The 56,466-nt window shown below is 59.9% G+C and carries 52 protein-coding genes, 1 tRNA gene and 2 pseudogenes (1 of these 55 only partly in view); 18 read left to right on the top strand and 37 right to left on the bottom strand.

The window, feature by feature from the left end; all coding sequences use genetic code 11:
• The 3 genes from RIFP1SYM_RS00695 to RIFP1SYM_RS00685 form a co-directional block, all read right to left on the bottom strand.
• Positions 1-300 carry the 5' portion of a response regulator gene (locus RIFP1SYM_RS00695; RefSeq protein ID WP_005958589.1) on the bottom strand. It extends 63 nt beyond the left edge of the window, so only the first 300 of its 363 coding nucleotides appear in the window; the start codon lies at positions 298-300; its stop codon lies beyond the left edge, outside the window.
• Positions 301-607: 307 nt separating this feature from the next.
• The gene (locus RIFP1SYM_RS00690) at positions 608-1,693 is read right to left on the bottom strand and encodes a response regulator (protein WP_005958588.1); all 1,086 of its coding nucleotides are present in this window, start codon (positions 1,691-1,693) and stop codon (positions 608-610) included.
• Positions 1,683-6,614 (bottom strand): transporter substrate-binding domain-containing protein, encoded by a 4,932-nt coding sequence (locus RIFP1SYM_RS00685; RefSeq protein WP_240991978.1) that lies wholly within the window; start codon positions 6,612-6,614, stop codon positions 1,683-1,685. The genes RIFP1SYM_RS00690 and RIFP1SYM_RS00685 overlap by 11 nt, the downstream gene beginning before the upstream one ends.
• A 529-nt stretch (positions 6,615-7,143) precedes the next feature.
• On the opposite strand from RIFP1SYM_RS00685, the gene RIFP1SYM_RS00680 reads away from it, so the two are divergent.
• A complete protein-coding gene (locus RIFP1SYM_RS00680) occupies positions 7,144-8,067 on the top strand; it encodes a L,D-transpeptidase family protein (protein ID WP_006473571.1) in 924 nt (307 codons plus the stop codon).
• 112 nt (positions 8,068-8,179) lie between these two features.
• On the opposite strand, the gene RIFP1SYM_RS00675 is transcribed toward RIFP1SYM_RS00680, so the two are convergent.
• The 7 genes from RIFP1SYM_RS00675 to RIFP1SYM_RS00645 all read right to left on the bottom strand — a co-directional run bounded on the left by RIFP1SYM_RS00675 (position 8,180) and on the right by RIFP1SYM_RS00645 (position 14,496).
• Positions 8,180-8,464, bottom strand: coding sequence for an Lpp/OprI family alanine-zipper lipoprotein (locus tag RIFP1SYM_RS00675; protein WP_005958585.1), 285 nt, complete (start codon positions 8,462-8,464; stop codon positions 8,180-8,182).
• Positions 8,465-8,596: 132 nt separating this feature from the next.
• Positions 8,597-10,246, bottom strand: a complete 1,650-nt coding sequence (gene ggt / locus RIFP1SYM_RS00670) for a gamma-glutamyltransferase (RefSeq protein ID WP_006473570.1) — start codon at positions 10,244-10,246, stop codon at positions 8,597-8,599.
• Between the two features lie 41 nt (positions 10,247-10,287).
• Entirely contained in the window at positions 10,288-10,539 is a 252-nt protein-coding gene (locus RIFP1SYM_RS00665; protein WP_006473569.1) for a YfhL family 4Fe-4S dicluster ferredoxin, read from the bottom strand.
• Positions 10,540-10,640: 101 nt separating this feature from the next.
• On the bottom strand, positions 10,641-11,126 hold the full coding sequence (gene coaD / locus RIFP1SYM_RS00660) for a pantetheine-phosphate adenylyltransferase (RefSeq protein ID WP_005958582.1): 486 nt from the start codon (positions 11,124-11,126) through the stop codon (positions 10,641-10,643).
• 63 nt (positions 11,127-11,189) lie between these two features.
• On the bottom strand, positions 11,190-11,774 hold the full coding sequence (gene rsmD, locus RIFP1SYM_RS00655) for a 16S rRNA (guanine(966)-N(2))-methyltransferase RsmD (protein WP_006473568.1): 585 nt from the start codon (positions 11,772-11,774) through the stop codon (positions 11,190-11,192).
• A 22-nt stretch (positions 11,775-11,796) separates the two neighbouring features.
• Positions 11,797-13,101: a M16 family metallopeptidase gene (locus tag RIFP1SYM_RS00650; protein ID WP_240991977.1), complete on the bottom strand. Its 1,305-nt coding sequence runs from the start codon at positions 13,099-13,101 to the stop codon at positions 11,797-11,799.
• Positions 13,102-13,125: 24 nt separating this feature from the next.
• Positions 13,126-14,496, bottom strand: coding sequence for a M16 family metallopeptidase (locus RIFP1SYM_RS00645; protein WP_039959444.1), 1,371 nt, complete (start codon positions 14,494-14,496; stop codon positions 13,126-13,128).
• A 369-nt stretch (positions 14,497-14,865) separates the two neighbouring features.
• On the opposite strand from RIFP1SYM_RS00645, the gene ftsY reads away from it, so the two are divergent.
• The 4 genes from ftsY (at position 14,866) to rpoH (ending at position 18,485) form a co-directional block, all read left to right on the top strand.
• Complete coding sequence (ftsY, locus tag RIFP1SYM_RS00640; protein ID WP_005958578.1) at positions 14,866-15,849, top strand: signal recognition particle-docking protein FtsY; 984 nt, start codon at positions 14,866-14,868, stop codon at positions 15,847-15,849.
• A 27-nt stretch (positions 15,850-15,876) separates the two neighbouring features.
• Complete coding sequence (ftsE, locus tag RIFP1SYM_RS00635) at positions 15,877-16,551, top strand: cell division ATP-binding protein FtsE (RefSeq protein ID WP_039959456.1); 675 nt, start codon at positions 15,877-15,879, stop codon at positions 16,549-16,551.
• The gene (gene ftsX / locus RIFP1SYM_RS00630; RefSeq protein ID WP_005958576.1) at positions 16,551-17,513 is read left to right on the top strand and encodes a permease-like cell division protein FtsX; all 963 of its coding nucleotides are present in this window, start codon (positions 16,551-16,553) and stop codon (positions 17,511-17,513) included. The genes ftsE and ftsX overlap by 1 nt, the downstream gene beginning before the upstream one ends.
• 123 nt (positions 17,514-17,636) lie before the next feature.
• Positions 17,637-18,485, top strand: a complete 849-nt coding sequence (rpoH, locus tag RIFP1SYM_RS00625) for an RNA polymerase sigma factor RpoH (protein ID WP_005958575.1) — start codon at positions 17,637-17,639, stop codon at positions 18,483-18,485.
• A gap of 65 nt (positions 18,486-18,550) precedes the next feature.
• Here the strand turns inward: rpoH and RIFP1SYM_RS00620 are convergent, their stop codons facing one another.
• The 6 genes from RIFP1SYM_RS00620 to bioB all read right to left on the bottom strand — a co-directional run bounded on the left by RIFP1SYM_RS00620 (position 18,551) and on the right by bioB (position 23,940).
• The gene (locus tag RIFP1SYM_RS00620) at positions 18,551-19,081 is read right to left on the bottom strand and encodes a lipid-binding SYLF domain-containing protein (protein WP_005958574.1); all 531 of its coding nucleotides are present in this window, start codon (positions 19,079-19,081) and stop codon (positions 18,551-18,553) included.
• A 324-nt stretch (positions 19,082-19,405) separates the two neighbouring features.
• Positions 19,406-20,071: a dethiobiotin synthase gene (bioD, locus tag RIFP1SYM_RS00615; RefSeq protein WP_006473564.1), complete on the bottom strand. Its 666-nt coding sequence runs from the start codon at positions 20,069-20,071 to the stop codon at positions 19,406-19,408.
• Entirely contained in the window at positions 20,071-20,919 is an 849-nt protein-coding gene (gene bioC, locus RIFP1SYM_RS00610; RefSeq protein ID WP_006473563.1) for a malonyl-ACP O-methyltransferase BioC, read from the bottom strand. The genes bioD and bioC overlap by 1 nt, the downstream gene beginning before the upstream one ends.
• Before the next feature lie 20 nt (positions 20,920-20,939).
• Positions 20,940-21,710 carry a pimeloyl-ACP methyl ester esterase BioH gene (bioH, locus tag RIFP1SYM_RS00605; RefSeq protein WP_006473562.1) on the bottom strand — a complete coding sequence of 257 codons (771 nt, stop codon included), beginning with the start codon at positions 21,708-21,710 and terminating at the stop codon, positions 20,940-20,942.
• On the bottom strand, positions 21,710-22,876 hold the full coding sequence (gene bioF / locus RIFP1SYM_RS00600; RefSeq protein WP_039959443.1) for an 8-amino-7-oxononanoate synthase: 1,167 nt from the start codon (positions 22,874-22,876) through the stop codon (positions 21,710-21,712). Before bioF ends, bioH begins: the two co-directional genes overlap by 1 nt.
• The gene (gene bioB / locus RIFP1SYM_RS00595) at positions 22,873-23,940 is read right to left on the bottom strand and encodes a biotin synthase BioB (RefSeq protein ID WP_081417675.1); all 1,068 of its coding nucleotides are present in this window, start codon (positions 23,938-23,940) and stop codon (positions 22,873-22,875) included. The genes bioF and bioB overlap by 4 nt, the downstream gene beginning before the upstream one ends.
• 71 nt (positions 23,941-24,011) lie before the next feature.
• Here bioB and RIFP1SYM_RS00590 point away from each other — a divergent pair, with 71 nt between their 5' ends.
• From RIFP1SYM_RS00590 to RIFP1SYM_RS00580, 3 genes are all read left to right on the top strand, one after another.
• Entirely contained in the window at positions 24,012-24,728 is a 717-nt protein-coding gene (locus RIFP1SYM_RS00590) for a ComF family protein (protein ID WP_005958568.1), read from the top strand.
• A gap of 48 nt (positions 24,729-24,776) precedes the next feature.
• Entirely contained in the window at positions 24,777-25,643 is an 867-nt protein-coding gene (gene ampE / locus RIFP1SYM_RS00585) for a regulatory signaling modulator protein AmpE (protein ID WP_006473557.1), read from the top strand.
• 110 nt (positions 25,644-25,753) lie between these two features.
• Positions 25,754-26,245, top strand: a complete 492-nt coding sequence (locus tag RIFP1SYM_RS00580; protein WP_240991976.1) for a histidine phosphatase family protein — start codon at positions 25,754-25,756, stop codon at positions 26,243-26,245.
• Here the strand turns inward: RIFP1SYM_RS00580 and RIFP1SYM_RS00575 are convergent.
• Complete coding sequence (locus RIFP1SYM_RS00575; protein ID WP_039959441.1) at positions 26,224-26,799, bottom strand: TrmH family RNA methyltransferase; 576 nt, start codon at positions 26,797-26,799, stop codon at positions 26,224-26,226. The genes RIFP1SYM_RS00580 and RIFP1SYM_RS00575 overlap by 22 nt on opposite strands.
• A 76-nt stretch (positions 26,800-26,875) precedes the next feature.
• Between RIFP1SYM_RS00575 and RIFP1SYM_RS00570 the strand changes: the two genes are divergently transcribed.
• The 3 genes from RIFP1SYM_RS00570 to RIFP1SYM_RS00560 all read left to right on the top strand — a co-directional run bounded on the left by RIFP1SYM_RS00570 (position 26,876) and on the right by RIFP1SYM_RS00560 (position 28,099).
• Positions 26,876-27,298, top strand: coding sequence for a DUF420 domain-containing protein (locus RIFP1SYM_RS00570; RefSeq protein ID WP_139042019.1), 423 nt, complete (start codon positions 26,876-26,878; stop codon positions 27,296-27,298).
• A gap of 67 nt (positions 27,299-27,365) precedes the next feature.
• A complete protein-coding gene (locus tag RIFP1SYM_RS00565) occupies positions 27,366-27,617 on the top strand; it encodes an FmdB family zinc ribbon protein (RefSeq protein WP_005958563.1) in 252 nt (83 codons plus the stop codon).
• A gap of 14 nt (positions 27,618-27,631) precedes the next feature.
• Positions 27,632-28,099 (top strand): cytochrome b/b6 domain-containing protein, encoded by a 468-nt coding sequence (locus RIFP1SYM_RS00560; protein WP_240991975.1) that lies wholly within the window; start codon positions 27,632-27,634, stop codon positions 28,097-28,099.
• Here the strand turns inward: RIFP1SYM_RS00560 and RIFP1SYM_RS18515 are convergent.
• From RIFP1SYM_RS18515 to RIFP1SYM_RS00515, 10 genes are all read right to left on the bottom strand, one after another.
• Entirely contained in the window at positions 28,075-28,203 is a 129-nt protein-coding gene (locus tag RIFP1SYM_RS18515) for a hypothetical protein (RefSeq protein ID WP_276123606.1), read from the bottom strand. The genes RIFP1SYM_RS00560 and RIFP1SYM_RS18515 overlap by 25 nt on opposite strands.
• 90 nt (positions 28,204-28,293) lie before the next feature.
• A complete protein-coding gene (locus RIFP1SYM_RS00555; protein ID WP_006473552.1) occupies positions 28,294-28,998 on the bottom strand; it encodes an SIMPL domain-containing protein in 705 nt (234 codons plus the stop codon).
• Between the two features lie 222 nt (positions 28,999-29,220).
• Positions 29,221-29,691 carry a signal peptidase II gene (gene lspA / locus RIFP1SYM_RS00550; RefSeq protein ID WP_010083740.1) on the bottom strand — a complete coding sequence of 157 codons (471 nt, stop codon included), beginning with the start codon at positions 29,689-29,691 and terminating at the stop codon, positions 29,221-29,223.
• Positions 29,692-29,706: 15 nt separating this feature from the next.
• On the bottom strand, positions 29,707-32,529 hold the full coding sequence (gene ileS, locus RIFP1SYM_RS00545; protein WP_005958558.1) for an isoleucine--tRNA ligase: 2,823 nt from the start codon (positions 32,527-32,529) through the stop codon (positions 29,707-29,709).
• A gap of 112 nt (positions 32,530-32,641) precedes the next feature.
• Entirely contained in the window at positions 32,642-33,589 is a 948-nt protein-coding gene (ribF, locus tag RIFP1SYM_RS00540) for a bifunctional riboflavin kinase/FAD synthetase (RefSeq protein ID WP_005958557.1), read from the bottom strand.
• Positions 33,590-33,719: 130 nt separating this feature from the next.
• On the bottom strand, positions 33,720-34,259 hold the full coding sequence (locus RIFP1SYM_RS00535; protein ID WP_005958556.1) for a cytochrome P460 family protein: 540 nt from the start codon (positions 34,257-34,259) through the stop codon (positions 33,720-33,722).
• A 2-nt stretch (positions 34,260-34,261) separates the two neighbouring features.
• Entirely contained in the window at positions 34,262-35,266 is a 1,005-nt protein-coding gene (locus RIFP1SYM_RS00530) for an outer membrane protein assembly factor BamB family protein (protein WP_006473547.1), read from the bottom strand.
• Positions 35,267-35,453: 187 nt separating this feature from the next.
• Positions 35,454-36,437, bottom strand: coding sequence for an ATP-binding protein (locus RIFP1SYM_RS00525; RefSeq protein ID WP_005958554.1), 984 nt, complete (start codon positions 36,435-36,437; stop codon positions 35,454-35,456).
• A 1-nt stretch (position 36,438) separates the two neighbouring features.
• Positions 36,439-36,777, bottom strand: a complete 339-nt coding sequence (locus tag RIFP1SYM_RS00520; RefSeq protein WP_039959435.1) for a hypothetical protein — start codon at positions 36,775-36,777, stop codon at positions 36,439-36,441.
• Positions 36,777-37,496 (bottom strand): response regulator, encoded by a 720-nt coding sequence (locus tag RIFP1SYM_RS00515; protein ID WP_005958552.1) that lies wholly within the window; start codon positions 37,494-37,496, stop codon positions 36,777-36,779. Before RIFP1SYM_RS00515 ends, RIFP1SYM_RS00520 begins: the two co-directional genes overlap by 1 nt.
• Before the next feature lie 171 nt (positions 37,497-37,667).
• On the opposite strand from RIFP1SYM_RS00515, the gene RIFP1SYM_RS00510 reads away from it, so the two are divergent.
• From RIFP1SYM_RS00510 to RIFP1SYM_RS00495, 4 genes are all read left to right on the top strand, one after another.
• Complete coding sequence (locus RIFP1SYM_RS00510) at positions 37,668-38,306, top strand: hypothetical protein (protein ID WP_139042018.1); 639 nt, start codon at positions 37,668-37,670, stop codon at positions 38,304-38,306.
• A gap of 43 nt (positions 38,307-38,349) precedes the next feature.
• The gene (locus RIFP1SYM_RS00505) at positions 38,350-39,528 is read left to right on the top strand and encodes an OmpP1/FadL family transporter (protein WP_005958550.1); all 1,179 of its coding nucleotides are present in this window, start codon (positions 38,350-38,352) and stop codon (positions 39,526-39,528) included.
• A 29-nt stretch (positions 39,529-39,557) separates the two neighbouring features.
• Positions 39,558-39,764, top strand: coding sequence for a YgaP family membrane protein (locus RIFP1SYM_RS00500; protein WP_006473542.1), 207 nt, complete (start codon positions 39,558-39,560; stop codon positions 39,762-39,764).
• A gap of 149 nt (positions 39,765-39,913) precedes the next feature.
• The gene (locus RIFP1SYM_RS00495) at positions 39,914-40,378 is read left to right on the top strand and encodes a hypothetical protein (protein WP_005958548.1); all 465 of its coding nucleotides are present in this window, start codon (positions 39,914-39,916) and stop codon (positions 40,376-40,378) included.
• A gap of 81 nt (positions 40,379-40,459) precedes the next feature.
• On the opposite strand, the gene murJ is transcribed toward RIFP1SYM_RS00495, so the two are convergent.
• Positions 40,460-41,995 carry a murein biosynthesis integral membrane protein MurJ gene (gene murJ, locus RIFP1SYM_RS00490; protein ID WP_081417673.1) on the bottom strand — a complete coding sequence of 512 codons (1,536 nt, stop codon included), beginning with the start codon at positions 41,993-41,995 and terminating at the stop codon, positions 40,460-40,462.
• A gap of 237 nt (positions 41,996-42,232) precedes the next feature.
• Between murJ and rpsT the strand changes: the two genes are divergently transcribed.
• The gene (rpsT, locus tag RIFP1SYM_RS00485) at positions 42,233-42,493 is read left to right on the top strand and encodes a 30S ribosomal protein S20 (RefSeq protein ID WP_005958546.1); all 261 of its coding nucleotides are present in this window, start codon (positions 42,233-42,235) and stop codon (positions 42,491-42,493) included.
• Between the two features lie 72 nt (positions 42,494-42,565).
• Here the strand turns inward: rpsT and proB are convergent, their stop codons facing one another.
• From proB to nirB, 9 genes and pseudogenes are all read right to left on the bottom strand, one after another.
• Positions 42,566-43,693 (bottom strand): glutamate 5-kinase, encoded by a 1,128-nt coding sequence (gene proB, locus RIFP1SYM_RS00480; RefSeq protein ID WP_005958545.1) that lies wholly within the window; start codon positions 43,691-43,693, stop codon positions 42,566-42,568.
• 27 nt (positions 43,694-43,720) lie between these two features.
• Positions 43,721-44,795, bottom strand: a pseudogene (cgtA, locus tag RIFP1SYM_RS00475) (Obg family GTPase CgtA).
• An 86-nt stretch (positions 44,796-44,881) separates the two neighbouring features.
• Entirely contained in the window at positions 44,882-45,139 is a 258-nt protein-coding gene (rpmA, locus tag RIFP1SYM_RS00470) for a 50S ribosomal protein L27 (protein WP_005958544.1), read from the bottom strand.
• Positions 45,140-45,152: 13 nt separating this feature from the next.
• Positions 45,153-45,467, bottom strand: a complete 315-nt coding sequence (rplU, locus tag RIFP1SYM_RS00465; RefSeq protein ID WP_005958543.1) for a 50S ribosomal protein L21 — start codon at positions 45,465-45,467, stop codon at positions 45,153-45,155.
• 124 nt (positions 45,468-45,591) lie between these two features.
• Positions 45,592-45,667: transfer RNA gene (locus RIFP1SYM_RS00460), tRNA-Thr, on the bottom strand.
• Positions 45,668-45,739: 72 nt separating this feature from the next.
• Complete coding sequence (locus tag RIFP1SYM_RS00455; RefSeq protein ID WP_039959431.1) at positions 45,740-47,641, bottom strand: DmsC/YnfH family molybdoenzyme membrane anchor subunit; 1,902 nt, start codon at positions 47,639-47,641, stop codon at positions 45,740-45,742.
• A 100-nt stretch (positions 47,642-47,741) separates the two neighbouring features.
• Positions 47,742-49,945, bottom strand: a pseudogene (locus RIFP1SYM_RS00450) (molybdopterin oxidoreductase family protein).
• Between the two features lie 85 nt (positions 49,946-50,030).
• Positions 50,031-50,360: a nitrite reductase small subunit NirD gene (gene nirD / locus RIFP1SYM_RS00445; protein ID WP_006473538.1), complete on the bottom strand. Its 330-nt coding sequence runs from the start codon at positions 50,358-50,360 to the stop codon at positions 50,031-50,033.
• A gap of 11 nt (positions 50,361-50,371) precedes the next feature.
• The gene (nirB, locus tag RIFP1SYM_RS00440) at positions 50,372-52,810 is read right to left on the bottom strand and encodes a nitrite reductase large subunit NirB (protein WP_005958539.1); all 2,439 of its coding nucleotides are present in this window, start codon (positions 52,808-52,810) and stop codon (positions 50,372-50,374) included.
• A 460-nt stretch (positions 52,811-53,270) separates the two neighbouring features.
• Here nirB and RIFP1SYM_RS00435 point away from each other — a divergent pair, with 460 nt between their 5' ends.
• Positions 53,271-54,737: a NarK family nitrate/nitrite MFS transporter gene (locus RIFP1SYM_RS00435; protein WP_005958538.1), complete on the top strand. Its 1,467-nt coding sequence runs from the start codon at positions 53,271-53,273 to the stop codon at positions 54,735-54,737.
• A gap of 57 nt (positions 54,738-54,794) precedes the next feature.
• On the top strand, positions 54,795-56,466 hold a 1,672-nt coding region (locus RIFP1SYM_RS00430; RefSeq protein WP_039959426.1), incomplete at its 3' end, for a bifunctional protein-serine/threonine kinase/phosphatase.

Genomic DNA, 56,466 nt, shown 5'->3' with positions numbered 1-56,466 from the left:
GCCGGTCGCACCGGCGGACTTGCCCAGCTGCTTCTTGTCGCCACTCGACTCCGTGGTCAACATCAGGATTGGGGTAAACTTGTATGCAGGAAGCGCTCGCAACTCTTTTATCAATGCAATGCCGTCCATATTGGGCATATTGACGTCTGTAATCACTAGATTGACCGACTGTCCTTTGGCTTTGCTCAATGCATCAACGCCATCAACCGCCTCAATCACCTGATAACCCCCACCCTTAAGGGTAAAAGAGACCATCTGACGCATGGAGGCGGAATCATCGACTGCAAGAATGCTTGCCATGCCTTTTCTCCTGAGTGTGTATTTGTGGGTTTTCCCTGGAGCGGAATGCCGACAACCCGGAGCGAGTTCACTACGGCAACCAACCAGCTACACGCTGACTATCGGCCCGGGAAAACGATTCTTTAGGCTTAAAAATGACGCGGCCATCAGCAACCGGGGCCGGCGGAAACGAAGGGAATAGAGTCAGCGGCCGAAGGCCGCCGAAGTACTCAAGCAAAAGATAGGGTAAATCATTGTCTTATGGCCGGTGCAGAAGAGGCTTCAGTGCATTGCGGTCCGTGCCGGAGAGACAGGAGGGGAACACCGCTCATTCGGTGAATCGGTTTGCGACCGCCTGAAAGGAGTCCTCCAAATCGAGAAAGGCTCTGACCACCTCGGGATCAAAATGGCGGCCTCTCTCCTCCCGGATCATCTCAACCGCAGTCTCATGGGAGAAGGCTTCTTTGTAAACGCGGGAAGTGATCAAAGCATCATAGACATCCGCCAGCGCCATCAGACGTCCACTCAGGGGGATCGCCTCACCTATCAGGCCATTCGGGTAGCCGGTTCCATCCCATTTCTCATGGTGGGTCAGGCAGATCTCACGGGCAAGTTGCAGAAAAGCGGTACTGCCCAACTCCTGCTCTGCTCTCAACAAGGCATCGAAACCATACTGGGCATGACGTTTCATCTCCTCCCATTCAGCTGGATCGAGTTTACCCGGCTTCAACAAGATCTTGTCAGCCACCCCCACCTTGCCGATATCGTGCAGCGGCGCCGATTTGAAAAGCAGGTCGATATACTCATTATTCAGGGTTTTCTGGAAGCGCGGATAGGCTTTGAGATGGTTGGCCAGCAACTGTATGTAGTGCTGGGTACGCCGAATATGGTTTCCGGTTTCGTTGTCCCGCGTCTCGGCCAGTGACGCCAGACAGAAGATCGCTACATCCTGGGTACGGGAGATCTCATGGGTACGTTCCCTCACCCGCTCTTCAAGCAGCTGGTTCTGATTTTTCAGGATCCGCCGGGTCTGACTCAGTGCCAAGTGGGTCTTGACCCGTGACAGCACAAGCGGCGGGCTCATGGGCTTGGTAATGTAATCCACCGCCCCCAGCTGAAAACCACGGATCTCATCATCGACTTCACTCTTCACGGTGAGGAAGATCACCGGAATATCGACAGTACACGGATCAGCTTTGAGCTGTTTACAGACTTCATAGCCATCCATCTCTGGCATCAGAATGTCAAGCAGGATCAAGTCTGGCGGAATCTCGCTGCTGACGCGGGAGAGCGCCTGCTGTCCGCTCTTGGCGACAGTCACCCGGTACTGTTCCCTGAGCAGATCGACCAATACATTGATGTAGAAACTCTCGTCATCTACCACCAGAATGCTGTATCCGGTATCACTCGTCATCCAGGACCTCGTCTATCGAAATATCCAGCGCTTCTATTATCTGCCCGAAAATATCGGCAGCTTCGTCAAAATCATAGTTCATGACAGCATCCCGCAGGCTTTTCGTCTGTTGCCCGAGGTCCACCCGTTTGAGACGCACATCGTTCACCAGTCGCTCGACGCTCTCCCGCGCATCAGCATCACCCGATGTGAACTGCTCCTTAAGCGTAACGAGTAACGACCTTAACTCCGCATCAGTAAGCGCCGGCTCACTCACCTGGGGCAGACCAAACACCTCTCTGTGGCTGGCACGCTCCTGCTGCATCAACTGGCCCAAGCCGGCAAACACTACCTCTGCCTGTCGGCAAAAATCCTCAATCAGTGACGGCAGCTCATCCTCCCGGGCTTGCCGCATAGCGCTCTCCAGTTTGCCCGCACTCTGTTCCAACTGGCGTGCACCAATATTTCCCGCCACCCCATGCAGCGTATGTACTAGGCGCATCGCATCCCCCATCTCCAGCTGTTGCAGCAACACTTTGAGATGCTCACAGCTGTCAGCGTGGTGGCTGATGAATTCCTTTAGCAGTTTGAGATAGAGCACCCGGTTACCGCCCACCCGCTGCATCCCCCAGTTCAGATCCACTCCAGGCACCGCATCAGGGAAGGCCGCCTGATCCTGTGGGAGATCTGCAACCTCAGCCTCTGACAGCAGTTGCTCGCCGAGCCAGTGACGCAGGGTTGCCAGTAGTTTTGCGGGGTCGATCGGCTTCGACAGATAGTCGCTCATGCCCGCATCAAGACACTTCTCCCGGTCACCGCTCATGGCATGGGCGGTCATAGCGATGACCGGCAGCTGTTGCAGCTCCGGTTGCTGCCGAATCTGCCGGGTTGTTTCATAACCGTCCATCAGAGGCATCTGCACATCCATCAGCACCAGATCAAACGCGCTCTCCTGCAGCCGCCGCAATGCGGCCCTGCCATCCTCCGCCACCAGCACCAGCAGACCAAAACTCTGTAACAGCTCCAGCGCCACCTGTTGATTGATCGGGTTATCCTCCACCAGCAGTACCTTGCCTTTGAGACGCCCTGGAGTCGCACCGAAGCGGGCAGCTGGTACCGTCTCACGTCCCCGCCCCGACTCTTTGAAGACCGACATGATGGTGTCGAACAACAGTGAGGGGTTCGCCGGCTTGAGCAACACCGCATCCAGACCGGCGGCCTGCGACTGCTGCATCAGTTCCTCCCGGCCGAAGGCGGTAACTAGGATCATCTTCGGCTGCTGCACCAACGCCAGCTCCTGCTTGATGTGCTGCACCGCGTCGATACCGTTGACCGGCGGCATGTGCCAATCCATCAGCACCAGCTGAAACGGCTTCGGCTTGGCCAGACCGACCGCCCCGGCCCCCATCAGGAGTTCGTAGGCCTCCGCCGCGTTGGCGCCGACCTCCACCTCAAAGGAGAAGGAACGCAACATATCTGCCAACACCGTTCGCACCATCGGGTTGTCATCCACCAGCAGTACCCGCATCCCCTGCAGGTCCGGGTCGGGTTCGAACTGACGCGGTTGCTGCTCCGGCTGCAGACCGAACGCCAATTCGAAGCGAAAACAGCTCCCCTCTCCCAGCCGGCTCTCCACTGAGAGTTGCCCCTGCATCAGTTCCACCAGCTGCTTGCAGATACTCAGCCCCAGCCCGGTGCCACCGTAGTGGCGGCTGGTGGAGCCATCCGCCTGAACAAAGGCATCAAACAAATGTGGCAGGCGTTGAGGATCGATGCCGATTCCGCTGTCTCTTATTTCGAAACCGACCCGCACTTGCTGCGCTGAGCGATCCAGCAGCCGTACCGAAACCACCACTTCGCCGCTTTCGGTGAATTTGATTGCATTCTGCGCCAGATTCAGCAGCACCTGCCCAAGCCGCAGCGGATCACCGATCAGCCGGTCCGGCACATCCAATTCGCGCTCAAAGACCAGCTCCAGCCGCCTCTCCACCGCTTTGATATTGAGCAGAGTGGCGAGGTTCTCCAGCACCTCATCGAGCTGAAAGTGGGTGGTCTCGATCTCCAGCCGGCCCGCCTCGATCTTGGAGAAGTCGAGGGTATCGTTGATGATGCCCAGCAGGTGGTGGGAGGAACTCTGGATCTTCTGCAGATAGTCGAGCTGCTTCGACGTCAATTCGGTCTGCAGTGCCAGATGGCTCATACCGATGATCGCGTTCATCGGGGTACGGATCTCGTGGCTCATGTTCGCCAGGAAGTTGCTCTTGAAGCGATTCGCCTGCTCTGCAGCCTCTTTCGCCTCCGCCAGTTCCCGTTCCATACGGATTCGATCGGTTAGATTGACCAGTATGCCGAGGTTCATGAGTTTGTCACCGATACGGATCGGAATGGCAGAGAGTAGCCCCTCGATCACTCCACCCCGATCGGTGGCAAAACGGATCGGATAACTGTGGATCTGCCCCTCCGCCTGAAACTGCCGCAACACCTCAACCCGGTCACTCTCATTCAAATAGAAGCCCAACATGTTGCGTCCGATCAGCTCCCCACTTTCACACTCGACATCCAATGCCGCCTGCGGGTTAGCCATCTGGATAGTGCCTTCCAGATCGCTGATGGTGATGGCCAGGGGAATGGTGTTGATGATGTTTCTCAACTGCTCCTCACTGCGCTGCAATCGGCGCTGCTCGCGCCTTAGATACACCACCCAGAGCGCCGCCAGCAGAATGATCAACACCGCACCGATCGCGATCTGCAACGCCAGCGTGTAATCCACCCCCATCTCGTAGCGCACTGCAAACCACTTCTGGCGGATAGCTATCACCTCTTTCTGGGGGATCGCATCCAGCGCCTTCTGCAAGATCGAGACCAGTTCGGGCCAATCCTTGCGCACCCCGACACTCAGATCGAAACTGTAGGGAGTGGGGGCGGCAACCTTGACGTTGCTGATGCCCCGGTTAGTGATCAGGTAACTGCCCACCGTCAGATTGCCTATATAGGCATCCACCTCTCCCAGGGAGAGTCGTCGTAGCGCCTCTTCCGAGGTGGGCACCTGCACCACCTCAATATCGGGATGATCTCTTTTCAGGTAGTCGAGGGTCACATACTCCTGCTCCACCACCACCCGCTTGCCACTGAGATCCTCCAGGCCGGTGATCAGAGCCGCATCGTCACGCACAAACACCACAAAAGGAAAGTTGAGATAAGGGCGAGTGAAGTTGAGAAAGCTGTCACGCGCTTCATCTCGTACCAGCGCCGGCACCAGATCCAACTGCCGCCCACGCGCCTTCTGCATCACCTTGGCCCAGGAGGTAGACTCTTCGATGACAAACTCCACCCCGAGCATCTCGCCCACGACCTTCATGTAGTCGGAGACGATGCCACTATAGCCACCATCCTGCGGCACAAACTCAACCGGCGGCCAGGCCGGGTCGACCCCCAACCGGATGGCGCCATGCGCGGCCAGCCAGGCCCGCTCTTCCTTGGTCAGTTTCAGCACAGGACCTGCCTCGGGCACCTCTCCTCCTGGCGATAACCAGCGATTGAGAATCACCCGCCGTTCATCCTCGGTAATGCTATTCAGCGCCTTATCGAGGATCGACACCAATGGTACCCACGCTGGATCCTGGTGTACCGCGAAACGCTGCAGTGCCGGACCAAATCCAGGGTCACCGCTAAAGTGCAGATTGCTAAGCTGCTGCTCTTCAATTAGCCATTGCGCTACCGAGCGGTTTCCCACATAGGCGTCCACCTCACCCCAAGAGAGTTTTTTCAGCGCCTCCAGCGTATTAGCAACAGGCAATAACTCAATCTGCGGATGGCCTTGCAGTTGCTTCATGGTGGAGAAGCCATTCTCAATGGCGACCTTGCGCCCATAGAGATCCTCAATGGTGTGAATTGCCCGCTCATCCTTGCGTGTGACTATGGCCTTCATCACCGTAAAAAACTCACTGGTAAACCAGAGATCCCTGGCGCGCTCCTCTGTTTGTACAATCGACATGCCGAGTTTGAGTTCACCCGAGCTGACCCTGGCCAGCATCTGCTTGAAGGTGGGGCCAGGATGAACCCGAAACTCAACCTTGAGACGTTCGCCAATCAGTGCGAGGTAGTCATGGGCAATACCGCTGTGCAGCCCCTGCTGATTCATGAAGTCAATTGGCGGCCAGGCCCCATCCACTCCAATCTCGATCACAGGATGCCGATCCAGCCAGGCGCGCTCTTCCGCGTTCAATGTCAGCTGCGGCATCGATATCCTGCCGCTGTCCCGCCCTGCCCCCCAGCGATCGGCGATCACCTGAAACTCCTGCGGGCTGATCTGCTTCAGTCCCGCATCAATCAGATCCAACAACTGCGCATTGCCCTCACGCACAGCACCACGATAGTCGCGAGAATAGAAGGGCCGATCTGAGAGACGGCGAAATGGGTTCGGCTCACCTGTCTTTGCGAAAAAATGGCTTAGATTGGCAGCGGGGGAGATAAACGCCTTCACCCGGCCCTCAAGGGCCGCTTGGTAGAGTGTCTCAAAGCTGTCGAAGACCACCAGTGAGACCCCTTTGAGGTGCTCTCTGGCGTAGCTATGGGTAAATCCTTTGGGCACACCGATGACCAACCCTTCGAGATCCGCCTCCGTTTTCACTCCGAGGATGTTTTTGTGCAGGTAGAAGTAGTATTCGATCCCGATGGTGGGCCGGGTGAACTCATAGAGCTGATCCCGTTGTGCCGAGTAGAACATGCCGGCATGCAGATCGGCCTCGCCACTGCGTACCATCTCCAAAGAGCGCTCCCAGCTGGTCTGTTTAAAGGCCACCGGGATGCCGCTCTTTTGCGACCAGAGCCGCCAGATATCGGGCAGAATGCCGGCGGCCCTGCCGTCAGCATCGGTAAATTTGAAGGGCGGGGTGCCGGCATTGTAGACCACCACCAGCGGTCTGGATGTGGGGGGATCCATCTCTGCGGCGGCCCAGGTATATTGGCAAGCCAGCAACCACAACAACGCGGATGCCACCCTCCCGATCCAGACCTGGCCAGCCGCTATTGCTGTCATGCCCGCTTATACTCGCTGAATCGCACTCTGCACCGTTTTAATCTCTCACAAGCCATTCACTCAAAAATCGTAGTTGAAGATCAGCCGCAGGTCATTCCCTGGTTACCTCAAACAAGCCCGTGTACTCCTCAGCCCCGCTAAAAAAATAATCCGCCAATCACACAAACAACGCGACTATTGTGTAAACCCGGTTACGCCACTTCAGCCCGTTATCCGACACTCTTATTCGCATTCATCTGAGTGTTTTGCGGACTGAATCCCTGCCTTTATCGATATTGATGCTCACCCAAATTTCTTCCAAAATAGGCAGGCGACAATGGCAGAGCTTTTTCGAGTCGCACCGCTTGAGGCGGTGGTTTATCCAAATTGAATTAATCTTCGGTTTCTAAGCTAGAATAGCGGCGATCATCCTATAGACAAGTTCGAGCTGTTGATGCGTTTGCCCTATTTCATACTGTTCTGTCTTGGCCTGAGCTGGCTCCAGACATCCGCCGCGCTGACATTCTCACTGCCACCCGAGGGCGAGGATCTGGTCGGTGAACTCATCGAGCTCAAGACCCGTTACGAGGATACCTTTTCCGATATTGCGCGAGGCCACGACATGGGGTTCCGCGAGGTCAGCCAGGCCAACCCTGGAGTTGATGCCTGGCTGCCGGGCGAGGGTACAGAGATCTTTGTCCCACAACTCTTTATCCTGCCCGATGTTCCCCGCGAAGGGGTCGTCATCAACCTGGCAGAACTGCGCCTCTACTACTACCCCAAGGATCAGGCGCAGGTAATCACCTATCCGCTCGGCATCGGCCGGGAAGGCTGGGGCACACCGGAGGGCGCTACCCATGTGATCAGGAAACGAGCCCACCCATCCTGGTATGTGCCTGAATCGATCCGTCAGGAGCATCAGAAGATGGGCGATCCTCTGCCTGAAGTCATGCCGCCCGGCCCCGATAATCCGCTCGGGGAGTATGCCATCTACCTTGGCATGCGCGGCTACCTGCTGCACGGCACCAACAAGCCCTATGGGGTCGGCATGCGAGTCAGCCACGGCTGCATCCGCCTCTATCCAGAGGATATCGAGGAATTTTTTCGGCAGATTCCAGTGAATACGCCGGTGCGGATCATCAATCGTCCTTACAAGGCGGGCTGGCGGGATGGGCAACTCTACGTCGAGGCGCACCCCCCACTCAATGAACAGATAAAAGTGGAGGGGCGAAACCACACCGGCCTGGTGACGGCGATGATCACCAAGCTAGGAGAGGACCGGAGACAGCCTGACTGGGACATCCTACAGACCATCGCAAGAGATCAAACCGGCATCCCGGAGATCGTGCCACTCAGCGAGCTGCCCGGCGACAACTGATCTGCTGCAACTGCGTTGTTTCTATCGGGCAAGAGAAAACCCCGGAGCCTGATGACATCCGGGGTTCTTTCGCTCCGTTTCACCCCACGGGGGTCAGCGGAAATAGCGGCCTTTATTTTGCCATCGCCTTCTCAGACATGCGGCTGCAGCGCTCGCTGCACTTACGCGCCTCAGCAGCAGCCTCATTTGCCGTAGCCATCGCCTTGTCCGCAGTCCCCTGGGCCGATGCAGCATCCAGCTCAGCTGTCTTGGCAGCCTTATATGCAGCATCTGCAGCATTCTGAGCAGCCTGTGCCTCCTTCCGCACCTCCTCAATCTGAGCGGTGGTTGCACAACCGGCCAGCAGGCCCAGGCTCAGAATCATAGCGGAGGCTTTCAGCATCTTGGTGGTTTTCATCTCTTTCTATCTCTCTTTTTCCGTGGAAAAACTGGGCGTTCGGTCACAAATCTTGATCCAAAAACCCAATAATTTCAATGCCAGATCGTAAATCTTTTTTAACTTGCATTAGATCTGCAGATCTATCGGGACTCACCAAATCACAGTACGCCCCGAACCTCGTGGATCACTCGCGCCAGTGACCTGGCCACTGCGGCGATCCCAATAAAGCGCCTGCATATTGCCATACTCACGCTCCAGGCGGTGAAGTATATGGCCCATACTCTGCAATTCAGTCACAGTTTTGTCGTCAAACGCACCAGCCTCATACTCTACCCGGTCCGGCAGGTACTGATGATGAAATCGCGGCTGGCGAACCCATTGCGCAATCGGCTGACCATCGGCCAGCTCCAGAATCGCCAGCAGCACCATACTGATGATGCGCGAGCCTCCAGGCGTACCCAGCATTGCCACACCAGCATCACTCTCAACAAAGGTCGGAGACATGCTCGACAACATCCGTTTGCCTGGCCCGATGGCGTTCGCTTCACCGCCGACCAGGCCATAGACGTTGGGCACTCCGGGGCGGGCCGAAAAGTCGTCCATCTCATCGTTGAGCAACACCCCAGTGCCGGCCGGCACAAAGGCCGCACCAAACGGATAATTGATGCTGAGGGTCGCCGCGACCCGGTTGCCCTCCCTGTCGATGATCGAAAAATGGGTGGTATCAGCGCCCTCGGTAGCCTTTGAAACCGGCTGCGGGGTACTTGGCGTAGCACGCTCAAGCTGAATATCCCGCGCCAGCCCGGCGGCATACCAGGGGTGAGTCAGCGCCTGTAGCGGCATATCGACAAAGTCCGGGTCGCCCAGATAGTCGGCGCGATCCCGGTAGGCCCGGCGCATCGCCTCGATCATCAGATGGACCCGCTGCACCCGAGGCAGGTTGTCGATCTGAAATCCCTCGAGGATATTGAGCATGGTCACCAGCACCACCCCGCCAGATGAGGGCGGTGCCGCACTGATGATCTTGAGCTCACCATAACGGCCGCGGATCGGCTCGCGCTCGACCACCTGATATTGCTGCAGATCCTGCAGGCTCCAGATGCCACCTGCGTCACGCACCCCTTTGACTAGGCGCTGGGCGAGTTCGCCCGCATAGAAACCATCTCGGCCTTTGTCGGCCAACAGCTGCAGGGTGCTGGCCAGGTCAGGCTGGCGGATCAGCTCACCCTCGGCCGGGATCTCCCAGTCGTGCAGAAACTGCCCAGCCGCCGCTGGTGAGCTGCGCAGGGCATCCAGACGCCACTCAGCCATGCGCCGATAGTGCCGGTCCACCGGAAACCCATCCCGCGCCAGACGGATCGCTGGCGCCAGCGATCGGCTCAATGGCAGGCGGCCATAGTGTTCGGCCAGATGCACCAATGCCGCGGGCTCGCCGGGAATCCCCGCCGCCAACGCCCCGTCGATGGAACGCCCCGGCACTACCTCGCCTGCCTCATCCAGGTAGAGATCCCGGTGGGCCGCCAGCGGCGCCCGCTCGCGCCCATCCAGCATCACCTGCCGGCCATCGCTGGCCCGCTGCAGCAGCCAGAAGCCGCCCCCACCGAGACTAGAACTATAGGGTTCCACCACCGCCAGCGCAGCACTCACCGCAACCGCAGCATCGAAGGCATTGCCGCCAGCTTCGATAACCTCACGCCCCGCCTCGGTGGCAAGCGGGTGAGCGCTGGCAATGCCCGCCGCGTTGGGGGCGGCTCCCTGCACACTGCCACTGACCAGCAGTAAAAAGAAAAGGCCCCACATGGAGGCCTTCCTGCAGAAGATCATGAGCCAACTAATGCCAATCACTCTTCGCCAGTGATCCGCTGATATTTGGCATAGAGCTCTTCCTGGGTCTCTTCGTGCTCCGGATCTTTCGGAATACAATCTACCGGGCAGACCTCGACACATTGGGAGGTATCATAGTGACCGACGCATTCGGTACAGAGATCGGGGTCGATCTCGTAAATCTCGTCACCCTGGGTGATCGCACCATTGGGACATTCGGGCTCACAAACGTCACAGTTGATACATTCATCGGTGATTATCAACGCCATTATCACTTCTCCTCATTCAAAGACATCTGCCCGATTCTAGCAGCCTGCCAAACACTAAATAAAACCCATCAAACAGGGAAACCACCTTGCCCTGCCTGAAATCATTCCACGGTATTGAAACGCCGCTCCAGTGCCGTCTGTACTGCCGGCGGCACAAACTCGGAGGTATCGCCACCCAGGACCGCAATCTCCTTCACCAGGCTCGACGAGATGAAGGCGCACTGTTCCGCCGGGGTGAGAAACATCGTCTCCAGGGTCGGCGCGAGGCGCCGATTCATACTCGCCAGCTGGAATTCATATTCAAAGTCCGACACCGCACGCAACCCCCGCAGGATCACGTCGCCCCCTTGAGCCTGCACGAACTCCACCAGCAGGTTGTTGAACGGCTTCACCTCCACATTGGCACAATCCGCGAACACCGTTTCGGCCAACTCAACCCGCTGTGCCAGATCAAAGGCCGGATGTTTGCCGATATTGACTGCAACCGCAAGGATCACCTTGTCAAATAGTTTCGAGGCCCGCTCAACCAGATCACAGTGGCCATTGGTAATCGGATCGAAAGTTCCAGGATAGACGGCGATCGGCATCGATTTGAGTACTCAATTGGGGGCAATGATAGTAACAGAATTGTTTTACCGGAATGATATATATCATCCGCCATCCTGCCGAGGGCGGGCCAGCCCGAAACAGACCTGGCCGGCACGCTTCTCCCGCAGCAGTTCCCAGCCGTCGGGCGGTGCGAGCCCACGCCCAGCATCATCCTCCAGATAGATCCTCGCCCCCTCAGCCAGCCAGCCATTTTCACTCAACAGCCGGCAACACTCCGGCAGCAACTGCGCGGCAAAGGGGGGATCAAGAAACACAATATCGAAGGGGGTGGCTGCACCACGCAGCCAAGCCAGGGCATCAGCGCGCATCACCGAGACGACCTCGCCGAGCCGCAACAGCTGCCGGCTCTGCTCCAGTTGGGCAACCACCTGGGGTGCGCTGTCAAGCATCACCACCTGACTGGCGCCACGGGAGGCCGCCTCCAGCCCCAGCGCGCCGCTGCCGGCAAACAGATCAAGACAGCGCGCCCCGGGAATCAGCGGCTGCAGCCAGCTAAACAGGGTCTCGCGCACCCGATCCCCGGTCGGCCGCAAGCCAGGCAAATCAGCAAACGGAAGCCTGCGTCCCCGATGCAAACCGCCGATGATACGCACCTGATTGGCGGCAGAACGCCCCCGCGCCCTCATCTGACAGACATCGCAAATAACATTACGAGCCCTGCCGTCCCACCCGTACCGTGACCAGGCGATCGGGATGGATGCGGCGACGAAACGCATCGCGCACTTGCCTGACGGTAACCGCTTCGACCTTGGCAGTGAAGCTGTCGAGATAGTCGAGCGGCAGATCATAGAAGCCGATCACCGCCAAATACTCAACGATCTTGCTGTTGGAGGCGATGCGCAGCGGGAAGCCACCGGTAATGTTCTGCTTCGCCGCCTTCAGCTCCGCCGCCGTGGGGCCCTCTGACACATAGCGTTTGAGGGTGTCGAGCAGCACCTGCTGCGCCTGATCCGCCTGAACGTTCTTGGTCTGTAGGCCGAGCTGGAAGATGCCGCTCTGGCGCATCGGCAGAAAGTAACTGTAGACGCTGTAGGAGAGACCGCGCTTCTCGCGCACCTCCTCGCTGAGAATCGAGACCAGCCCGCTGCCACCCAGCACATGATTGCCCACATAGAGGGCGAAGTAGTCGGGATCGCCCCGCTTCATGCCCGGCTGCCCCAGGTAGATATGACTCTGGGAAGAGGGAAACTCGATCGACTCCAGCTGCGCCTGGCCGATCGGCGCCACCTCGGGCAGCGCCGGCGCGGGCTCGCCTTCGGTCAGACCGGCGGTGACCTGCTCGGCGATCTGTTCTGCCTGCGCTCGGTCCACCGCGCCGACGATGGCGACCACCGCATTGCGCGCCACATAGAGCCGCCGATAGGTCGCCAGCAGATCCGCCCGGGTCAGCGCCTTCACCGAGGCCTGGCTACCCTCCACCGGATGGGCATAGGGGTGATCGCCAAACACCAGCCGGTAAAGCGCCTTCTTGCCGATAGCCCCAGGCGACTGCTCATCCGCCAGCAGGCTCGCCAAGGTCGCCTGGCGCTCCCGTTCCAGATCTTCCGGCTCGAATCGCGGGTTTGCGACCACCGCCGCCAGGGTCTCCAGCCCGGTGGCGAGGGGCTTGGCGTCGGTCAGACTGCGCAAGGCCACCCAGGCCATGTCGCGCAGCGAGCCCACTTCCAGCTCCGCCCCCACGTTCTCCAACCGCTCGGCGATCTGATCGGCGTTCCACTCACCGGCGCCCTCCCCCATCAGGGTATTGGTCAGAGAGGTGACGCCCGGCTTGCCATCATCCCTTGCGCTGCCAGCATCGAACACCAGACGCACATCCACCATCGGCAGCTCCGGTGCCGCCACAAACAACACCCGGGCACCCTTGCTGGTGTGCCAGCTCTGGATCTTCGGCCCGGCCTGCAACTGAGCCACGAACAGCAGCAGCGACAAAACTAGCCAGAATTTTCTCTTCATTCCATTCACGCTTCGACTCCTCATTTAACCACCGTGACGCCCGCCAGCAGCCGCCCGCGGGCGGCGCTGCTTGCCATCCAGCGGCAGCGGATCGAGCACCGCCACGCTGAGGTTGTCGTCGATAAGATATTTCTGCGCCACCTGCTGCACCTGCTCGGCGGTGACCTCCCTGAGACGAGCCACATACTCATCCCCGAGCCGCCAGTCGAGCCCCACCGTCTCCAGCTGACCCAGCAGCATCGCCTGGTAGAAAATCGAATCCTGCTCGTAGACCTTGCCGGCGATCAATTGGTTGCGCACCCGCTCCAGCTCCGCCTCGCTGACCCGCTCGCTCTTGAAACGCTCCACCTCGGCACGCAGCTGCTGCTCCAAGGTCTCCAGCGAACCGTCCGGAGTCGGCGTGGCATCCAGCATCAACATGCCAGAGAGTCGACTGAAGGCGCTGTAGCTGGCATCCACCGAGGCTGCCACCTTGCTGCCGCGCACCAGATTGCGCTCCAACCGGGCGCTCGAGCCGCCATCCAACACATGCGCGAGCATCTCCAGCGCGTAGGCCTCCCAGGCGTCTTCGGCGCTTGCCAGCACCGGTGTCTTGTAGCCCATCAAAATGTAGGGCTGGCGCGCTGGCGCCTTCACCTGCAGCCGTTTGATGCCGCGCTGGGGCGGCTCGCTGCGCGGCTTGAGGGGGCGGATCTGCTCCGGCTTGAGCGGGCCAAAGTGTTGCTCAGCCAGGGCGAAGATCGCCTCTGGCTGCACATCGCCGACCACCACCAGGGTGGCGTTATTGGGGGCATACCACTGACGGTACCAGGCGTGCAGATCATCGATCTGCATCGCCTCCAAATCGCTCATCCAGCCGATCACCGGAATCCGGTAGGGGGAGGCCTGATAGGCGGTGGCGTTGAACTGCTCGTAGGTGAGTGACTGCGGCTTGTCCTCGGTGCGCATGCGCCGCTCCTCCTTGACCACCTCGACCTCCTTGAGGAACTCTGCCTCCGGCAGGGTCAGGTTACGCATCCGGTCCGCCTCCAGCTCGAATGCCACCGGCAGGCGGTCACTGGCCAGGGTCTGGAAATAGGCAGTGTAGTCGCGCCCGGTAAAGGCGTTCTCCTGCCCGCCATTGGCGGCGATGATGCGCGAGAACTCCCCCGGCGGATGTCTCTCGGTACCCTTGAACATCATGTGTTCCAACACATGGGAGACGCCGGTGATGCCGCCATGCTCATAGCTGGAGCCAACCTTGTACCAGACCTGGGTGACGGCGATGGGGGCACGGTGATCCTCCTTGACGATCACCTTCATGCCGTTCTCCAACAACCGTTCGTGAACCTCTGCCTGCAGCGGCGCCACGACCAGGCTGCTGGCAAAAAAACCAATCAACAAGGCTCTCTTCATCTTCTCTCCCGAATGTCTGCCCGGTAGATAAAACCTCGGACGCAGCAGGAAAAAGTCCCCCACCGCGCTACTCAAACCGGAGAAGAAGGGGCAAAACCCCTTCTCAACATTCTGTTAAAAAACCAAATTCCTGTTTTACTTGCCCCCACGGGCTTGTAAAAATAGCTGATCAACGGGCGGGAACCCGGTGCCGCGGCATTGTTTCAGAGGCAATCTGGAATGTCCAAGCGGCAACAGACTGATAGAGTCTGTCACCGGCGCCGAGTTCCATATGGGGCCTCTGGATGAATCTGGGCGAGCAGAATGTGGCCCGCAAGACTCCCGTCCATGATTTGTTCAGAGGCTCCCAAGCAGTAGCGGGAACGGTTTATGTTTGGATTCGGAAAGAAAAAAGCTGAGGCGCAAAGCACCGAAGCAGTCGTGGAACAGCGCGAAAAGGGTCTCTTCTCCCGCCTCAAGGAGCGCCTCTCCCGCACCCGCAGCAACCTGAGCGATGGCCTCGCCAACCTGCTGTTGGGGCGCAAAGAGATCGACGACGAGCTGCTAGAGGAGCTGGAGACCCTACTGCTCACCGCCGACGTCGGCGTCGACGCCACCAGCCGCATCATCGATGACCTCACCGGGCGGGTAAAGCGCAAAGAGCTGAGCGACCCCGAAGCACTCAGCCGCATCCTCAAGCAGCAGCTGCTGGCGATCCTTGAATCCTGCGCGACCCCACCACCGCCTCCCCCCCCGGGCCGGCCGCTGGTGGTGCTGATGGTCGGCATCAACGGCGCCGGTAAGACCACCACCATCGGCAAGCTGACGCGGCGTCTGAAACACGAAGGCCAGGAGGTGATGCTGGCAGCGGGCGACACCTTCCGCGCCGCCGCAGTGGAACAGCTGCAGAGCTGGGGCGAGCGCAATCAAGTACCGGTGGTGGCGCAACACACCGGTGCCGACTCTGCCTCGGTGATCTTCGACGCCCTGCAGGCCGCCACCGCTCGCAACATCGATGTACTGATCGCCGACACCGCTGGGCGACTGCACACCAAAACCAACCTGATGGATGAGCTGGCAAAGATCGCCCGGGTGCTGAAAAAGATCGACCCTGAAGCCCCCCACGAGGTACTGCTGGTGGTGGACGCCGGCACCGGCCAGAACGCGGTCAACCAGGCGCTGCAGTTCAACCAGACTGTGAGCCTCAGTGGGGTGGTGATCACCAAGCTCGACGGCACCGCCAAGGGCGGCGTGATCTTCGCCATCGCCGACAAACTCAAGCTGCCGATCCGCTTCATCGGCGTCGGCGAGTCGGTGGAGGATCTGCGCGAGTTCAACCCGCAAGAGTTTGTCGACGCGCTCTTCGAGCGGTAGGCGGATGAGGAGCCTCTTCGCATGGCGATGATCCACTTCGACAACGTCACTAAACGCTACCCTGGCGGTCACGATGGCCTCAACAACGTCACCCTGCGGGTCGAGGATGGCGAGATGGTCTTCCTCACCGGCCACTCCGGCGCCGGCAAGAGCACCCTGCTAAAACTGATCGGCCTGCTGGAGCGCTCTAGCCGCGGCCAGGTGCACGTCAACGGACGCAACCTGAACCGGCTGCGCTCACGCCACATCCCCTACCACCGGCGCGAGGTCGGCATGATCTTCCAGGATCATCGCCTGCTGCCCGACCGTACCGTATTCGACAATGTGGCGCTGCCGCTAATCGTCACCGGTCTCGGCCACAAGGAGATCGGCCGCCGGGTGCGCGCCGCGCTGGACAAGGTCGGGCTGCTGCGCAAGGAGCGAGCGGCCCCGGTCACCCTCTCCGGCGGCGAGCAACAGCGGGTCGGCATCGCCCGCGCGGTGGTCAGCAAACCGCCGCTGCTGCTGGCCGACGAGCCCACCGGCAACCTCGATCCGGAGCTCTCACGGGAGATCATGGATCTGTTCACCCAGTTCAACCAGGTCGGCGTCACGCTGATGATCGCAACCCATGATCTCGACCTGATCGCGCGCATGGGGCGCCGTATCCTGACCCTCAGCAACGGCCATCTGACCCGCGACAACCGCCGGGAGCTGTACTGATGGCCCGCCCCCGCAATCTGCAGTTCAAGCGTCGCAGCCGCCTGCGCCTAGACACTTGGCTGCTGCGCCATCTGCAGGTGGCGATCAGCTCGCTCGGACGCTTGCTGCACGCCCCTCTCGCCACCCTGATGACCTCGGCGGTAATCGGCATCGCACTGGCGTTGCCGATCGGCCTGCATGTGCTGCTGAACAACCTGGAGGCGCTCAGCGGCAACTGGGAGAGCGGCGCCAGCATCTCCCTGTTCCTCAAGCAGGAGATCAGCGACCAACAGGCGCGCACGCTGCAGCAGCGGCTGGCACGCCACTCGCGGATCGCCGAGATCCGCTTTGTTTCCAAGGCCCAAGCACTGGCGGAGTTTCGCCGCCTGAGCGGCTTCGACGAGGCACTCGACACGCTTGGCGGCAACCCTCTGCCTGCGTTGCTGATCATCCAACCAAACATCGACCAAGCCACCGCAGAGCGCGCCCAGCGGCTGCTGCAGGAGTTGAAAAAGCTGCCTGAGGCCGACATCGTTCAGCTCGATATGCAGTGGGTCAGGCGACTACAGGCGATCACCGAAATCGCCCAGCGTGGGGTGCTGGTGCTGGCCGGCCTGCTCGGTATGGCGGTGCTGCTGATCATCGGCAACACCATCCGGCTAGAGATCCAGAACCGTCACGGCGAGATCGAGATCAGCAAACTGATTGGCGCCACCAACGCCTTCATCCGCCGCCCGTTTCTCTATACCGGACTCTGGTACGGGCTGTTTGGCGGCATCATCGCCTGGCTGCTGGTAGCCAGCTCCATCGGCCTGCTGAGCAGCCCGGTGGCAGAGCTGGCACTGCTCTACGAGACCGCCTTCAGCCTCTCCTCGATCAACTCGCTGATGGTGCTGAATATCTTCAGCGGTAGCGCCCTGTTAGGGCTGCTCGGCTCCTGGGTCGCGGTGGGACGCCACCTCAGCGCCATCGAGCCGACTTAGTCCACGCAGTTCAGATCCTTACGCGGGAACCCTTTTGCCTCCTGTTGGTCATATTCAGCAGAAACTGGCACTCTCCTAACATGAGTGCTAACATAATTTAGCAGTAAACTACTGGGGTATTAGATGACTAAGGAACTCACCATTCCCATCGCTCTGCCGACCGGCAGTTTCGACGCCTATGTCGGCGCAGCCTATCAGCTGCCGATGCTGAGCGCAGAGGAAGAGCGCTCGCTGGCGCTGCAGCTGCGCGACCAGCAGGACCTGCAGGCTGCCCGCATGCTGGTGATGTCCCACATCCGCTTTGTCATCCGTATCGCCCGCGGCTACTCCGGCTACGGCCTGGCATTGCCCGATCTAGTACAGGAGGGCACGGTCGGTCTGATGAAGGCGGTAAAACGCTTCGACCCGGATGTGGGCGTGCGTTTGGTCTCCTTCGCCGTGCACTGGATCAAAGCGGAGATCCACGAGTTCATCCTGCGCAACTGGCGCATCGTCAAGGTCGCCACCACCAAGGCACAGCGCAAGCTCTTCTTCAATCTGCGCAGCAGCAAGAAGCGGCTCGGCTGGTTCTCCCGAGAAGAGGTCGAGGGTGTGGCCGAAGATCTGGGAGTAAAACCAGAGACTGTGCTACAGATGGAAGCGCGTCTCGCAGCCCGGGACCTTGCCTTCGATGGCCCGAACAGCGATGACGAAGATGCACCCGCCACACCGGCGGGATTCCTGCCGGATCACAGCATGGAGCCCTCGGCTCAGCTGGAGTCGGCAGACAGCGCCGCTCATCTACAAGAGCAGTTGGGCACAGCCCTCGAATCACTGGACGAACGCAGCCGGGAGATTCTGCAGGCGCGCTGGCTGAGCGAAAAGAAGGCGACCCTGCATGAGTTGGCCAAACGCTTTGGCGTCTCTGCTGAGCGCATACGCCAGATCGAAAAGGCTGCAATGAAGAAGCTCAAGGGGCAGATCGCTGCCTGACCCAAGCTCTTCCCCCGAAAAGTAAAAGGCGGCCACCGGCCGCCTTTTTCGCATCACAAGAATTGTTACTTGGGCGTGTAGCTGAACTTCTGCCCACCGACACTCGCCTCATACATCAAACCACCTTTAGCGATGGTAAACACCGCCACCCCATTCTTGTAGTCGGCATCAGCGGAGACGCCTGCCTTTACCGCCACGGCCGAGGCCTGGGCTCCCAGCTCATAGTTGCCCTGCTTGAAGTCATCCAGCGTTTTTTTATCTTTGAAGAAGATGACCTCCCGATAGGCCTGGCCACCGAGCTGAAAACCAATGGTCAGCTGGGTCACAGAGGTATTGCCAATCGGCTTGCCCTGCTCGTAGACCACACCCTTACCATAGGCACCCCCCAGGCCGAAACCACCCTTACCCACGGTAGGAAAGACCGCGTAGCCTCGCGCCTGATCAAAAAACGCCTGCAGATCCGGATCGGCCTTTTTGAATTCGGCGATCGCCTCATTCGCTTTTTTGACATCATTCGCATCCCAGGCCTGCAGCAGCTGTGAAAAGATCACCAAAAATAGCGTCAAAACCAGGCTGAATGGCTGCTTGAGTTTCATAGAAAGACCTCCGCATCATTGATTATTGCTATCAGTAGACAGCATAGGTGAGATAACGCTTAAAGATGGACCCCGGTAGTCGGGCAGAGATGAGGAAAGTTTAAGGGGCCTCTGATTGCAGCAGCCAATACCCCGTTCCTCCGCGACACTGGCGACCGTCTCTCTGAAATAGCTGGCACGGGAGTCATAATAACTTGCCAGGGCCTCTCTCTTCCCTAAAATGAGCGGGGACTCTGGCGCTTGCCCCCTTCAGGATAGAGCCCTTTACGGAGGCGGCAGGCGATTAAATCAGTGTTTTCTGGGCAAGGTAATGCTTGGGCCTTGTCAGAGCGTCAGGCACTCCGAAACTGCGGCTGTATCTGGTTGTGCCAGAAACGGCACCTCACCGACACAAGGGGCAGGCATCAGCGCCTTGAGACTCTGCAGATTTTCTTGCTGGATGAGCATGTCCGGGTCTACATGGTTGGCCACCCAGCCCACCAACTCCACCCCGGTGGCGAGAATCGCCTCGGCACTCAGCAACGCATGGTTGATGCAGCCCAGGCGCAGCCCGACCACCAGGATCACCGGCAGCTGCAGCGCTTGGGGCAAATCAGAAACCGACAGACCAGCCGCCAGTGGCACACGCCAGCCCCCCACCCCCTCGACCACCGTGCAATCACCCTGCGCTGCCAGCCATTGATAGGCCTGGAGGATCGTCTCGAGCCTGATCGACACGCCCGCCTGCTGCGCCGCCAGATGGGGTGCGATCGGTGGCTCAAAGGCATAGGGATTGACCCGCTCATAGGGGACCGCGGTACTGGATTCGGCACGAATCCGGCTGGCATCCTCGTTGCGTAAGCCTGCGGCGGTTGGCACAGCACCCGATGCCACCGGCTTCATCCCCAGCGTGCGGTAGCCGCTATCTTTCATCTGCCGCATCAAGCCGAGGGTGATTTCAGTCTTGCCGCACCCGGTATCGGTGCCGGTGACAAAGAAGCCCCGCCGCATCATCGCAGGCCTTGTCGAAACATATCCAAAGAAATACTGGTGACCCCATCTTCTGTGCGTTGTTTCGGAGCCCAGGCTGAACCGTAGACCACCTCATAGGTGGCGGGCAGTCGCCCATCCCGGCGAAACGCCTCATAGGCCTGGTACATCGCCTGCAGGCGCCCCTTACCGGTCAGCCCCTTGTGACGCCCCCGGGTCACATTGTGCGCGCCGAGGGTCTTGAGATCCCGCATCAGCCCCGGCACCGCCTCATAGGTGAGGGTAACTCGCTCCACATCCACCACCGGGTCAGCAAAACCGGCGGACACTAGCGCATCGCCCACCTGGTGCATCTCGGGGAAGGGGCTGACGTGGGGCATGCCATCCACCTGGGCCCAGCTATGGCGCAGCTCATGCAGGGTGTCGGGGCCAAAGGTGGAGAACATCAGCAGGCCATCGGGACACAGTACCCGCAGCAACTCGCGGAAGGTGGCATTGAGATCGTTGCACCACTGCAGCGCGGCGTTGGAATAGATCAGATCGACACTGGCATCCGCCAGCGGCAGCTGTTCCGCATCACCGCAGAGACAATGCGGCTTTCGAAACAGTGGTCCGCGCCGGCGTGCCTGCTGCAACATCGGCAGGGCAAAATCGAGCGCGATCACCTGCGCCTTACGGTAGCGGGCCGCCAGCTTCGCCGTCGCCTCGCCAGTACCGGCACCAACATCGAGGATTACCGCCGGCTGATGGCGGATGTAGTCGAGCCGTTCGAGCATGCGCTGCGCAGTCTCCCGCTGCAGAACCGCCACCTCATCGTAGCGCGCCGCGGCACGGGCAAACGAGCGTCTCGCCTGATTCTTGTCTATCATCGGGGTCTCCGCAAACACCTTCACCGGGCCGCCTTCAACAGCGCTTGCAACAGGCCCAGGGTCGCATCGGGATGGGAGAGAAATGGCGCATGGGCCGCGCCTGGAATCACCCCGACAGCGGCACCAGGCTGCAACTCAGCCAGCCCCTGCGCCGCAGCCTCGGGCACCAGGGTGTCGCGCTCGCCAAACAGCCAACCGTTCGGCACCTCCAGCGCGGCCAGCTCTGCACGCAGATCGACCGACTTGAGCAGCGCCAGACCCGCCTGCAGCGCCTCAGGATGAGGATCGGGCAACTCAGCCAGCCGGCTGCGCAGCAGACGCAGCTGCTCCCGTGACGCTTCACTGCCGCGCACCTGCAGGGCGAGAAAACGCTCCAGGGTCTTGCGGTGGTCACGCTGCAGGTTGGCGATGAACTGATCGAGGGTGCGAGGCTCCATCGCACAGGGCCACGCCTCAGCGGCGGCAAAGCGCGGCGTGGCAGCGATCCCAAGCAACGAAACAACCCGCTCCGGCGCATCCAACGCCGCCCTCAGCGCCAGCTGACCACCCAACGACCAACCACACCAGATGGCCCGCAGCGGGGCCACCGCCAACACCGCATCAACCCAATCGGCCAGCGCACTGCGGCCACCCCAAGGGCTCTGCCCATGACCCGGCAAATCAACCAAGCTGACCCGGTAGCTGACGGCCAGGCGCTCGGCGAATCCAGACCAGACCGCGCGGTTCATCCCCCAGCCGTGCAACAGCAGCAGATCGGGACCACTGCCCAGCTGTTCGACGTGCAGCCGCATCACAAACCCTCCGGACGCAACTGCGCCAGTGCATCCAGCAGCCGGTCGAGCTGCTCATCGGTGTGCGCAGCGGAGAGGGTCACGCGCAGCCGCGCGCTGCCCTCGGGCACGGTGGGCGGGCGGATCGCGCTGAGCAGAATCCCTGCTGTTTCTAGCTGCCGGCTCCAGGCTAGGGCAGTGGCTGCCGCGCCGGCGACGATCGGCTGGATCGGTGTCTGCGACGCCATCAACGGCAGACCCAACTGCTGCGCCCCTTGGCGAAAGCGGGCGATCAGTTCAGCCAACCGCTGGCGTCGCCAAGGCTCACTCTGCACGATCCGCAGCGCGGCGCGGGTCGCCTCGGCCAGCGCCGGCGGGGAGGCGGTAGTGTAGACGTAAGGACGGGCCTGCTGGATCAGGGTCTCGATCAGGCTCTCACTACCGGCGACAAAGGCGCCAAAGCTGCCCAGGCCCTTGCCCAGGGTGCCCATCAGGATCGGCACCTCTGCCGCGTCCAGGCCGAATTGTTCCAGGCTGCCGCCGCCATGTTCACCCAGCACACCGAGACCGTGGGCATCATCCACCATCAGCCAGGCATCGTGCGCCTTTGCCAGTCGGGCCAGCGCCCCCAGAGGCGCCAGATCACCGTCCATGCTGAACACCCCATCGGTGGCGATCAGTCTGCGTCCGCTCTGAGTATCCGCCAGCAGCCGTTCCAGCACGGCCAGATCGGCATGGGGATAGCGCCTGAGCCTAGCCCGGCTCAGTAGGCCGCCATCGATCAGCGAGGCGTGGTTGAGGCGATCCTGGAAGATCGTGTCGCCACGATCGGTGAGGGCGGCGAGCACCCCCAGGTTGGCCATGTAACCGGTGGAGAAGAGCAGTGCCCGCTCACGTCCGGTGAACTCGGCCAGCTCCTCCTCCAGGGCATGGTGGGCAGCGCTGTGGCCACTGATCAGGTGCGCCGCGCCACTGCCGGCACCCCAGCGGTCGATACCGGCGTGCATCGCCGCCTTCAGCTCCGGATGATTGGCCAGTCCCAGATAGTCGTTGGAACAGAACGCCAGCATCGACCGGCCATCCAGCTGCAGTTCAGGCTGCTGTGGGCTCTGCAGCAGACGGCGGCTGCGATAGAGGCCATCGCGACGACGCTGCTGGAGCCGCTTGTCGAGGCTCTTCTCGGTCATCCGTTCATAACCCGGCACCGATTCGCGCTGCGAGTAGCGCTCCTACCACTGCCATCACCTATGCCGACTTGCGGCACGGACCCCTTGGCCGCCTTCACCATGCTCTCTACGCTCGCCTCCATCGTGAGGCCGAGGCGGTTGAACAGCTGCCGGTCGGCATCCGTCTCAGGATTATCGGTGGTCAGCAGGCGCTCACCATAGAAGATCGAATTGGCGCCAGCCAGGAAACAGAGCGCCTGGGCCTCATCGCTCATCTCAGCGCGTCCGGCGGAGAGGCGCACGTAGGATTCGGGCATTAGCAGGCGCGCCACCGCGATGGTGCGGATGAACTCCAGATGATCGATGCCCTCGGCGTCGTAGAGCGGAGTGCCCTCCACCGGCACCAGCATGTTGATCGGCACCGATTCGGGATGGCGTGGCAGGTTCGCCAGCTCCTGCAGCATGCGCGCCCGGTCACGACGCGACTCACCCATGCCGAGGATGCCGCCGGAGCAGACGTTGATGCCGGCATTGCGCACATGGGCTAGGGTATCGAGGCGGTCCTCAAAGGTGCGAGTGGTGATCACCTCGCCGTAGAACTCGGGGGAGGTATCAAGATTGTGGTTGTAGTAGTCGAGTCCCGCCTCGCTCAGCCGCTGGGCCTGGGCCTCGCTCAACATGCCGAGGGTGATGCAGGTCTCCATGCCCATCCCGTGCACCGCCTCGACCATCTCGATCACCCGCTCCAGATTCTTGTCGGTGGGATTGCGCCAGGCCGCCCCCATGCAGAAGCGGCTGGCGCCTTTCGCCTTGGCCGCCGAGGCGGCCTCAATCACCTCCCCCACCGGCAACAGCCGCTCGGGCTCCACATCGGTATTGTATTTGGCGCTCTGGGAGCAGTAGCCACAATCCTCGGAGCAGGCGCCGGTCTTGATGCTGAGCAGGCTGCTGACCTGCACCTGATTCGGGTCGAAGTGGGCCCGGTGCAGGGTCTGAGCGCGGAACAGCAGGTCGTTGAAGGGGAGATCCAGCAGCGCTTCGATCTCCTCGATGCGCCAGTCATGACGTAGAATGGTGTCGTTCATATCAGCCTGCCCAGGGAAAATGGATTCAAACCCCGGCATGTTAAAGATCACAGCCCACCTGTCAACCAAGAATGGACGCCATGGTTTACAATTGGATAGATCTCATACAAGAGGCCTTCTTCCCCTCCCGCTGCCTGCTCTGTGGCGGGAAGGCCCGGCATGGACGGGATCTATGCGACGCCTGTGATTCTGCACTTTTCCGCAACCTCAGCCCCTGCCGCCGCTGCGCCCTGCCTCTCCCCCCTGGCACCCCGGCAGGATCGATCTGTGGCCACTGCATCAGCAAGCCGCCACCCTTCGAGCACTGCTACGCACCGCTGATCTACGACAATGCCCTCTCCCATCTGATAACCGGCCTGAAGTTCCACAATAAACTGCAGCATGCACAACTGTTTGCCTGGCTACTGTGCCGTTATCTGTGCGAACAGCAGGCAGCGATGCCAGATTTGCTGCTACCGNTGCCGCTGCATCCCGATCGCCAGCGCCAACGCGGTTATAACCAGGCGCTGGAGATCGCCCGCCCCATCGCTCGGCGGTTTGGGCTGAAGCTGGCCAGCCATCAGGTAGAGCGACTGCGTGACACCCACGCCCAAGCCGACCTGGACAAAAAGAAGCGCCAACAGAACATGCGCGGCGCATTTCGCGTCAGCGGCGGGATCGAAATGCAGCACATCGCCCTGCTCGATGATGTGGTTACCACCGGCAGCACCGTGTCGGAACTTGCCCGCACTCTGCAACGCGCCGGTGCCGAGCGGGTTGATGTCTGGGCCATCGCCCGCACACCCTAGGCCCTCTAGTGCTTGAAAGTTGGCACACCTTTGGGGACACTGCCGACCATGAGCCTGCTAATAATTATCAGTTGCCTGATCGCCGAGCGTTTTCTGCTACAGCAGCAAGAGTTGCGCGACCCACATTGGTTTGCCCGCTACAGCAGCTGGTATCAGGAGCAGGAGTTATCATCCAAGCTCACCCAGGGCTTTGGCGGTGTCATCGGCCTGCTGCTACCACCTCTACTGCTGGTGGCGCTACTGCAGGCACTGCTCGATGGCATGTTGTTTGACCTGCCCAGCCTGCTGTTTGCCGGCGCACTGCTGCTGTTCTGCTTTGGTCCACAGGATTTGGACCAGCAGGCCAGCCGCTTTGTCGAAGCCCGCGAGCGGGGCAACGAGGACCAGGCGCGGGTAATCGCCCGCCAGCTCATCGGCGACGAACCGCCGACCCAGGAGCCGGCCTACTCCCAGGCAGTAACCGAAGGCATCCTCAGCCAAGCCAACAGCCGACTGTTCGCTGTGATCTTCTGGTTCCTGCTGCTTGGCCCGCTGGGCGCCATACTCTACCGTGTTGCCAGCTTGCTGCCCTCCAGCCGCCTGGCCGATGAGAGCCTCGACTTCTACCACGCCAGCCGCGACCTGCTGGGCCTGCTCGACTGGCTGCCGGTACGCATCACCGCATTCTCCTACGCAATTGCCGGGAGCTTTGAGGATGCGCTATTCGCCTGGCGCAACTATTCCGAGAACAGCAGCGGTGGCCTGCTGGTGGCCACCGGCAGCGGCGCACTGCGCATGAACAACGTGTTAGAGCAGGCCGAGGTCTCAAGCAATGACGGCCTCTATCTGGTAGAAGCGGCAATGAGCCTGGTATGGCGCGCACTGATCAGCTGGATCCTGCTGCTGGCACTACTCACCCTCGCCGGCTGGATCTAAGTCATGCCGGAGAAGACCACCCTAGACCTGCTGCGCCACGGCGAGCCCCGCGGTGGGCCNGCTACCGCGGCCAGATCGACGATCCGCTGAGCGAACGGGGCTGGCAACAGATGTGGCATGCTGCCTCCGGCGATACCCCCTGGCAACGCATCATCGCCTCACCGCTACGCCGCTGCAGCGAGTTTGCCCAGCAACTAAGCGAACGGCTGGCGATCCCCCTGGAATATGACGAGCGCCTGGTGGAGGTCGGCTTTGGCAGTTGGGAGGGCCACACCAGCAGCGAACTGCGCGCCCAATTAGCGGAGAAGATGAGGCACTTCTACCACGACCCGGTCTACCACCGGCCGGACGGCGCCGAACCCCTGGAGGGCTTCAGTAGGCGGGTCAATGCGGCCGTGACAGAGACCCTCGAACAGCACCCAGGCAAGCATCTGCTGATCGTCGCTCACGCCGGCGTAATCCGCGCCGTCATCGCCCGCACCCTACGCGCACCGCTGTTCGCAATGTACCGGATGTCGATCCCCACCGCCTCGATCAGCCGCATCCAGATTACGGCGGAGCGGCCGCCTACGGTGATGTTTCAAGGGCGACGCAAGCTCTGATCTTCAGCGGCATGCTGACGCACATACTCAAACATCACCACCGAGGCGGCCACCGCCACGTTGAGGCTCTCCACCTGACCGAACTGGGGGATCGAGAGGCAGCCGATATCCGGGTACTCCTCAGGCTCGAAGCTGTGGCCAAACTCCTCGTGGCCGAGTACAAAGGCGCACTTTTGCGGCAGCGGGGTGTCGATCAGTGAATCACCACAGCCTGCGTCGAGGGTAATCAACTGATAGCCTCGTCGCTTCAGCTCGGCATGGCTCTCCTCAAACCGCTCAAAAAAGCGTGCCGGCACCTTTTTGAAAGAGCCCTTGGCCGGCGAGGGGTCGAAGGGGCCGATATTCACCAGATGGATCTCATGGGCGCCAAACGCCTCGGCGCTGCGGAAGATCTTCGCCACATTGAAACCCGCCTTCATATGATCGAGCACGATGATGAAGTCGTGCGGACCTGGCTGGGCCAGCAGGTTGCGGTTCTTCTGCTTGATGTAGCGGGCGAGCGCCTGATCGCGTGATTCGCGCCGTTCCCGTTTGCTTTTTCGCTGACGTAACATGGCTCGCCATGATACGTTCTGCCCGGATGTTCGCAAACAACAAAGCCGCCCCGGCCTGTTCCGAGTGACCACAAACATGCCCAGCTACCAGACACTCTTCACCTATTTCAGCCTGAGCTGGGCACTAATCGCCATCGCCCTGCTGCTGATCGCCTGGCGGGCCGTCAGAGCGGGCAAAATCAGACTGCACCGCAACCTGATGATGACGGTCACTGCCGGTGCCTGGCTGTTTGTCGCACTCTATCTGCTGCGCTACCGCTATCCCGAGCTAAAGGTCGAGGTGCCGCCGGAGTATGTCGGCTGGATCGCCTTCCATGGCAGCGTTGCGCTGCTGCCGCTGATCGGCGCTGCTCTGCTGATCGCCGCACGCCTGCTGGCAGGGCCAGATAGCCACTTCAATCGACACCACCGGCGCTATGGCCGGCTGCTAATCCCGCTCTGGCTGTTCACCCACCTAGGCGGCCTGGTTAACATCTACCTCTTCTATCCCACGTCTTAACGATTATCATTGCCAGCTCGATTTCACAGAGAATAACCTTTCAAAATTTCCGAGAGAGGAGCCAAAGATGCCCACATACGACTACTTCTGCGAGACCAACAGCCGCACCGTCGAGGTGAGCCACAAGATGAGTGAACTGCTCAGCACCTGGGGCGAACTCTGCGATAAGGCCAGCATCGAACCCGGCGACACCCCGCTGGATGCGCCGGTGAAGAAGCTGCTGAGCGGCCCAGCAGTGATCAGTGGGGCCAGCCGCAACGAGGCACCGCCCTGCGCCAGCGGTGGCTGCTGCCCCGGCGGCAGCTGCGGGTTGGAGTGATAGGGATGGAGTCGATGCCGGTCAGCCGAATCCGGGTCTGGAGCCGCTGGCTGCGTCTCAGCCACTGGACCATGGCGTTGGCGGTGTTCGGCCTACTCGCCTCTGGCTGGCTGATCGGTCATGCCCCGACGTTGCGCAGCGAGGCGGGTGAGTTCCATTCGATCTTCGCTGCACTATTGATCCCGGCACTGCTGGTACGGATCTATCTGCTCATCCTTGGCCAAGGCAGCGATCACATCTCCGACTGCGAACCTAACCGGCACCGCCTGCAGCAGGCCGGGCAGCTGCTGCTCTTCTATTTCAGCCTGGGGCGCTTGCCGCTGCCCAAGTGGTACGCGCACAACCCACTGTGGGGGCCGATCTATCTGGCACTCTTCTTCTTTTTGGCGCTGGCGGCACTCAGCGGCCTAGCCTGCAGCGGGAGATCGCCTTCTGGGGCGGGATCAGTCTCCAGCACCTACACCAGCTCAGCTATCTGCTGATCGGCTGGTTTGCCCTGCTGCATATCCCTGCGGTATTCAGCCATGACGCCGCCGGCGAGGGTTCCGACATCTCCGGCATGGTCAGCGGCTTCCGCACCTTTCATGTCGAGCGCCCCGAGCAGAAGGCAGCTGGCAGCACCCAGAGCGTCTCGCTGGAGACACTGCGCCGCTCCCTCCGAAAATAGCCATCAACCTCAGGGGGTCAGTTCCACCACGCCGCTGACACTCACCTGCACCTGCTGGGTGCCGGCCTGCAGTGGCGGCGCGCTAACCGCATCAGCCGCCATATCCATCGCCATCATGCGCATCTGCCTCGGCTGGGGGATATTGCCACCACTGTTGATATTGAGTTCCACCAGCCGGTAACCCGGACGCTGCCACGCCTTGGCAACCAGCGCAGCACGTGCACGGAAATCGGTCAGCGCCTGTTCGATCAGCTCATCCTGGGCCACCTTGCGGGCCGCAGATGAGACCTGATAGCTGATCGACTCCACCGCCAACTGCTTCTGCAGAGTGCCGATCAGAGCGCTCAGCTTGGTGCTATCGTTGCTCTCCAGTCGCAGCGACTGGCGCACCCGCCAGCCGGTGAGCACCTGCTTCCGGTAGATCGGATTGGTACGGTAGTCGAGAGTCTGACTCTTTACCCCATCGGCCAGCTTCGCCTGGCCGATCGCCCAGCCCATCTTGCGATTCACCTCGTTGGCCAGGGCAGCAGTGTTGGTGCCTTCGGTCTGCACATAGAGCACCGCCACCAGGGTATCGTTGGAGACCTGCTGCTCAGCACTAACCTCCAGCCGGACCCGGTCGTAGAGGGTGGCATCCTCATCGGCCTGAAGTGCCGGAACCGCAGCCAGCAATAGCAGGCCAGCCAGCCCATTGAGCAGAATCTTGTTGCGCATCGTCACCTTCCTTCAGTTGTGAAAAAAAACTATGCACCAAATCCTATTCCTCGGCTGGAAAAATCTGTAGGAGCGTCCGCTTGCGGCGCGAATCAATCAGTGCAAAGGGTGTTCGCGGCGCAAGCGGACGCTCCTACAGGCTCTGGTGTCCTGAAACAGGAGCATAGAGAGAGGCGCGAGGTTCGTCCAACCGGAGTCGCTCGGGCGTTAGAAGGCAGCGGCTCAGTTTGAGCGTTTCGACGCCAGAAACAGCGAGTCGAAGATCAGCACCACCACCCCGACAGTGATCGCGGAGTCGGCAATATTGAAGGCGGGCCAGTACCACTGCTGGTAGTGGAGATGGATAAAGTCGATCACCTGACCGTAGAAGATTCGGTCGACCACATTACCGATCGCACCGCCGATCACCAGCGACAGGGCCACCGCAACCCAGCGTTCACCTCTGCCCAGGCGCCGCACCCAGAATACCAGATAGCTGGTCACCGCCAGCGCCAGGCCGATAAAAAACCAACGCTGCCAGCCCCCCTGATCGCTGAGAAAACTGAACGCCGCGCCCTTGTTGTACATCAGGGTGAGATCGAAAAACGGCAGCAGATAGACCGGCTGATGCAAGTTGAGAAAGGCCTCAGCCAGCTGTTTGCTCAACTGATCGAAAATGATTACAACCAATGCGAGCCAGAGCCAGCGCTGCATCCTCTCCCTCCCCATTCAGGCAAAGCGGCGAGCTTCGCCTTCGCCCACGACATTCTCCACGCAGCGGCCACAGAGCTCCGGGTGTTCGCTGTTGGCGCCAACATCCTCGCGGTGGTGCCAGCAGCGGGGGCACTTGCCGTAAGCCGAGGCAGTGACACGAACCGCCAGCCCCTCCAACTCGCTGGAGGCAGCATCATCGGGCAGATCGGCCATCGCATGCACCCTGGCGTCGGAGGTGATCAGCACGAAGCGCAGCTCGTCGCCCAGCTTGTCGAGCGCGACCTTTAGCTGATCGTCACAGTAGAGGTCGATCTCCGCATCTAGGGAGGCGTTACCATCGGCGCGGAACGGTTCCAGCGCCTTGCCCACCGCGTTGCGCGCCGCGATCACCTGGCCCCAGAAGGCGCGGTCAAAACTGTCACCGGCATCCAGCGCAAACAGCCCCTCGTACCAGCCCTCCAGGAACACACTCTCGCCGCGCTCGCCGGGCATGTGCGCCCAGACCTCGTCGGCGGTGAAGCTGAGGATCGGCGCCAGCCAGCGCACCATCGCCTCAACGATGTGATACATGGCGGTCTGGCAGGAGCGGCGCGGCAGGCTATCTGCCTGAGTGGTGTACTGGCGATCCTTGATCACGTCGAGATAGAAACCGCCCAGCTCGGTGACACAAAAGTTGAGTATCTTCTGGTAGATCAGGTGAAACTGGTAGCCTTTGTAGGCATCAGCGATCTCCTGCTGCAGCTGCAGGGTGCGGTCCACCGCCCAGCGGTCGAGCTCGATCATCTCGCCCGCAGCGACCATATGCTGTGCCGGGTCGAAGCCGTTGAGGTTGGAGAGCAGAAATCGCGTAGTGTTGCGGATGCGCCGGTAGGCGTCGGCGGTGCGCTTGAGGATCTCGTCGGAGACGCTCATCTCGTTGCGATAGTCGGTGGCCGCCACCCACAGGCGGATGATGTCGGCACCAAGGTTTTTGGTCACCTTCTGCGGTGCCATCACGTTGCCCTTCGACTTGGACATCTTCTCGCCCTTCTCGTCGACGGTAAAACCGTGGGTCAGCACCTGTTTAAAGGGGGCGCAACCGTTCATCGCCACCGAGGTCAGCAGGGAGGACTGGAACCAGCCGCGGTGCTGATCTGAGCCCTCCAGATAAAGGTCGGCGGGGTAGCTCAAATAGTCGCGGGCCTGCAGCACGCACTGGTGGGTCACGCCGGAGTCGAACCAGACATCCAGCGAGTCGGTGACCTTGGTGTAGTCACCGGCCTGATCGCCCAGCAGCTCTTTGGCGTCGAGCTCGAACCAGGCCTCGAAGCCACGCTCTTCGACCCGCTTGGCGACCTCTTTCACCAATTCGGCAGAGTCGGGGTGGAGCTCGTTTGTCTCCTTGTGGATGAACAGGGTGATCGGCACGCCCCAGGTGCGCTGGCGCGAGATGCACCAGTCGGGACGGTTCTCCACCATGCCCTGAATGCGTGCCTTGCCCCAGTCGGGCAGCCACTCGACCTGCTCGATCTCGCGCATCGCCGATGCGCGCAGCCCGGCCTGGTCCATGCTGATGAACCACTGCGGAGTGGCCCTGAAGATGATCGGTGTCTTGTGACGCCAGCAGTGCGGATAGCTGTGGTTGAGCCGCTCCTCGCGCACCAGTGCGCCGCGCGCCTTGAGGACCTCGATTACCTTCTCGTTGGCGGAGAAGACGTGCTGCCCGGCGAACAGTTCGGTGCCTTCGACAAAACAACCGTTGTTGCCCACCGGATTGTCCACCGGCAGCCCGTAGCGCTGACCCACCACATAGTCGTCGAGGCCGTGGCCGGGGGCGGTATGCACCGCGCCGGTACCCGCCTCGAGGGTAACGTGCTCGCCGAGGATCACCGGCACCTGGCGATCATAGAAGGGGTGCTGCAGTTTCAGCCCTTCGAAGGCCTCGCCCTTGGCATAGCCGAGCACATGATATTTTTCGATGCCGTAGCGGTCCATCACATCCTTCAGCATGGCATCGGCGATCACCATGCGCTCGTTGCCGAGCGGTCCATCGCACTGCACCACCGCGTACTCCAGGCTCGGGTTAAGAGCCACCGCCTGGTTGGCGGGCAGAGTCCAGGGGGTGGTGGTCCAAATCACCATGTTGATCGGCCCCTCGCCCAAACCGTCTGGCACATGGTGGCAGCGATCGAACAGGGCCGGCTCTTCAAGCACGCGGAAGCGCACGTCGATGGCGAAGGAATCCTTGTTCTGATACTCCACCTCTGCCTCGGCCAGCGCCGAGCCGCAATCGGTGCACCAGTGCACCGGCTTGGAGCCCTTGTGTACGTGCCCCTGCTCGACGATGCGGCCCAGTGAGCGCACGATATCCGCCTCGAATCGGTGATCCATGGTGAGGTAGGGGTTGTCCCACTCGCCGAGCACGCCAAGCCGTTTGAAGTCCTCGCGCTGGCCATCCACCTGTTTGGCGGCGTATTCGCGGCACGCCTTGCGGAACTGGCTGCTGGTCACCTTGCCGCCGGGCTTGCCGATCTTCTTCTCCACCTGCAGCTCGATGGGCAAGCCGTGGCAGTCCCAACCGGGCACGTAGGGAGCATCGAAGCCGTCCAGGGTGCGGCTCTTGACGATGATGTCCTTAAGGATCTTGTTGACCGCATGGCCGATGTGGATATTGCCGTTGGCGTAGGGGGGGCCATCGTGGAGGATGAATTTGGGCCGGCCAGCTGCGGTCTCACGGATCTTTGCGTAGAGCTTCTTCTCTTCCCACTGCTTGAGCATCTGCGGCTCACGCTGGGCCAGATTGCCGCGCATGGGAAAGGCGGTTTTGGGGAGATTGAGAGTCTGCTTGTAGTCGATCACGGAGGGATGCCTGCCCGATAATAAACAAAAGAGCCGTATTGAACCGCAAACGCGGCCGGGGCGTAAAGCCCTGATCTATAGCAGGTGGACTAGCAGCCGCCCGCGAACCGGCTCAGGCCGGCTGCGACTGGGGGACATTGAGCCACTCTCTGCCTAGCCGCGCATCCTCCAGAATCTGCGCCCGCAGCTCCTCAAAGGAGCCGAACTTCTTCTCGTCGCGCAGCTTGTGCACAAACTCCACCTGCAGATGCTCACCGTAGACGACACGGTTGAAATCGAACAGATGGACTTCCAACAGATAGCGGGGGTCGCCACACACCGTCGGACGAGTACCGATATTGGCGACACCGGGCAGCACACCCTCAGCCAGGCCATGCACCCGCACTGCGAACACCCCACGCAACGGGCTAACGTGGCGGTGCAGGTCGACATTCATGGTGGGAAAACCGATGGTGCGGCCGCGCTTGTCACCGTGCGCCACCCGGCCGCAGATGCGGTAGGGTCGACCCAGGCAGGCAGCAGCGCGATCCAGATCACCGCGGCTGAGCAGCTCGCGGATACGGGTACTGCTGACCCGGTCGGCATCCAGCTTAAAGGTGTTCATATTCTCTACCTCGAAACCGTGCTCGCTGCCCATCGCCTGCAGCAGGTGGAAATCCCCCGCGCGACCAAGGCCGAAGCGGAAGTCATCGCCCACTGAGAGAAAACGCACACCAAGCCCCTGGATCAGCAGCTCGATGACAAACTCCCGCGCCGGCATGACGGAGAATTTGCGGTTGAACTCGAGAATCACCACCCGCTCGATGCCGGCCTCATACATCGCCTGCAGTTTTTCACGCAGTCGGGTGAGGCGCGCCGGGGCGGCACCCGGGGTGAAAAACTCCCGCGGCTGGGGCTCGAAGGTGATCACTGTAGCCGGCAGACCAAACTCTGCCCCCTTCTCCCGCAGGTGGCGCAACACCGACTGATGCCCGAGATGGACCCCATCAAAGTTGCCAATGGTTGCCACACAGCCGTGATGGTGTGCCCGGATGTTGTGTAAGCCACGAATTACCTGCATGAAAACCGCTCCCCATTGCGAGCAGTAATTATAGGCATTGCGTGGAATTTGGGAATCCTTGGGAACGCCGTTCGCGGCACAAACGGCGTCCCTATCGAAAAATCAGCTCCACTCCCGAAACGAAGCCAGCCTATTTTGCATAGCGATCGTGATTGAACACCATGTCACCGCCCGGGGCGCCGGTGTGGCAAGCGATACAGCCCTTCGGCATACCCTTGGCGACACGCCCTGCCAGCGACATCCCCTTAGGGTTCTTCAGCACGCTGCCGTTAGGAGCATACTTGACCCAGAACCAGTCTTTGTTGTCCGGATCGTAGCCGGTGCGCTTGAACATCACGGTGACCGCCTTGAGGAACTTGTTCGGTTCGTTGGCCACCGCCTGCTTGCTGACCCCCGTGCCGCCGTAGTTACGTTTGATGATCACCACCCCCTCATCAGAACCGACCCGGGCGGTAGCATCGATAGTGTCGAGGATCGCGCCATGGGGGTGCATGCCGGTGTAGGGGGTCGACATGATCGCACCCTCCCCCACCAGACCAGAGGCACTCAAGTTGTGCCAGAGCTTACCGGCGTAGTCGACATCATCCTTACCGCCAAACGGTGCGGCTGAGAGCGCCGAGGCAAACAGCAGCGAAGAGAGGGCCAGTGCAACGGTTTTCTTATTCATCATGATCAGATCTCCTGGTCGTTGTTGTCGCCAGATTGGCGTGGAATTAATACTGCCCTCGGCAAGGCCCGAGAACGCATAAAGAACAGTGTGTGTTGGGGATAGACGAGGGGGGCGGCCACCGGTTCACCTATCAGGCGAGTACGACTAATCAGCCGGCCGTCACCAGTGTCGATTTCAAATAAATGTCCCGCATCACCGACAACCAGCAGACGTTCACCATGCAGCGCTGCCGGCAGGGTAAGGCGTTCGCCGAGGGATCGCTGCCACAATGACTCACCAGTTGCCGCATCAAGTGCATCGATCCGACCATCCAACCCGCTCAGCAGGATCCGCTCCCCGCTCACCAGCAGGCCAGACTTCAGACTGGCGAAGCGCCGCGTCCAACGCAGCTCTCCCTGGGCGGAGTAGACCTTCACCTCGCCGGCGAAGGTAGTGACAACAACAGAGCCGGAGTCGAGCGCTCGCGGACTATAGATCAGCTCCTGTCCGAGCGGGCGCTGCCAGCGCAGCTCACCACTGCGGCGATCCACCGCCCAGAGCAGACCTTCGCTGCCGCCGGTAATCAGCAATTCACCGAACACAGCAGGCGGGTAGACCCATCCATCGAAGCGGCGCTGCCACAAGCGCTCACCATCCACCAGCCGCAGCGCCACCAGTGTGCCGTCTTCCCCGGACAGGTAGGCGACCCCCTCATCCAGGCTGGGTGAAAACAGGGTTGTCTCGCTCCGCCAACGCCAGCGGGTCTTGCCGCTGGCAAGATCGAGTGCCTGCAGGCCCTGCCCCCCGCTCAACAGCACCAGGCCATCGGCAACCACTGGCTCCAGGGTCTGCTCACCCTGCAGCACCGACCAGCGCAGTCGCAGGGTTACCGGATCGTAAACCGCCAGGCCCTGATCGGAGACCAGCAGATGCTCGTTCAAAAGCAGGGGGTTTTCCGCATATTCCACAGCGGCAGCGGGGTGTGTGGTCAGTAGAAGCACCACACCGATCAGATAAGTCTTGTACATATCCCTGCACCCCGCCTGGCATGAGTTGAGGGCACCATCGCACCCCATTCAAAACTCAATACGCAGCAGAGCAGGCGACGGATTCAAGAAAGGGAAAAGATTTAGTCACTATTCAGCAGTTCCATGAAAAGGGGGGGCTGAATAGTTATAAAAAAACGGAAGTAGAGTCGGTGCTCTTTCGCGTCGGTTATTCCATCCGGGGGATGGTGATGAGGGCAACAGTGCCGGTTCGGAAGGCAGGCTGTAGGTTAACCTCCCAACCGTTAGCGTCGGCCAGCTGGCGCACGATGGCCAGTCCCAAGCCGCTGCCTCCTGTGGTGGTACTACGGGATTTTTCCAGACGATAGAACGGGCGAAAAACGGACTCCCGCTGATCTGCCGGGATACCCGGCCCCTGATCCTGAATCCTGATTGTGAGCAGGCTATCGTCACATTCCAATTCGACCTTGACCGGTTTTGCATCACCGTAACGGATAGCATTCTCCAGCAGATTGGTGACGACGCGACGCAGCGCCAGTGGATTCAGTTTTCTCATGCAGGATCGGTTGCCCACCCATTCGATCTCTTTACCACCTGAACGTGCAGCCTGGATGATGTCGTCCAATACGTTGGTGATATCCGTCTGCACCTGCTCCTGCTTTTCAAGTTCCAGGCTGATCTGCATAGTTTCACTGATCAACCGGTTTATCGTGGCGAGATCCCGTTTGATTCCCGCCATCAGTTCCGCGTCACCACCTTCATCAGGCAGCATCTCCAAGGCCAGTTGCACCTGAGTGAGCGGAGTGCGGAGATCGTGGGAGATTCCGGCCAGCAGCAGTGTCCTGTTGGCCAGCAACTCTTTCACCTGCTGGCTCATTCGATTGAATGTCTGCGTCAGAACCTGCAACTCCTCCGGCCCTTCTTCCCTTACCGGTTCCGGCCAGCTGCCTTTTCCGATCATCCGTGCCGAGCGGGAGACGCGTTCGAGGGGGATGGTGAGCCGTCGCGCCAGGAGCGCTGCGGTAAAAAAGGTCAGCACCGTGCCGGCGCAGAACAGAAGCAACAATGCCAATGGCGGTTGAATCCCGATACGTGAGCGGAGAAATCCCAGACGCAGCTTTTGGCTATAGCCCGGTATCTCGGCCCAGATCCACTCATTGCCTTTGGCATCACGGCTTGTCTTGAGGCGCACTTCATCGCCAACGCGCCGGGCAAGCGCCTGCCTGAGAAAATAGAAATAGGGTAAGAAATCGGTGTTGTCGGGAAGGGGGGTATCTGTGAACCACCAGGGTCAGGTCATGATTTTGTTTCAGAATCTTGCGGAACGCCGGGCGTTCCTGCTCCGGCAGCCTTTCCCAGCGCTGCATGGCGTGCACCATCACCGCCGCCAAGTCGTCGGTGGCACGTTTTCCCAAGGGGACCAACACGTAGAAGGCCAATACACTCAGAGTCAGCAGCTGAAATCCGACAGAGACCAACGCAATGGTGGCCAAGGTTCTACCAAACAGGCTGTGAAATCGAAACAGCCCCATCACTCGCCGTTGCGTGAGAACAGGTAGCCGGCACCCCAAACCGTGCGCAAATAGATAGGTTCAGAGGGATTGGGTTCGATCTTCCGCCGTAGCCGGTTAACGCAGACGTCGATGCTTCTGTCGAGGTGGGAGCGCTCGTAACCCTTGGTGATCTCCATCAGCATATCCCGACTGAGCACCCGACCTGAATGTTCTAGGAAGACCCGTAACAGGGTAAATTCACCATGGGTCAGGGGAATCTCATTCCCCTCCCGGGTGAGGCGGTATTTTTCCACGTCGAGGGCAAAGGGGCCAAATTCAAGAACGGCCTTTTCTGCCGCCTCCATGGGCTGATCTGCGTGTTTCATGCGGCGCAGGACAGCGCGAATCCGAGCCAGCAACTCTCGCGGATTGAAGGGTTTGGCAAGATAGTCGTCCGCACCGACCTCGAGGCCGATGATTCTGTCCATCTCCTCGCCCCGAGCCGAGATGATAATGATGGGTTGATTGCCCTGGCTGCGCAGATTACGGGCCAGCGACAAGCCATCCTCTCCCGGCAGCATCAGATCAAGGATGATCAAATCGACGTGGTGCGTTTTGAGGTGGCGGGTCATCGCGGCCCCGTCTTCCACCGCAGCCACCTGATACCCCTCATTGGTCAGATATCGCTGCAACAGTGATCGGAGTTCAGCTTCGTCATCCACGACGAGAAGGCGATGACTGGCTTCTTTATTGGCCATGCCGCGAGTATCTAGCCGATGAAATGTTTCTGAAACAACTCGTTACAACCTGTTACCGAACGGTTAACGCCGCGGAAAATAACCCCAGCATACTGCGTTTGTTGCTCCGATGTGGCACTGCCAGCAACACCGAGCATAACTGAAATTCAGACACCATTGGGGGAAGAAAACATGCGACCTGCTCGTAACGAGAATAATACATTTCAAATCCACTCACTGCGTCGGAGATTGGGGCTTCTTGGGGTCGCCATCTCGATGTTGTTGTGCGCCGGAGTGGCGGTTGCCGACAAGCAACAGACGAAGGCAGCCGACATGAAACAGCTCCAGCAGATGATGAAAAAACAGATTGGACTGATGAAGCCAGAGTTGCAGAAGCGGGTCAAGGCGCTCTCACCAAAAACCAAAAAGATGCTCCTTTCTATCTATGCCCAGCACTCCCGGCATAGCGACAAAGTCACGCTGCGCCAGGTGATGCACGAAGTACTTTCCGACTACCAGAGCATGGCGGCCGGCATCATGACCGACAACGCAGAGCAAGCGACCGATAGCGCCAGGCGTCTTGCCAATCACCGTATTCCCAGGGGTGGCCTACTTCCTTACATGAGTCTGGAGATGATCAACGATGACAGCCTGGCGGCCCTCGATGGTTTCAATGCCAGCGTGGAAGGCACCGCAAAGCGCCTTGCTGATGCGGCCGAGCAGGGGGACATGGGGAAGGCCGCCTCTTACATGGATGACATTACTGGGGGCTGCGTGGGTTGTCACGCCATGTTTCGCGGCATCCCGGGCCAGTCAGACCTGTTGCGCTGATATCAATCATAAGTAGAAAACAGAATATCCGGAGGAGTCCACAATGTTGATAAAGAGAAGAAAAAACACCCTGGCAATTGTGCTACTTGGCAGCCTGCCGATGGCTGCGAACGCGACCAATGGGGATCAGGTACTGGGCGTAACCGCGACTCAGTGGGGCATGGGTGGCGCCGTGGTTGCAGCGCCGCAGGATACCGGCACCGTACTCACCAATCCGGCGGGAATTGCCGAACTCGGCATCGAAGAGGTCAGGTTCGATCTGAGCCCAGGGTTTCTCAATCCTCCCAGAGAGGTCAATGGCAACGAGAGTGATTCCAACCTCTTCTTCATGCCGTCTGGAACCGCTGCGTTCAAAGTCAACGATCGGCTTTATTTTGGCCTGGGCATGGCGGCCATCTCGGGGTTTGGCGTTGACTTCCCGGATGCCTTTCCATTGCCCAACGATCAGCAGTTCGTGACCACCAAGGGCTTTTTTAAGTTGGCGCCGACGGTTGCGTACAAGGTCAGCGACAAGCTCTCTCTCGGTGCCTCCATCAATATTGGCTACCAGAGTCTAGCCCTGAGCAATCCCTCATTTACCTTCTCGCAAAATCAGAAATTTGGTTTTGGAGTGTCATTGGGGGCGGTCTACCACATCAATGACAAGATGCAGCTTGGCGCGTCCTGGATAAGCAAAACGAACGTAAGTGAACACGAATTCAATACCGCCGCCGGCAAGTTTGAACTCGACATGGATATGCCCCAGTCCTTTGCGCTGGGCTTTGCCCTCCGCCCCCTCGATGGCATGCTGATCGAACTGGATGCCAAATGGATCAACTTCAGCGACACCATGGGATCGGTGAATATCAGTCACCCTGCCGGTTACACCCCGGGAGATTTTGGATTGACAGTGCCAACGGCACTGAACTTCGGGTGGGATGACCAACTGGTTCTAGCCCTGGGTGTGCAGAAAGAGATAAACCCGAAGACAACAGTGCGGTTTGGCGTCAACTATGCGGAGGCACCCTTTGATGAAGAGGATGTGGACAACAATCTCGGCTCCGTGGCGATTCCGGAACTGCACATCTCTCTGGGTATGACACGCAAACTCAGCGACCGCATCTCCGGTTCGCTCTCCTATACCTACGCCTTTGAAAATGAGTTGACGTCCAATACCGGCTCCGGCAATACCATATCCATCCAGCAGAACATCGTCTACCTGCAGTTGAGCTACGCGCTTTGATCCGATTCCATACTAATGAGGAGTACATGATGACTATTGATAGAATTGTCCGCCTGATGGCGGGAATGATGATCCTGCTGAGTCTGGCCCTGACTCACTATATCCATCCCTACTGGGCATTTTTGACACTTTTTGTCGGGGCCAACCTGATGCAGAGCGGTTTCACCAATATCTGTCCGCTCTCCAGCATCCTGAAAAAGCTGGGGGTGCCAGAAGAAACACCCTGTTCAAGCTGATAACCTGAAACCGAAATTCGGAGCGCCCTACGGGGCGCCCCGAATCGATGAGAGACAACCATTCTTTAACAGAGCGGCAAGCAGAAGCGGCAGGCGGCTCTTGATCGTAAAGTAAATCTGGGGCTACCCCCAAAAGGAGAGATTCACCCATGTGTAAGACTTGCTGGACCATTACTGCTCTGCTGTTAGTTGCGATACTGGGCATGGCCTACAAATTCATCATCCAGGGTAGTGTCGAACAGGCCAGCGACGGGCGATTGAGCCTGCAGCTAGAAACTGCCGAAAGGGATCTGGTACTGGGGGAGATGCGCGCTTTCCTGGTGGCCGTGCAACAGATCAATGAAGGCATCGTCCAGGATGACATGAAAAAGGTTGCCGATGCTGCACGCAAAGTGGGGCGCGCAGCGCAGGAGGCAGTACCAGGTTCTTTGATGGGAAAACTGCCCCTCGAGTTCAAGAAACTCGGATTCGATACGCATACCAAATTCGATTCTCTGGCCTTGGATGCTGAGCAGTTCGGTGACAAAGAACAGACCCTGGGCGCACTGGTCGAACTGATGCAAAACTGCATCGCCTGTCATGCGGGTTACCGCATCGATGTGGTTTCCGACTAGCGTCTGTCCAGAAACGGCGATATAAAATCGCAAATCGTTTTTAAGATTCTAGGCACCCCCAGGCCTGTGGTGTGGGGGCTCCTAGAGCGAGCGGAAGTGGTGCAGTCGAATACCGGAGATGTAGAGCACGACGAAGTAGAGCCCCCCCCCGCTAGCGATAAAGAAGGTGAGATGAACGATCCGGGTCCAAGTGCCTTGGCCGAGCCAAAGGTCGAGACTGCCGACCCCCCACAGCAGCAGCGCACCCATGGCGAAGGCTGCTATCGAGGCGCGCAGCCAGATCCCGGGCCAGCCGGGACGGGGCGTATAGATGCTCTGCCCCCGCAGTCCACGGTAGAGCAGCCAGGCATTCAGCGAAGAGGATATCGTGGTCGCCAGCGCCAGCCCGGCGTGATCCAGCGGAAACACCAGCAGCAGATTGAAGAGCATATTCGCCGCCATCGCTAAGATCCCGATCCGCACCGGGGTGCGGGTATCCTGGCGGGCATAGAAACCCGGCGCAAGAATCTTGATCAGCATGATCGCCATCAACCCAGGTGCGTAGGCCATCAGGCTGTAGCTCGACATCAGCACATCCTGCTTGGTGAAAGCTGCCGAGTGAAATAGGGTGGCAAGGGTCGGCCCGGCCAGCACAAACAACCCGACAGCCGCCGGCATCCCCAACAGCACCGTCACCCGCAGCGCCCAATCGAGGGTGTCGGAAAACTCCTGCTGAGACTTCTCCGCGTGCTTGCGTGACAGATTCGGCAGAATCACAGTGCCCAGCGCGACGCCGAGGATACCCACCGGAAACTCCATCAGACGGTCGGAGTAGTAGAGCCAGGAGATGCTGCCACTGACCAGAAACGAGGCAATCAAGGTATCCAGCAGCAGGTTGAGCTGGCTCACCGAGACCCCAAACAGCGCCGGTACCATCAGCTTCATCACCCGGATCACGCCGCGATCGTGGAATGCCACTCTTGGCCGCGGGATCATCCGGATCTGGTAGAGAAAGGGCAGCTGGAACATGAACTGCACACCGCCAGCCAGCAGCACCGCCCAAGCCAGCGCGACAATCGGCTGATCCATCATCGGCGATAGCCAGAGCGCACATCCAATCAGCGAGAGATTCAGCAACACCGGAGTGAAGGCAGGCGCACCAAAACGGTGATGGGCATTCAGCACTCCACCGGCGAAGGCGGTCAAGGAGATAAAAAAGAGATAGGGGAAGGTGAGATGCAGCATCTCCACCGCCAGTTCGTACTTGCCATCACCGTCACTGAGAAAACCGGGGGCAAAGATCATCACCAGCAGCGGTGCGGCCACCACACCAAGCAGGGTAGTTAGCAGCAGCACCACGCCAAGGGTGCCGGCCATCATATCGACAAACGCCTTCAGCTCCTGCTCCGAGCGCTGGCTTCGATACTCCGTCAGGACCGGTACAAAGGCGAGCGAAAACGCACCTTCGGCAAACAGACGGCGCAGAAAGTTGGGTATCTTGAACGCGACAAAGAAAGCATCGGTGGTCGCATCCGCACCAAACATGCGAGCCAGCACCAGATCCCGGACAAACCCCAGTATCCGGGAGATCATAGTGTTACTGCCTACCGTGGCAAAAGGTTTGAGAAACGAAGCCAGAACCCCATCCTTTGTTTGGTGGTAACTATCTCAGTGCGCCCCCATTCAGGGCACACACACCGAATAGCCACGCTTATTTTTAATATTCAAAGTGGACTAAGGATTATATGTGCAAATTTGGACAAGTTAAGTTAGAAATCCAGGAACCGGGCAGTAGCTCCAGCTAGAGTTGACAGAGAGCGCATTGTTTAGGATAATGCGCGCCCTTTCAGACACAGGATTTCCAGGAGACCCAAGTTGGCAAACTCAGCTCAAGCCCGTAAGCGCGCTCGTCAGGCAGACAAACGTCATCTGCGCAACCAGTCCCGCCGCAGCACCATGCGCACCGCAGTTAAGAAGGTTGTGAAACTGATCGCCAGCGGTGACAAAGAGGGCGCCAGCGAAGCCTACAAGACAGCAGTACCGCTAATCGACAGCACTGCCGGCCAGGGCCTGATCTCGAAAAACAAGGCAGCCCGCCATAAGAGCCGCCTCAACGCACAGATCAAGGCGCTGTAAGCCGAAAAGCGAATGCTCCTGTGAAAAAAACCGGCCCAGTGCCGGTTTTTTTATGCCCAGCAGAGAAGAAAACTAAATCAGCACCAGATTGTCACGATGGATCAGCTCAGGCTCATCCACATAGCCAAGTATTTCTTCGATACGCTGGCTCGGCTGCCCCATGATGCGGCGCGTCTCATGGGCGTTATAGTTTGCCAGCCCGCGCGCTACCTCTCCGCCATGACGATCTACGCAGACCACCGCCTCGCCACGCTGGAACTCACCATCCACCAGAGTGACCCCCACCGCCAGCAGGCTGCAGCCCTGTTCACGTAACACCCTTACCGCTCCGTCATCGAGCGTCAGCCGGCCACGCACCTGCAACTGTCCTGCGAGCCAGCGCTTGCGCGCCGCCTGTGGCTCCTGAGCAGGGATCAGCAAAGTACCGCTCATCTCCCCGGAGGCAAGACCATCAAGCACACCGGGGTGAGCGCCTGAGGCGATGATGGTGGCGGTGCCGGAGCGCGCCGCCAGACGCGCTGCCCTCACCTTGGTCACCATGCCGCCGCGCCCCAGCCCGCCAGCACTGCCGCCGGCCACCTGATCCAGTAGCGGATCATCGACCCGCGCTTCACGAATCAGCTGCGCCTGTGGATTGCCACGTGGATCGGCATCGAACAACCCTTCCTGATCGGTCAGCAACACCAGCAGGTCGGCCTCGACCAGGTTCGCCGCCAACGCCGCCAGGGTATCATTATCGCCAAATCGCAGCTCTTCGGTGGCGACGGTGTCGTTTTCGTTGATCACCGGCACCACCCCCAGATCAATCAGGGTACGCAGGGTGCTGAGGGCGTTCAGGTAGCGCATGCGGTCGGCGAGGTCATCCCGGGTCAGCAGGATCTGTGCTGTGTGCAGGCCGTGTTTCTGGAAACAGGCCTCGTAGGCACGGATCAGCCCCATCTGACCGATGGCGGCGGCGGCCTGCAGCTCATTCAGGCCGTGCGGGCGGCGACTCCAGCCCATCCGGCTCATGCCCTCGGCCACCGCACCGGAGGAGACCAGCACGATCTCATGGCCCGCCTGCCTGAGCCGCGCCATCTGCTCCACCCAAGGGGAGAGTACCGCGCGGGAGAGCCCCTTGCCGCCGGATGTCAGCAGAGCGCTACCGATCTTGACCACCCAGCGGCGTGTCTGGGGCAGGCTGTCGCGTGAGATTACCATCGATGATCCTGTGTCTGCCGCGCTCCGTCAGCCCTGTAACGGGTCCCAAGCCGCCTCAGGCTCCTCTTCGTCAGCGCAGCGCTCTTCTTGCCAGACCGCCTCCAGCCGGGCCATCAGATCAGCCACCAGCTGTTGCGCGCCCTCCCCGCTCACCGCGGAGATACCATACACCGGCCCCTGCCAGCCAAGCGCATCGACAATCGCCGTGAGCCGCTCACTGTATGCCTCGGGAGACAGCAGATCACGCTTGTTGAGCACCAGCCAGCGCTCGCGGCCGGCCAGCTCATCCGAGTAGCACGCCAGCTCCTGCTCGATGCGCCGCACCGCCTGTACCGGGTCATCCGACTCATCCAGCGGTGCCATATCGACCAGATGCAGCAGCAGACGGGTGCGTGAGAGGTGCTTGAGAAACTGGATGCCGAGCCCGGCCCCTTCCGCCGCGCCCTCGATCACACCGGGGATATCAGCCACCACGAAGCTGCGCTCGCGCGCCAGGCTGACCACCCCAAGGTTGGGATAGAGAGTGGTGAAGGGGTACCCCGCCACCTTCGGGCGGGCACTGGAGATCTTGCGGATCAGGCTCGACTTGCCGGCGTTGGGCATCCCCAGCAAGCCTACATCGGCAAGCAGGATCAGCTCCAATTGCAATTCGCGCCGCTCCCCCGGGGTACCGTGGANTAAACTGGCGTGGGGTGCGATTGGTGCTGCTCTTGAAGTGGATATTACCAATGCCGCGGGTACCCCCCTGGGCCACCAGCAGGGTCTGATGATGCTCCAGCAGTTCGCCGATCAACTCGCCGGTCTCCTCATCCCGCACCCGAGTCCCTACCGGCACCTTGACATAGCGATCCTCACCGCTGCGGCCGGTGCGCTCGCGCCCCATGCCGTTCTGCCCGCGTTGCGCCCGGTGGTGACGCTGGGTACGGAAGTCGACCAGAGTATTGAGACCGCTGTCGGCAATCAGATAGACGCTGCCGCCGTTACCGCCATCGCCACCATCCGGGCCACCCTTGGGAATATATTTCTCACGCCGAAAGCTGGCGGACCCGTTGCCACCATCCCCGGCTTCGACCTTGATCTTGGCCTCATCGACAAATTTCATGCTCTCCCCCCGATTGCCCCAGGCTCCCCAGAACGCAAAAGGCCCCGTCAAAGACGAGGCCCCTGGATAGCCGGATACGGACGATCTCAGTCGGCAACCACACTCACAAACTTGCGATTATGCGGCCCCTTGACCTCGAACACCACCTTGCCGTCAGCCTTGGCAAACAGGGTGTGATCCCTGCCAACACCAACGTTCACGCCGCCGTGAAAGCGGGTGCCGCGCTGACGCACCAGGATGCAGCCAGCTTTGGTGTCCTGGCCACCAAAGACCTTCACGCCCAGGCGTTTAGATTCTGAATCGCGGCCGTTACGTGTACTACCGCCTGCTTTTTTATGTGCCATTGCTCTAGCCTCCTCAGCCTGCGCTGATACCGGTAACCTGCAGTTCGGTGTACCACTGCCGGTGACCCTGCCGTTTCATATGATGCTTGCGGCGCCGGAACTTGATGATCTTGACCTTCTTGCCACGACCGTGGGACTTAACGGTGACGGTTACCTTGCCGCCATCAACGTAGGGCGCACCTACCTTGATATCTTCACCGTCCGCAACCATTAGAACCTTGTCCAATTCGACGGAAGCGCCCTCGTCAGCACTCAGCTTCTCAACCTTGATAGTGTCGCCTTCCGCCACACGATACTGCTTGCCGCCGGTCTGAATTACCGCATACATAGCTCATCATCCCCAAAAAAACCGTTGACTCTGCGCAGAACACCGCGCGGAAAGAGGCGGGATTCTATATGCTTGCAAGAAAAGAGTCAACACAGCGTTATGCACACTGCCTGACGAAGAGAAATGGAGCCGGCGAGAGGACTTGAACCCCCGACCAGCTGATTACAAATCAGCTGCTCTACCAACTGAGCTACGCCGGCAAGGAGGCGATTGTAGGACTTTATCTATAGGCTGGCAATCGCGTCGCGAAAGCACACTCACCCGGCCTGCGTTCAACCTGTGACGAGACGACACAACTGGTCGAACTTCTCGCGCAGAGTCGTCGAGCGCAGCGTCTCCAGCAATTCTCCCAGTTTGAAGGGATGGTGCTGCTCATAGGCCACCCCCAGTTGCGGCATCTCAGCAAGCCCCGACTCACGGGCGTGTTCGACGAAGCCTTTGTTCTTCCAGAAAAAGGCACCGGGCATGGTAGTGGGGATCACCAACACATAAAAGAGCGCCCGGCCGATGACAGAGACGATCAGGGCCAACAGCGCCAGGAGAATGAATGCCCAGGCACTATCGCCGTCGAGCAGACCGACACCCAGGACCAGCATCAGTGCCACGACCAACAGGCCGTTGCGCAGCCAGTAAGGATAGCCGTAGGTGGTGGTCTGTTCATAGAAGGAGGCGGCGCCCTCGCTCTCCTGGGCTTGCAGATCCCGCGCATGGTAGAGCAACCCAATGCCCTCCAGCGCCAGCCCCGTTCCCGCCACCATGGCAAGCAGTCGCCCCAGTTCTGGGGGCAACTGATTGGACGCCAGAGCCACCAGCGCCAGCAGCAGAGAACCCAGCGTCAGGGCAGTGCCGGCAAAAGTCGCCGCGGTATACCAGTGATCCCAAAATGGGCGGGCGGGAATCCGGTAGAGCTTATACATAAAGTATCCACCGATCCCGGCTCCCAACAGGCCGATTACCGCAAACAGGTCCTGCACGACCCCGGGAAAGGGGCTGTCGAAGAGCAGATCGGAGACGGCAAAGAAGGTAAAACCCGCCAACCCGGTAAAAAAGAGCGAAACACCGGCGATCTCACGGCTCACCGAAGAGAAGCGCAGATTGTAGAAGCCGCGATAGAAACGGTGGGGTTTACCCAGGTGCATAGTGAGCTTGAACAGGCCGACGCCCATCAACGCCAGCATCACCAGGGCAGCGGGCAGGAGAGCGCTGCCCGCTGTGAAGGCGACCATCGGTTGCAAACCCGCCCAAGCCCCCAGGGTCAGCAGCAGGAAGGCGCCCATCACCGTCTGTGCGCTGAGGGTGAAGGCGATATGGGCGTTCTCGTGGGAGCCGAGCAGCGTGCTCAGGTTCCATTCCCGTTTAAAACCGTGCTTCGGGTCGACCACCGGATGGAAGCTGCCATTGGCATCATCACGGTGGTATTTCACCGCCGTGCTGTCCACCCGCGCCATCTCCCGCTGGGTGGTACGGGTCTGCTGGAAGCGGATGTTGGGGTGGGTGATATCGGTGCGTGGGAAGCCAGGGATCTCACTCTTCGCCTGATCGCGTCCCTCAGGGATATTCTCGATCACGCCGAAGTCGAGGGCCTTGCCCAAGCAGGCGGCGACACAGGCAGGCTTGAGGCCCACTTCGAGCCGGTCCACGCACATATTGCACTTGCTCACCCGGCCCTTGACCGGGTCGAGCTGGGGCGCGTTGTAGGGGCAGACCCAGGTGCAGTAGCCGCAACCAAAGCAGATGTCCGGATCCTGCAGCACCGCGCCGTATTCGGCGAACTTGGTGTAGGCGCGGGTGGGGCAACCCTTCAGGCAGACCGGGTCATCGCAATGGTTGCAGGCCATGGAGATGTTGAGGCGCTGATAGGCCGGGTAGGTGCCGCCCTCCACGAAACCCACCGAGCGGAAGGCGATGTGCGCCGGGTTGTCGTTCTTCTCGCTGCAGGCCGCCTCGCAGGCGTGACAGGCGATGCAGTTGTCGGCGTTGAAGTAGAAGCCGTGCTGCTTGTAACGGTTGGGGTTGTCACCGATCCCATCATCACCGTTGATATTGAGGCTCTGGCCATGGAGCGAATCACCCGCCCTGGCCTTCTCGATCGGTGCGCCGTAGCGGTTGGTTTCCTGGCTCGTCGGGTCGTTGAGCCGGGCGTAGTCGGGTTCGTTTTCGCGTGCTTCAAACATAGTCATTTCTCATGGATAACCCGGGGTTGGAGCCAAACCGCCCATCTTTGATGCATGATGCCGACAGGCTTACGCGGTTTGACTCCGCCCCCCCTGAGCCTTAAAACTTGCGCATCTCTTTACTCAACCGGGCCGCGCCCAACTGGTCGGCAATACGTTCGATGCGCACGGCGGACTGCTTGTAGGCGGGCTGGCGAGAGTGCGGATCCAACAAACCCAGGGTCAGGCGGTTGGCGCAGTCGTGGAAATGGAAGGGCAGGAAGACCATGTTCTTCGGCACCCGCTGGGTGGGCTGGGCCATCACCACCGCATCGGAACGGCGTGACACCAGGCGGACATACTCTCCCCGCTGGATGCCCAACTCCGCCGCCAGATCCGGGTTGATCTCGATGAACGGGATCGGGCTGTACTTATTATTGTTGCCGATCTTGCCGGTCTTGGTACGGCCGTGCCAATGTTCGATCAGGCGCCCGGTGTTAAGCCAGACGGGGAACTTCTCGTCCGGCACCTCTNATTGTCGATGAAGGGCAGCGGGATCAGCTTCGCCTTGCCGTCCGGGTGACGGAAAGTGGCATCCTCGGTATAGAGGCGTTTGCCCCCCTTGGGCGGCGCCTCGCCCCTCTCCACCTGCTCATGGGTGTAGGGCCACTGGATGCCGCGATTTTTTTCGATCAGCTCGTGGTTCATGCCGGAGATGTCGGCAAACCGCCCCTTGGAGAGCTCACCCATCTCCAGGAAGATGTCGGGTGCCCGCTCAGGAAAGTTAACCTTGCCGTCGCGATTGAAACGCTCGGCCATGCGGTTGAAGATCCACAGGTCAGGTTTGGCCTGTCCCGGCGTTGGGCTGATTGGCTTGACCAGGTTGATGCGTCGCTCGGTGTTGGTCATCACACCTTCCTTTTCCGCCCAGGTGCCAGCAGGCAGGTAGACATGGGCGTACTGAGCGCTCTCGGTGTCCTCGTAGCAGTCCTGCACAGCACAGAACTCCAGCTTCTCCATCGCCTTGCGGATGCGCGAGGTGTTGGGCAGGGAGGACAAGGGGTTGGTGGCGATCAGCCACAGCCCCTTGATCTGGCCCGACTCGATGGCGTGATAGATATCGGTCTGAAACAGGCCGCGCTTCTTGGGGAAGAACTCGGGGTCCACGTTCCAGAACTTGGCGATCTCCTCGCGGTGTTCGGGGATCTCCAGGTAACGGTAGTTGGGCAGGCCGGAGCAGGAAGACCACTCGCGGGTGCCCATGGCATTGCACTGGCCGGTGATAGAGAGGCTGGTGCCGCCGGGCTTGCCGATATTGCCGGTGAGCAGCGCTAGGTTGTTGATCCCCACGACCCCATCAGAACCGTGGGTGGACTGGTTGATGCCCATGGTCCAGATCTGCATCGCCGCACCGGCGTTGGCAAACAGCCGGGCGACATGGCGGATGGTGTCCTCGTCAATGCCGCAGATCTTGGATGCCGTTACCGGGTCATAATTGGCCACTTCTGCCCGAAGCTCTTCGATGCCGTTGGTATTAGCCTCGATATAACGTTTGTCTTCCAGGCCTTCGTCCAGGATCACATGCATCATCGCATTCTGCAGCACCACATCTGTGCCGGGGGTGATCGGCAGATGCATGTGGGCGTTCTGCGCCAGCATGGTGACCCGCGGGTCCACCACGATCAGAGGAAAGCCGCGCCGCTCCTGTGCCTCTTTCATGCGCCAGTAGATGATCGGGTGCTGCTCCGGCAGGTTGGAACCCCAGGCGATCAGGCAGTCGGTGTGCTCAAAGTCATCGTAGCAACCCGGTGGGCCGTCGGAGCCAAAGGAGCGCTTGTAGCCGGAGACCGCCGAGGCCATGCAGAGGGTGGTATTGCCGTCGTAGTTGTTGGTACCGATCAGGCCACGGGTGAGCTTACCCAGGGTGTAGAACTCCTCGGTGAGCATCTGTCCGGTAGAGATGATGGCGAAGGCGTCACGGCCATACTGCGCCTGGATGCGGCGGATCTCGTCGTGGGTTTTATCCAGGGCCGTATCCCAGTCGGTGGGCTGCCAGGGCTGGTGCCACTGCTCGCGTATCTTGGGTTCCAGGCCGCGGCCGGCGGAGTCGAATAGTTCGTGCTCGAAGATGCCCTTCAAGCACAACTTACCGCGGTTGACGTCGGCCTCCGCCACGCCTCGGGAGGCAACCGGTTTGCCCTCGGCATTCAGCCCCACCTCAATGGAGCAGCCGGTGGAGCAGTAGCCGCAGGCGGCGTACTTCCACTCGACCACACCCTTGTCGGCAATCGTGATCGGATTCTTCTTTGTCCTGCCAAACAGCATGATGTCTCCTCACTTCATAGGGCGAGCTGTGCCCGCCATAAGAGACTCGTGACGACCGCTTGTCGGGCACAGCCCGACCTGGCATTCATGCAGCGGCCTCTGACGGTTGTAGTTGCAGATAGACCAGGCCATCCTCAACCCGCACCGGGAAGACATTGGCACAGCCCTCATCCGGCCCCAACGCCTCACCACTGGTCAGATCGATCCGCCAGTTGTGTAGCGGACAGGTGACGGAGGTGCCGTGCATGATGCCTTGCGACAGAGGGCCGCTCTTGTGCGGACAGGCATCCCGGATCGCATAGACCTGATCGTCACTCCCCCGGAACACAGCGATATCCATGTCACGGGTCTTGATCATGCGGGAGCCGAGCACCGGGATCTGCGCCAGCGCTACTACTTCAGTCCATTTGCTCATCGTCTTGCTCCTTACACTGCCAGTTGGATAGGGGTGAATTCGTTGGCCTGAGCGCCATCGGCCCGCGCCTTCCAGGGATCGACCTGGGCATAGCGCTGGCTCAGTTTGAAGCGTTGGTAGAGGGTCTTGCGTCCCACCTCGTCTTCCAGGATGCGCTGCTTGATATAGCCCAGTCCCACGCGCTCGACCCAAGGGGCGGTACGCTCCAGATAGTGGGCCTGTTCGCGATAGAGCTGGGTGAAGGCGCCGCAGTACTCCAGCACCTCCTCTTCAGTCTCCACCCGGCACAGCAGGTCGGTGACACGCACCTTGATACCGCCGTTGCCACCGATGTGCAGCTCGTAGCCGGAATCGACACAAACCACGCCGAAGTCCTTGATGGTGGCCTCGGCGCAGTTGCGCGGACAGCCGGAGACCGCCAGCTTGAACTTGTGTGGCATCCAGGAGCCCCAGGTGAGTTCTTCCAGCTTGACACCCAGACCAGTGGAGTCCTGGGTGCCGAAGCGACACCAAGTCTTGCCGGCGCAGGTCTTCACTGTGCGCATCGCCTTGCCGTAGGCATGACCGGAGACAAAGCCCGCCTCCGAGAGATCCCGCCAGACCGCCGGCAGATCCTCTTTTTTTATGCCGAACAGGTCGATGCGCTGGCCACCGGTGACCTTCATCTCCGGCACCTCGAACTTGTCGCAGACATCGGCGATGGCGCGTAGATCCTTGGGGGTACAGAGGCCACCAAACATCCGTGGCACCACCGAGTAGGTGCCGTCCTTCTGGATGTTGCCGTGGGCGCGCTCGTTGATGAAGCGTGACTGAAGGTCATCCTGGTATTCGTCGGGCCAGTTAGCCAGCAGATAGTAGTTGAGGGCGGGACGGCAGCTGGCGCAGCCGTCCGGGGTTTTCCAGTTGAGGTAGTCGAACAGCTGGCGCATCGACTTGAGTTGTTCTTTCTGGATCGCCTCCATCACCTCATCGTGACTCAGCTCCGTACAGCTGCACATCGCCTGCTTGTTCGGTGAGGCGTCGTAGCCTTCGCCGACGGTGCTTGCCAGTATCGCCTCCACTAGGCCGGTACAGGAGCCGCAGGAGGCGGAGGCCTTGGTATGGGCACGCACCTCTTCGAGGGTGAACAGACCCTTGGTGCTGATAGCATTGACGATGTCGCCTTTACAGACACCATTACAGCCGCAGATCTCCGCGTCGTCGGAGAGCATCGCCACGCGAGTCTCATCGCCGTGACCCGCATCACCTAGGTCGTGTTGGCCGAACAGGATGGTGCTGCGGAGGCTGGAGATGTCGGTGCCCTCACGCAGCAACTGGAAGTACCAGGTACCATCCATGGTATCGCCGTACATCACCGCACCCTTGATCCGGTTGTCGCGAATCACCAGCTTCTTGTAGACGCCCTGAGCCGCATCCTGCAGCACCAGGGTCTCATCACCCTCCTCCTCGTTGAACTTACCCGCGGAGAAGAGGTCGATGCCGGTCACCTTCAGCTTGGTGGAGGTGACGGAACCTTCGTAACGGCCATAGCCAAGTTGGGCCAGATGGTTGGCGCAGACCTTAGCCTGCTCAAACAGAGGCGCCACCAGACCGTAGCAATCGCCCCGATGTTGTACGCACTCTCCCACTGAGTAGATTTTCGGATCGAAGGTCTGCATGGTGTCGTTGACCACGATGCCGCGCTCGCAGTGGATGCCCGCCTGCTGCGCCAGCTCGATGTTGGGGCGGATACCCACCGCCATCACCACCAGGTCGGCCTCGACAGCAGAGCCATCGGCAAACTTCACGCCGGTGACATGCTCGTCACCAAGGATCACCTCGGTCTGCGCCTCCATCAGGAACTCCAGGCCCTTCTGCTCCAGGGATGCCTTCAGCAGGTTGGCCGCCGGCTTATCGAGCTGGCGCTCCATCAGGGTATCCATCAGATGCACCACGGTGACATCCATACCGTTCTTCATCAGACCATTGGCTGCTTCCAGACCCAGCAAGCCGCCGCCGATCACGACTGCCTTTTTATGGCTGGCGGCGATTTCCAACATGATCTCTACATCTTTGATGTCGCGGAAACCGATCACCCCACGCAGGTCAGCGCCGGGCACAGGGATGATGAAGGGAGTGGAGCCGGTGGCGATCAGCAAACGATCATAGGCGACCGACTTGCCCGATGCGCTCTTCACCTGACGCGCGACCCGGTCGATCTCCACCACCGGATCACCGGCGTGCAGGATGATGCCGTTCTCGGCGTACCACTCGCGGTTGTTGAGGACGATCTCGTCGAACGTCTTTTCACCGGCCAATACCGGCGAGAGCATAATGCGGTTGTAGTTGGGGTGAGGTTCGTCACCGAATACGCTGATCTCGTATCTGCCCGCCTCTTCGAGTTTGAGCAACTCCTCCAGGGTGCGGATACCGGCCATACCGTTACCGATTAAAACCAACTTCTCTTTCATCTTTACCCTCTACATCTGATCCTGAAGCGGAACATCACCGCTCCGCTTTCAGATCCACTGAGCAAAGGCCATGCCAGAATCGAATATCGAGGTTTATCTCCTTATTTATCGGGCAACATCGATGCAATAGGAAAGCCAGCACAGAGTTGCCTCACCCATCCATGCACCATTCTGGTGCATTTACTACCATGTCTGCCCTGCAAAAAAACCTGATGTTTTTGATGGAGGGGCGGAGTCAAATTTGACTCCGCCCTCTATAGAACAGTCGGTGCCATTCGGGGCTGAGCGCGCTGTTCAAAAATAGAACATCACTGCTCCAGCACGCACCGATTTCGAACTTCACAATAGGACCTGGGCCGATAGAGCCCCTCTAATTCACCATATAATTCAACAAGATATGGTGATGGCATGGATTTCGCATGTGAATAACGCATTATCCAAGTAGCGTAGGAATTCCCTCATGTCGGAAAGCAAGCTCAACCTTTTTTCTTTCACAGGAAAGGTAAAGACACTCCATCTCACCTGGTTCGCCTTCTTCCTGACCTTCATGGTCTGGTTCAACCACGCGCCGCTGATGGCCGCGATCCAAGAGGCCTTCGATCTGACCACGCAGGAAGTGAAGGCGCTATTGATCATCAACGTAGCGCTGACCATCCCGGCGCGGATCGTGATCGGTATGCTGGTGGACCGGTTCGGCCCACGGATCATCTTCTCCTCACTGCTCCTCTCCTCCAGCTTCATCTGTTTCTGGTTCGCCATCGCGGACTCTTATACCGCCCTGCTGGCCAGCCGCTTTGCCCTGGGCTTTGTCGGTGCGGGCTTTGTCATCGGTATCCGCATGATCGGTGAGTGGTTCCCCGCCAAGCAGGTCGGTGTTGCTGAAGGTATCTATGGCGGCTGGGGTAACTTCGGTTCCGCCGCTGCAGCCATGATCCTGCCCACTCTGGCCCTGATGTTTGGTGGTGACGATGGCTGGCGTTACGCCGTCGCCGCCACCGGCGCAATCACCCTGGTCTACTCTTTCATCTACTACCGGTTGGCGCGCAACACGCCGAAGGGCTCCACCTACTTCAAGCCGAAGAAGACCGGCGCCATGGAGGTGACCAGCAAGGGTGACTTTTTCTTCTATCTGCTGATGAATATCCCCATGTATGCGGCCCTGGCGGTGCTGACCTGGAAGCTGGGCCCGGACAACCTGAAGATCCTCGGCGCCAGCGCCGCCAACGCCATCTATATCGGCCTAGCTGCCCTCTACGCCTATCAGACCTCCCAGGTATGGCGCATTAACAAGCATGTCTTTAAGGAGGAGGTACCGGAGATCCACCGCTACAAATTCAAGCAGGTGGCGATCCTCGATCTGGCCTACTTCGTGACCTTCGGTTCTGAGTTGGCGGTAGTCTCCATGCTGCCTCTCTTCTTTAAGGAGACTTTTGACCTGAGCATAGTGCAGGCAGGTCTGCTGGCATCTGGCTTTGCTTTTATGAATCTGGTGGCGCGTCCTAGTGGCGGCCTCTTCAGTGACAAGTTCGGTCGTCGCAAGATGCTCAGCCTGCTCATCACCGGACTGGCCATCGGCTACTTCATTCTGGGCCAGATCACCTCGGGTTGGCCGCTTGCACTGGCAGTGATCGCCACCATGGCCTGCTCCTTCTTCGTCCAGGCAGGTGAAGGCGCGGTGTTCGCCATGGTACCCCTGGTCAAGCGCCGCATGACGGGACAGGTAGCCGGTATGGCCGGCGCCTACGGCAACGTGGGTGCGGTCACTTTCCTTACCATCTTCTCCTTTGTCTCACCCCAGATTTTCTTCCTGGTGATTGCTGGCGCAGCTGTCGTCTGCCTGCTGGCGGTTCAGCTCCTGGATGAACCCCAAGGCCACACTGCCGAGGTGATGGAGGACGGTAGCGTGCAGATGATCGAGGTGAGTTAAGCTGAACCGACTCAACCATTGTAGGAGCGCCGCTAGCGGCGCTCCTACGGGACGAATATGAGCACCAAACTCGAAATCGACTACGCTTTCCGCAGTGAGGCTGGTGTCAAACAGAATAATGATGACACCTGCAACGTCTGCATCCCCGAGGACAATCTGCTGCTGAGCAAGGGGATTGCCGCCGCCATCGCCGACGGGGTGAGCTCCAGCGAAGGTGGCGGGCGGGCCAGTCAGATCTGTGTCTCCGGGTTTCTCTCCGACTACTTCAGCACCCCCGAGTCGTGGAGCGTCAAGACCTCTGCCGGCAAGGTGCTGGGGGCGCTCAATCGCTGGCTCTACAGCCAAGGGCAGTCCGACTATGATTCGGCACGGGGCATGCTGACCACTTTCAGCGGCCTGGTACTCAAGTCGACCACCGCCCACATCGTGCATATCGGTGACTCCCGTATCTATCGCTATCACAATGGCGACCTGGAGCAGATCACCCGCGACCATCGAGCCTGGGTCTCCAAGGAGAAAGAGTTCCTCTCCCGCGCCATGGGCGCCGACCCACACATCGACATCGACTACCATGCAGTCGCCGTGGATGAAGGCGACCGCTTTATCTTCACCAGCGACGGCATCCACGACTTCCTCACCCGCCGAGAGCTGCTGAAGATTCTCAACAGCAATAATTACAATCTGCAGGCCTGCGCCAATGCGCTGGTAGAGACAGCGCTGGAGAACGGCAGCACCGACAACGCCAGCTGCCAGATCATTCACCTGTTGAAACTCCCGCAGGAGACTGAGGCCGACATCTTCCAGCGGGTCTCAGATCTGCCATTTCCACCCGACCTTCAACCCGGCATGAAGATCGATGGCTACGAAATTCTGCGTGAGATGCACGCCAGCAAACGCAGCGAGGTGTTTCTCGCGCTGGATCTCACATCAGGCGATAAGGTCGTACTGAAGACCCCGTCGGTCAACTATCGGGATGATGCAGACTACCTGGAGGGTTTTCTGCTTGAGGAGTGGGTGGGCCGACGTATCCGCAATGCCCATATCCTGCGCATTCTCGAACCCCGCAACCGCCACTTCCTCTACAACATCAGCGAATACGTGGAGGGGCGCAGCCTAGGCCAATGGATCCAGGACAATGGCCCGGCGGACCTGCACCAGACCCGCGCCCTGGCGGAGCAAATCATCGACGGCCTGAGGGCGCTGCACCGCATGGAGATGTTTCATCAGGATCTGAAGCCGGACAACATCCTGATCGATAGCCACGGCACCGTGAAGCTGATCGACTTCGGCTCCACCCGGGTCGCAGGCATGGAGGAGATCGAGAGTGAGATCGACCACAGCGCCCCCNAGGGCACCCTCGATTATGCAGCGCCAGAATGTCTGCGCGGTGAGTCCTGCACCCATGCATCGGACCTCTACTCCCTCGGCGTCATCCTGTATGAGATGCTGACCGGGAAACTGCCCTATGGTGAGAGCGACAGCCCCCACCTAAAACAGAGACTAAACTACCGTCCCGCGCGCCGTTACAATCCTGAGATTCCCGCCTGGGTGGATGCTGCACTTGAACGGGCGGTGCACCCGCTTGCTTCAAAGCGCCACAAGACATTGTCAGAGTTGCAACACGATCTGGCGCATCCCAACCCCATTTATCGTGAACAGGCAGAACTGCCGCTGCTGGAACGCAATCCTCTGCTCTTCTGGCAGACCCTGGCCGGATTGCTGCTGCTCA

Source organism: endosymbiont of Riftia pachyptila (vent Ph05), from assembly GCF_000224455.1.
GTDB classification, from domain to species: Bacteria; Pseudomonadota; Gammaproteobacteria; order Chromatiales; family Chromatiaceae; genus Endoriftia; species Endoriftia persephonae.
Note: the sequence above shows the minus strand (reverse complement) of the source record. Positions and strands in the feature narration are given on the sequence as shown.

Bases quoted from the DNA above. Each gene is read 5' to 3' on its own strand.
- RIFP1SYM_RS00690 (WP_005958588.1), bottom strand. From the start codon at position 1,693: ATGACGAGTGATACCGGATACAGCATTCTGGTGGTAGATGACGAGAGT.
- RIFP1SYM_RS00685 (WP_240991978.1), bottom strand. From the start codon at position 6,614: ATGGATCCCCCCACATCCAGACCGCTGGTGGTGGTCTACAATGCCGGC.
- RIFP1SYM_RS00680 (WP_006473571.1), top strand. From the start codon at position 7,144: ATGCGTTTGCCCTATTTCATACTGTTCTGTCTTGGCCTGAGCTGGCTC.
- RIFP1SYM_RS00675 (WP_005958585.1), bottom strand. From the start codon at position 8,464: ATGAAAACCACCAAGATGCTGAAAGCCTCCGCTATGATTCTGAGCCTG.
- ggt (WP_006473570.1), bottom strand. From the start codon at position 10,246: ATGTGGGGCCTTTTCTTTTTACTGCTGGTCAGTGGCAGTGTGCAGGGA.
- RIFP1SYM_RS00665 (WP_006473569.1), bottom strand. From the start codon at position 10,539: ATGGCGTTGATAATCACCGATGAATGTATCAACTGTGACGTTTGTGAG.
- coaD (WP_005958582.1), bottom strand. From the start codon at position 11,126: ATGCCGATCGCCGTCTATCCTGGAACTTTCGATCCGATTACCAATGGC.
- rsmD (WP_006473568.1), bottom strand. From the start codon at position 11,774: ATGAGGGCGCGGGGGCGTTCTGCCGCCAATCAGGTGCGTATCATCGGC.
- RIFP1SYM_RS00650 (WP_240991977.1), bottom strand. From the start codon at position 13,101: ATGAAGAGAAAATTCTGGCTAGTTTTGTCGCTGCTGCTGTTCGTGGCT.
- RIFP1SYM_RS00645 (WP_039959444.1), bottom strand. From the start codon at position 14,496: ATGAAGAGAGCCTTGTTGATTGGTTTTTTTGCCAGCAGCCTGGTCGTG.
- ftsY (WP_005958578.1), top strand. From the start codon at position 14,866: ATGTTTGGATTCGGAAAGAAAAAAGCTGAGGCGCAAAGCACCGAAGCA.
- ftsE (WP_039959456.1), top strand. From the start codon at position 15,877: ATGATCCACTTCGACAACGTCACTAAACGCTACCCTGGCGGTCACGAT.
- ftsX (WP_005958576.1), top strand. From the start codon at position 16,551: ATGGCCCGCCCCCGCAATCTGCAGTTCAAGCGTCGCAGCCGCCTGCGC.
- rpoH (WP_005958575.1), top strand. From the start codon at position 17,637: ATGACTAAGGAACTCACCATTCCCATCGCTCTGCCGACCGGCAGTTTC.
- RIFP1SYM_RS00620 (WP_005958574.1), bottom strand. From the start codon at position 19,081: ATGAAACTCAAGCAGCCATTCAGCCTGGTTTTGACGCTATTTTTGGTG.
- bioD (WP_006473564.1), bottom strand. From the start codon at position 20,071: ATGCGGCGGGGCTTCTTTGTCACCGGCACCGATACCGGGTGCGGCAAG.
- bioC (WP_006473563.1), bottom strand. From the start codon at position 20,919: ATGATAGACAAGAATCAGGCGAGACGCTCGTTTGCCCGTGCCGCGGCG.
- bioH (WP_006473562.1), bottom strand. From the start codon at position 21,710: ATGCGGCTGCACGTCGAACAGCTGGGCAGTGGTCCCGATCTGCTGCTG.
- bioF (WP_039959443.1), bottom strand. From the start codon at position 22,876: ATGACCGAGAAGAGCCTCGACAAGCGGCTCCAGCAGCGTCGTCGCGAT.
- bioB (WP_081417675.1), bottom strand. From the start codon at position 23,940: ATGAACGACACCATTCTACGTCATGACTGGCGCATCGAGGAGATCGAA.
- ampE (WP_006473557.1), top strand. From the start codon at position 24,777: ATGAGCCTGCTAATAATTATCAGTTGCCTGATCGCCGAGCGTTTTCTG.
- RIFP1SYM_RS00580 (WP_240991976.1), top strand. From the start codon at position 25,754: ATGTGGCATGCTGCCTCCGGCGATACCCCCTGGCAACGCATCATCGCC.
- RIFP1SYM_RS00575 (WP_039959441.1), bottom strand. From the start codon at position 26,799: ATGTTACGTCAGCGAAAAAGCAAACGGGAACGGCGCGAATCACGCGAT.
- RIFP1SYM_RS00570 (WP_139042019.1), top strand. From the start codon at position 26,876: ATGCCCAGCTACCAGACACTCTTCACCTATTTCAGCCTGAGCTGGGCA.
- RIFP1SYM_RS00565 (WP_005958563.1), top strand. From the start codon at position 27,366: ATGCCCACATACGACTACTTCTGCGAGACCAACAGCCGCACCGTCGAG.
- RIFP1SYM_RS00560 (WP_240991975.1), top strand. From the start codon at position 27,632: ATGCCGGTCAGCCGAATCCGGGTCTGGAGCCGCTGGCTGCGTCTCAGC.
- RIFP1SYM_RS18515 (WP_276123606.1), bottom strand. From the start codon at position 28,203: ATGAAAGGTGCGGAAGCCGCTGACCATGCCGGAGATGTCGGAACCCTC.
- RIFP1SYM_RS00555 (WP_006473552.1), bottom strand. From the start codon at position 28,998: ATGCGCAACAAGATTCTGCTCAATGGGCTGGCTGGCCTGCTATTGCTG.
- lspA (WP_010083740.1), bottom strand. From the start codon at position 29,691: ATGCAGCGCTGGCTCTGGCTCGCATTGGTTGTAATCATTTTCGATCAG.
- ribF (WP_005958557.1), bottom strand. From the start codon at position 33,589: ATGCAGGTAATTCGTGGCTTACACAACATCCGGGCACACCATCACGGC.
- RIFP1SYM_RS00535 (WP_005958556.1), bottom strand. From the start codon at position 34,259: ATGATGAATAAGAAAACCGTTGCACTGGCCCTCTCTTCGCTGCTGTTT.
- RIFP1SYM_RS00530 (WP_006473547.1), bottom strand. From the start codon at position 35,266: ATGTACAAGACTTATCTGATCGGTGTGGTGCTTCTACTGACCACACAC.
- RIFP1SYM_RS00520 (WP_039959435.1), bottom strand. From the start codon at position 36,777: ATGGGGCTGTTTCGATTTCACAGCCTGTTTGGTAGAACCTTGGCCACC.
- RIFP1SYM_RS00515 (WP_005958552.1), bottom strand. From the start codon at position 37,496: ATGGCCAATAAAGAAGCCAGTCATCGCCTTCTCGTCGTGGATGACGAA.
- RIFP1SYM_RS00510 (WP_139042018.1), top strand. From the start codon at position 37,668: ATGCGACCTGCTCGTAACGAGAATAATACATTTCAAATCCACTCACTG.
- RIFP1SYM_RS00505 (WP_005958550.1), top strand. From the start codon at position 38,350: ATGTTGATAAAGAGAAGAAAAAACACCCTGGCAATTGTGCTACTTGGC.
- RIFP1SYM_RS00500 (WP_006473542.1), top strand. From the start codon at position 39,558: ATGACTATTGATAGAATTGTCCGCCTGATGGCGGGAATGATGATCCTG.
- RIFP1SYM_RS00495 (WP_005958548.1), top strand. From the start codon at position 39,914: ATGTGTAAGACTTGCTGGACCATTACTGCTCTGCTGTTAGTTGCGATA.
- proB (WP_005958545.1), bottom strand. From the start codon at position 43,693: ATGGTAATCTCACGCGACAGCCTGCCCCAGACACGCCGCTGGGTGGTC.
- rpmA (WP_005958544.1), bottom strand. From the start codon at position 45,139: ATGGCACATAAAAAAGCAGGCGGTAGTACACGTAACGGCCGCGATTCA.
- rplU (WP_005958543.1), bottom strand. From the start codon at position 45,467: ATGTATGCGGTAATTCAGACCGGCGGCAAGCAGTATCGTGTGGCGGAA.
- RIFP1SYM_RS00455 (WP_039959431.1), bottom strand. From the start codon at position 47,641: ATGTTTGAAGCACGCGAAAACGAACCCGACTACGCCCGGCTCAACGAC.
- nirD (WP_006473538.1), bottom strand. From the start codon at position 50,360: ATGAGCAAATGGACTGAAGTAGTAGCGCTGGCGCAGATCCCGGTGCTC.
- nirB (WP_005958539.1), bottom strand. From the start codon at position 52,810: ATGAAAGAGAAGTTGGTTTTAATCGGTAACGGTATGGCCGGTATCCGC.
- RIFP1SYM_RS00435 (WP_005958538.1), top strand. From the start codon at position 53,271: ATGTCGGAAAGCAAGCTCAACCTTTTTTCTTTCACAGGAAAGGTAAAG.